We start from the raw sequence: 57,671 nt of genomic DNA on the forward strand, positions 1-57,671 counted from the left end.
CTCCTTGCTGAGAAATTCAACGAAAACAGATAAACATGGAGCCAATACGTTGCAAACATAGAGGCCGCATCATTTGAATTATGATACGGCCTCTTCAGCGCGGTATGTTTTGAATATCACTTTTACATAACTTTCAATAAACCTGGTATTTATAATTTGGTCTTACTATCTAAATAAACCAAATTATGAAAAAGCAACTTCTACTTATCGCAGGCCTTTGCCTCTTAATCTCATCTTGTGCAATTGTTCCCATTACCTATTTTGGTGATAGACTGGCGCCTACAACTTCGGTAGAAATCTATTATTCGGCTCACGATGTGAAACATGAATATAAGGTTATCGGCCATTTAACCTGCCAGAATTTCCTTGATCAGGAAGAAGTAAAACGGAAACTATCTGACTATGGCAAAAACATAGGTGCTGACGCCATAGTTATTTTAGGCACCGATAATGCTAAGAATGACCAGGCAGCTATCGTAACTGCAGATGCATTAAAGTATACAGATAAATAAGAGTAGTTATATTAAAGGTCTCTGTTCAAGAGATTTCCTTTCAGTGAATCAGGGAGTCTTCACTACTCTTTTCAGCACCAATAAATTTTGTCCGTTTAGGCTATAGCCTGAAATGTTATTCTGATACAAGTTTACCAGTTTATCATAGTAAAGCACAACTACCGGCGATTGCTCCATTACCAGGTTATCCATTTGCTGATAAATGGCATAGCGGACCGAATCGTTTTTTACCTGGTAAGTTTGCTCAAACAGGGCATCAAACTTTTTGTTGTTGAAGCCGGTATAGTTAGGTCCGTAGGGGATCTTATTTTTTGAATAGAATACCGATAGATAATTTTCACCATCGGGGTAATCAGCTATCCACTGGCCATAGAAGAAGTTGATACCATTTTTGGATACCAATTCGCGCAAACTGGCGCCCTGGGTAATTTCAACACTGGTTTTTATTCCTATCCTATCCAATTGTCCTTGTACATATTCAATCAGGCTCCGGTAACCTACCGTGGTGGCCAATGATATTTCTGGCAGTCCCTTGCCGTCGGGGAAGCCGGCTTCGGCCAATAGCCGGCGGGCTTTGTCGGGGTCGTAGGAATAACCTTTAACACATTTACCATCAAAGCCCGGCATACCTTCGGGTATAAAACCCGAATAACCGGGTGTTCCCATGCTGTTACGCAGGTATTTGATCATCTTTTGCCTGTCGATAGCATAGTTTATAGCTTGCCGTACTTTCAATATTTTCAGGGGAGATTTTTTCACAATGGCCAGGTTGCTGTCAACCAGCATCCCCAGGTACATGGTATTGAGATATGGGGCAGTATTAAGTATAAATTTGCCTTTATATTTCTGTGTTACCTTGCCCGATTTGGTGAGTATATCATCGCGATAGCTACCATCTATATCATTCAGGAAATCGAGTTTCTTTTTCACAAACTCCAGGAAGGAAGTTTGTTTATCAGCAATGAAGGTCGCCCGTACGGCGTCAAGATACGGCAGATGCACGCCCTTATTATCTTTTTCCCAGTACTTTTCATTTTTGAGCAACACCAGTACCTCGCCTTCTTTCCAATACTTAAATTTAAACGGACCAGTGCCAACAGGGTGGCTACGAAAGTCCTTCCCGTAAAAGTCAACAACCTCCTCAGGCACCACCGAGCAATATTGCGCGGTAAGCAAACTCAGAAACGGCGCAAATGGTTGTTTTAGTTTGATAATGAATGTGCTATCATCAGGAGCAATAAAGGCTTGCTTACCGGCTACCTTATCACTAAAGATCCATGAACCGGATGAAGCCACCTTGGGATCGATTAGACGACTGAAACTATATACAAAATCAGACGCTACAGCCCTGCGACCAATGCCATTTTTAAAATGAGGGTTGTCATGAAAGTAAACATCATTACGCAGGTGGAAGGTATACAACAAGCCATCGGCCGATACATTCCAGGTTTTGGCTATACAGGGAATTACCTTTAAGCTATCATTGATCTGTACCAGACCGTTGAATACCTGGTTATCCATCCATATGGTATAGTGATTGCGGCAAAAAGCAGGGTCGAGCGAGGTGAGGCCTTCCTCAAGGTTGATATTAAAAACTGTTTTATGCCTATCGGCAGATTTTTTTTTGCAGGCCGATATCTGGATCATCAATCCCAAAAGCAACAAGCCGACCAGTTTTTTCATCACAAGCTAATGTAATAATTATTGAATTAGCGAATTAACGAGTTAGTAATTTATTACTTCCAAATGAATTTAAACGGAGGAAACCCGATTTTCCATGGCCTTCTTTTCTTTATTTTAACCCCATCCTCCCGATACCTTTCCAACACCTTCCGGCATCCTTTCCACATACTTCCCGATACCCTCCGGCGTTACTTCCACCACCTTGCGAAACACCATTGTATAAACTACCCATCAAACAAAAAAGCCTCCCCAAAAAGGAAGGCTTTTTATATTCTGAAACGATCAAATTTAAAAATCAAATCCTGACCATCTTATTAAATCTTGCAATCGTGTTAAACTTCTGCTAAATGTTCGCCTGTTACGGTTTCTTTAATTTTAACTTCCAGCTCTTCCATCAGTTCGGGGTTATCCAATATCAATTGCTTAACGGCATCACGGCCCTGGCCCAAGCGGGTTTCGCCATAGCTAAACCATGAACCGGCTTTTTTGATGATGTTGTACTCTACACCCAGATCGATGATCTCGCCGGCTTTAGAGATACCCTCACCAAACATGATATCAAACTCGGCGATACGGAACGGAGGGGCAACTTTATTTTTAACAATCTTCACTTTAACGCGGTTACCAGAAACTTCGTCGGTATCCTTAATTTGTGAAATACGGCGTACATCCAAACGTACCGAAGCGTAAAACTTTAAGGCGTTACCACCAGTAGTAGTTTCGGGGTTACCAAACATTACACCAATTTTATCACGCAACTGATTAATAAAGATACAGCAGCAACCGGTTTTGCTGATGGTACCGGTAAGCTTACGTAATGCCTGCGACATTAAACGTGCATGTAAACCCATTTTAGAGTCACCCATTTCACCTTCAATCTCGGCCTTAGGCACCAGGGCTGCAACAGAGTCGATAACTAAGATATCAATAGCGCCTGAGCGGATCAGGTTATCGGCAATTTCCAAAGCCTGCTCACCGTTATCTGGTTGCGAGATTAACAGGTTCTCAACATCCACACCTAATTTTTTGGCATAAAAACGATCGAACGCGTGCTCCGCATCAATAAAAGCCGCGATGCCGCCTTTCTTTTGCGATTCGGCAATGGCGTGGATAGCCAAAGTAGTTTTACCGGATGACTCCGGACCATATATTTCAATAACCCTGCCTTTAGGTAAACCGCCAACGCCTAAAGCGATGTCGAGCCCTATAGAGCCGGTTGATATTACTTCCTGAGGTTCGATAACAGAATCGCCCAATTTCATGATGGTGCCTTTTCCGTATGATTTTTCCAACTTATCTAAGGTAAGCTGCAATGCTTTCAGTTTATCTGAATTGTTTTTATCTATGTTATTAGCCATCGTATTGTTTTCTTCAACAAATATAAATACTTTATTTACAAATACTAATTTTTTTAGTAATTATTTTAAGGGGTTGATTGGGTTGGAATAAGTTGATTAAGTTGGATTGTTTAGCTTCGATTAAATTGAATTAATAACCTATTCAACTCAATCCAACTTAATCAACCCAATCAACTTACTCCCCCACACTCCGCTTCTTCAATTCCTTACTAATCTTATTAAGTGCCGACTTCTTCTTCGCCTCTTTGGCTTTCTTCACCTTCGCGGCCTCGGCTTTTAATAAAGCTGTTTCGGTGTTGCTGCGCTCATAGTACCTGCAAAACCAGGTGAGCGGGCAAATATCGCATTTAGGGCTACGCGCCACGCAAATGTAGCGACCGTGCAAAATAAGCCAGTGGTGCGCCACGGCTATATATTCTTTAGGAATATGTTTGATGAGTTGTTTTTCGACAGCCAACGGCGTGGTGGCATTGTTGGTAAGCCCTATGCGGTTGGCTACCCTAAATACGTGGGTATCTACGGCCATGGCCGGTTCCTCAAAAATAACCGAGGCGATAACATTGGCTGTTTTACGCCCTACGCCCGGCATCTTCTGCAGATTATCTACTCCCTGCGGAATTTCGCTGTTAAAAACATCAACCAGCATTTTGCCCATACCCACCAAATGTTTGGCCTTATTATTAGGGTAACTTACACTCCTTATATAAGTAAAAACCTCCTCGGGTGTTGAAGCCGCCAAATCTTCGGGTGTAGGGAAGCGCTCAAAAAGCTTAGGTGTAACCTGGTTAATGCGCTTATCGGTACACTGCGCAGATAAAATCACCGCAACCAGTAACTGGAAAGGGTTTTCGTAATGCAGTTCGGTAACGGGATTGGGCTGGTTTTTAGAAAAGTATTCTACAAAGTGTTTGTAACGATCAGCTTTTAGCATTCTTTAGTTCATGGTTGATGGTTCATAGATCATGGCCAAAAGCAAAGTTACGGTTGATATTCGGTTATCCAAATTCACCTTATTAAACTATGATCCATGAACCATCAACTATGAACCATATAAATAGAAAGGTTCATAAATCAATATTGTGGTTTAGGTTTTCCAATTCGCATCGGTAAACTTTGGTCAACAATGGTGATCTATGAACCAGTGAGGGATTGCTTGCTTAGCGCAGGCTCTTCGAGTAATCTAAAATCTGGTGTATGGTTTGCAGTTTGGGCTTTTTGGTTAAAAGGTCCAAATCGGCACGAATTGAATTATAAAAAATCAATTCGTCGGCATCCAGATTTTCTTGTGCGTTCTCGTTCATCAGAGCTTGATTAGCAATTGCATTTAACGTTTTTGTAAAGGTTTCATCCATAAGCTTATTTTACTATAATTTTTATATGATTTATAACGGTGGCTTAAAGATAATATTTTGTTAAATGAAAATTAAATGAAATTTTTCTAAATAGTTTATTTGAATGTTCATTAGTTCACTGGTTCATTAGTTCATTGGTGGATGGCGGTAACAAAAATAGCTCATCAGCATTTTTGCCAATGAGCTATTTTTAGCAAGATTCCGCTTGCAAATACTAATGAACCAGTGAACTAATGAACCAATGAACTAACTTAGTTCTTTAAACTCAGCTCACGCCCCTGCATCATTTTGCGCAGGTTATTCAGCGCGTAACGCATACGGCCAAGGGCGGTATTGATGCTTACATCGGTAATATCGGCAATTTCTTTAAAGCTCATGTCGCCAAAATGACGCATAATCAATACTTCTTTTTGCTCGGATGGTAAAAGCTGGATAAGGCCCTTCAAATCCTTATAGGTTTGTTCCCTAACCATTTTATCTTCAGTACTTTCATCATAATTGCCAAGCACTTCAAAAATATCAAAGTCGTCGCCGTTGCTTACCATTGGCGCGCGTTTTTCACGGCGGAAATGATCAATAACCAGGTTATGCGCAATGCGGGTAACCCAAGGTAAAAACTTACCTTCTTCGTTGTATTTTCCGGCTTTAAGGGTATTTATCACTTTGATAAAAGTATCCTGAAAAATATCCTCGGCAAGGTATTCATCTTTTACAAGTAAGTAAATGGAGGTGTAAATTTTTGACTGGTAACGCCTGATCAATTCTACAAGCCCCGCTTCATCACCGGCAATGTATAGATGGATTAAATCCTGATCACTCTTCAATTGAAAATCCATAGAAAGTACTACTTAAACTTAATTTTTAGTTAAACTCTTAAAAAGTAAAGTATATTCTATAGCGTGCTCCTTAGGGTTAAGAAATTGTTACTTCAAATAAAACAAATTCTGCATTAAAAAACAAATTAAATTTTTCTATGCAGCCATTTTTTAATAATACATCGGGTTTAATTACGGCAAAACAATTTATTATTTGGCGCTATATATTATTAGACTAATTTATATTACCAAAGGTTTAATCAGCACCAAAATAAATTCTAAAAATTGAATTGATAAAAAAATCAGTTGCTGCTCAATTGTATTAAAACCGTTACAAACCTTTTATGTAGTAAATTTATTAAAAAGCTTCAACTTATTGCCCGGCAAGATGTTAAAAAGTGTTAAATGTTAAAATTGCCGTTGCAAAGGATATGTAAGAATTATATTAAGCCTTGGTTTTGCAGATCAAGGATGAGGATATCGATATTTGATGTATCATGTTCGCTCTTAAGGTAAATCTCCGCTAAAATCACGGTTTCATTATCTAACACCACATAAGTAATTACCCTGGCCCCTCCTGACTTCCCCTTTCCTGTCCCGGTAATCGCCAGGCGAACTTTGTAAAAACTATGACCAAGACTGGTTCCAATAATTGGATTGACTTCTAAGTCAGCAATTAGTTTACTGATATCTGATTTTATACCGGGCTGCTTTTTCGCGATTCTTTTAGCTTCTCTACCAAAAGACGAAGCAATGATAACCTTATAGCTCATTTAAAAATGCTCTTGCATCCTGGAGTTCAATCTTTCCTTCTTTATAAAGGTTAATCTCCTGTACAGTCTTTTTTAACCGATCATACATCTTTTGCTCCTGCTTGCTTAACGGTCGTTTTGCAACGTCAGCATCTTTGGCAACATTGTAGTCCAATCCAAAAGCATCCAAAACAGCCTTTATGGCTTTTTCAGTTTTTTTGTCTTCAATATTTACAGTCAGCGTAGTCATGATATCAGCTTGTTATGTAAAAATACAAAATATACCACAATTTAAAAGTATTATCACCACGTCGTTGTATCCCTCAATCCTCACCACAAAAAGGCATCTTAAATAATTAAAAGTCAACAAACTGTAAAGTCGGGTATTTAATTGCAATAATCACCTAAACAAAGTAAAACCGATTTGGATTATGCTAAATATTTTAGGATTTTTGCGCTCGCAAAAAGTTCATAGTTAATAGATCATAGTTCATGGTATAAATTTTGCCTTGAACCGGTTAGCAGCTGCTATGATCTATGATCCATGAACCATGAACTAATTCGAAGAATGAGTAAAGAAGCAGAAAAAGATCCGTCGAAACATATTATCATCAAGGGGGCACGCGTACATAACCTCAAAAATATGGACGTGGCCATTCCCAAGAATAAACTGGTTGTGGTTACCGGCATGTCGGGTTCGGGCAAGTCGTCACTTGCTTTTGATACCTTGTATGCCGAAGGTCAGCGCCGGTATGTAGAGAGCCTTTCATCATATGCCCGGCAGTTTTTGGGCCGTATGAACAAACCCGATGTTGATTATATTAAAGGTATCGCACCCGCCATCGCCATTGAGCAAAAGGTAATCACCTCAAATCCGCGATCAACGGTGGGTACGTCTACCGAGATCTATGATTATTTAAAACTACTTTTTTCGCGTATTGGTAAAACCATTTCGCCCATATCCGGGCAATTGGTAAAAAAGGATTCAGTTACCGATGTAGTTAACTTTATTCTTGCCCTACCCAACGATAGCCAGGTAACCATATTGGCCCCGCTTTATCCGCATAATAACCGCAGCTTAAAAGAAGAGCTGGCTGTATTAATGCAAAAAGGCTTTGTACGGGTTGAATACCAGGGTAAACTATCAAAAATTGAAGCCCTGTTGGAGGATGCCAGCATTGTTGATGATGGCTCATGGCTGGTAGAGGAGCTGAAAGATGAAAGCGAAAAGCCTAAAGCGAAGGGCAAAAAGCTAAAGGTTGTAAGCGATACCGAAACGGCTAATGCTGCAACCCACTCTGCAGATACTTATAATGCTGTACGTATTGTGGTTGATCGTGTTACTAAAAATGAAGAAGATGAAACTATAAGTCGTCTTGGCGACTCGATACAAACGGCGTTTTTTGAAGGTAAAGGCGATTGCTACGTACGTTACCAGCAGCCAGATGCCGAAACAGAAACAGAACGCTTTTTTTGCGACCGTTTTGAGTTGGATGGTATCAAATTTGAAGAACCTACGCCAAACTTTTTCAGTTTTAACAACCCTTATGGTGCCTGCAAAAAATGCGAAGGCTATGGTAAGGTAATTGGCATTGATGAGGATCTGGTTATACCCGATAAAAGCAAATCTATTTACGAAGGAGCCATTGCCCCATGGCGCGGCGAAAAAATGCGCGAGTGGAATGATAACCTGGTAAGGCATGCGCTTAAGTTTGATTTCCCCATCCATCGCCAGTATAACCAGCTTACGCCAAAAGAGCAAAAACTATTATGGACAGGTAATAAATTTTTCCGTGGCCTTGATGAGTTTTTCAAGGAGATGGAAGAGCAAACCTACAAGATCCAATACCGTGTTCTGTTATCACGTTATCGTGGTAAAACTACCTGCCCCGAGTGTAAAGGCAGTCGCCTACGCCAGGATGCATCGTATGTAAAGATCAGCGAACGATCAATCACCGATGTGGTTTTGATGCCTTTGGACACTGCGCTTGACTTTTTCCAAAACATCCAGCTTAACGAAACCGATGCCAAGGTGGGTAAAAGGCTGCTAATGGAAATCACAAACCGGTTGGTGTTCCTGAACGATGTAGGCTTAAGCTACTTAACACTTAACCGTTTATCAAACACCTTATCGGGGGGCGAATCGCAGCGTATTAACCTGGCTACTTCTTTAGGCAGTAGCCTGGTTGGTTCAATTTATGTTTTAGATGAGCCCAGCATCGGCTTACACCCGCGCGATACCCAACGCTTAATTAGCGTGCTTAAATCCCTGCGCGATGTAGGCAACACCGTTTTGGTGGTTGAGCACGAGGAGGAGATCATGAAAGCTGCCGACCATATCATTGATATTGGCCCCGAGGCTGGCACCCATGGCGGTGAACTGATCTTTACCGGCACTTATGATCAAATTATAAAAGATGACAACAGCCTTACCGGCAAATACCTGAGCGGGCGTGAAGAAATTGCCATACCGGCCACACGTCGCAAATGGAACGATTATATTGAAATAAAAGGCGGCCGCGAAAATAACCTGCAACATGTAAATGCCAGGTTCCCTTTGGGGGTGCTTACCGTAGTTACCGGTGTATCCGGCTCAGGTAAAACCAGTTTGGTGAAACGCATCCTGGCTCCTGCCCTGCAAAAAACACTTGGTAATTACTCGGGCGAGCAAACCGGATCATACGATAGCATTGAGGGCGACTACGCCAAAATTGAACAGGTAGAAATGGTTGATCAAAACCCTATCGGTCGTTCATCACGCTCAAACCCGGTTACCTATGTAAAAGCCTGGGACGAGATCCGTAACCTGTTTGCCTCACAAGCTGCTGCGAAAGCGGCGGGCTTAAAACCATCGGCTTTCTCCTTTAACGTAGAGGGTGGTCGTTGTGATGTTTGCCAGGGCGAAGGGGAAGTGAAGATAGAGATGCAGTTTATGGCCGATATCTTTTTAACCTGCGAAACCTGCGGCGGCAATCGTTTTAAACAGCACATTTTGGATGTTACTTATAATGAGAAGAACGTAGCCGAAGTACTGCACATGACTATTGACGAGGCGCTTGTGTTTTTTGCCAAAGAGCCAAAGATCATTGCCAAAATAAAACCACTGGTTGATGTGGGTTTGGGCTACGTACAATTGGGGCAATCATCAAACACGCTATCAGGCGGCGAGGCGCAGCGTATTAAGCTGGCATCGTTCCTGGTAAAGGGTAACAATACCCATAAAACGCTCTTCATTTTTGACGAGCCTACCACCGGTTTGCATTTTGCCGACATTAAAAAACTGCTTAAATCATTTGATGCCCTGTTAGAGCATGGCAACACCATTATTGTAATTGAGCACAATATGGATGTGATTAAATGCGCCGACTGGATCATTGACATTGGCCCCGAAGGCGGCGACCGCGGCGGTAAAGTAGTTTTTGAAGGCGTGCCAGAAAATTTGATCAAAGAAAAAAAATCGCACACCGGGCATTATTTGAAAGAACGGTTTGGAAAGTAATATCTTCTCAAAAAATATAGCAAAAGGCGTTTACAGTATAAAACTGTAAGCGCTTTTTTTCGGCATCTCTCCCACCCAGGCTCGGGGAAATAGCTTTTGAAGATTTGCGTAGCAAAAGGTAGCTCCTATGGAGCAAAAAAGCATAAATTATTTGTTCTACAAATAGGTAGCCGCTATGTGGCATCGAAGATTTAATAAGACGAAAGAATGCCGCATAGCGCAATGGAGTTAAGTTAAGCAATTGACAGGATGCTCCAGAGGAGCAAAAGCTTTGTAGAAAATGAATAAACGTCTTTTGCGTGCCGTAGGTAAGCTACTTAAAGTTCCGTACCTATGGCACGGAGTGTATCGTATTCCGTTATTGCTACAAAGCTTTATCCCCTATGGGGAAGAAAACTCTTAACTTAACGTGAGTTCGATATAAGAACTCCCAAATGTCATTTCGACGAACGGCTCATGGCTTAGTGGAGGGTGAGGAGAAACTACCTCTTGAGCGAAGCGAAAAATCTTATGCGTTATGCAGTCCATCATAGCATATCGTATAATATTTCTCTTTTGCGCAACCGCTCAATCCCGCCCTTGCTCAATCGAAATGACATCCTTTCCTTGATTTACGATAGCTCTTTCTTATATCGAACTCACGTTAACTTAATGACATTACCGCGTAGCGGCTACCTATTGTGCTCATTGAAAGATTTTACCTTGTGAGGAAATGTTTAAAGCGATTTCCCTGCGCTCAGGCTGTTTATTCTTGATAGTCCGACCCTAAATAACTATATTTACGTCATAAGGCCTATATCTTATTCCTATCCCAAAACTACCTATCTGTTAAAGATACGGTAGTGACCACAGCCTGCTAACTTCTAAATCTTAAATCCATGTCGGGTACAAAACACCTCTATGACGCCATTCGTCCTATGTTTGGCGGTCACCTTTCCCAACGCCAGATTGATGGCATCGAAACTATTTTAAAAGCCGCTATAGACGCTGGCATAACCGATAATCGTAAAACGGCTTACATGCTGGGCACTGTTTTTCATGAGTGCGCCAAAACTATGCAGCCCATAACAGAATTTGGCAAGGGTGCAGGCCACGATTATGGCAAAAAATTAAAAATGAATAACGGACCAGGGCACCGCATTCCATACACCGGCCCCGATAAACTATACTACGGCCGTGGCTATGTACAATTAACCTGGTTTGAAAACTACGAAAACATGGGTTATTTACTACACATACCCCTGCTGGAGAACCCAGAATTGGCCTTAGACCCGCCAACAGCTGCTAAGATCATGATTAATGGAATGACCGCTGGCTTATTTACCGGCAAAGGGTTTGACAAATACTTTACGGCCACTACAACCGACTGGGTAAACGCCCGCAAAATCATCAATGGCCTTGACCATGCAGAAGCGATTGCCGGCTACGCGCAAGCATTTTATAAGGGACTAACGGTACCCGTAGTTTAATGAAGTCCCTTTTTGTCTGAACCCGGATTAAACAGATTTTTCGGATTAACAGGGTTTTCTTAAGCCGATAAAATCCTGTTAATCTGAAAAATCCTGGTTAATAAAAGAATGTGCGGTACTACTTACCACCCGTTTTAATATACATATAAACTATGCCGCCAATAACGGTAATAGCCAGTACAATAAGGCCGGTTACGCCTTTCTTTTTATCCTGGCGCATAAGCCACACTAAAAAAGCAACCATTGGCAGTACAAAAACCGCCCAGAATATTAATGATGGAATGTTCATAGAGCCCCCTAACCCCCTAAAGGGGGAATGTTTTGATTTGCAAAAGTACTAAATAAAAAAAATACAAGCCCCCTAAAGTTCCCCCTTCAGGGGGTTAGGGGGCCAGGCTTAAAATATCATTCTCGCCATAGGTGCAACATCCTGCCCTATAAAATCGCCTTTTAAATATTTATAGTAGCCGGCAATGGCAATCATGGCGGCGTTATCTGTACAGTACTGCATGGCGGGTATAAAAGCTTCCCAGCCATTTTTTTCACAAAGCGCGTGCAGGCCCAGGCGTAAGCCGGTATTTGCAGACACGCCGCCTGCTAATGCTACCTGTTTTATACCATACTCTTTGGCTGCCTTTTCAAATTTATTGAGCAATATGGTCACTATCCGTTTTTCAACCGAGGCGCAAATGTCGGCCATGTTTTCGGTGATGAAATCGGGATTTTTAGCTACGTTATCCCTGATGAAATACAGGATTGAGGTTTTTAAGCCGCTAAAGCTAAAATCAAATCCAGGGATCTGTGGTTCGGTGAATTTATAAGCATCCGGGTTGCCCTGGCGCGCATACTTGTCAATCAATGGTCCGCCGGGATATGGTAAACCTAATATCTTGCTGGTTTTATCCATGGCTTCGCCTGCGGCATCATCAAGCGTTTGCCCGATGATCTGCATATCAAAATAATCTTTTACCAACACTATCTGCGTATGCCCGCCTGATACGGTGAGGCATAAAAACGGAAATGCAGGTTTATGATCGCCGATAAAATGAGCCAGTATGTGCGCCTGCATGTGGTTAACTTCAACCAATGGCGCGTTTTGGGCAAGTGCAAAGCCCTTAGCAAATGATACACCAACTAAAAGCGAACCTAAAAGTCCCGGTCCGCGCGTAAAAGCTACTGCATCAATATCATTTTTGTTTACTTTTGCGTTCAATAGTGCTTGTTGAACGGCAGGAACAATATTTTGTTGGTGAACCCTTGAGGCAAGCTCAGGCACAACACCGCCATAAGCTTCATGAATGCTTTGATTGGCAATCACATTGCTCAGGATAACACCATCAACGCAAACAGAGGCCGAGGTATCATCACAAGAAGATTCAATTCCTAATATTACAGGCACGGGTTTTAAATTATTGATTTATTGAATTGGTGAATTAGTGATTTTGTGAACTTTTATCAAACTATCATTTCCTTAAATTGTAAATGAAGGAGGCAAAAAATTCACTAAATCAATAACTCAGTAATTCACTAATTAAAAAAAGCAAAGTTATTAAAAAAGCACTCAAAATAGTAGCCGGGTTGGTGTTGTTGATATTATTGACACTGAGCATACTTTTACTGGCTTTTCAATATAAACCTGTACAAACATGGGCGGCCAAAAAGGCAACCCAATATTTGTCTGACGAGCTGCATACCACCGTAGGCATCAGCAGTCTGTACATTAAGCCCTTCAACACCGTTGTTCTTGAAGGTTTGTATGTACTTGATAAAAAGAAAGACACCCTGCTTAACACACCAAAGTTAGCTGTTGACATCAATGGTTTCTCGCTTTTTAGCAGTATTAAGGCGCGGGTGATCACGTTTTCAAACATCGAATTGGATAATGGATCTTTCTATCTCAAAAAACAAAAAGACAGCACCACCAACCTCGATTTCATTATCAATTACTTTAACTCGCCCGATACTACCAAACCATCGGGTAAACCCTGGACAATTAATTTTGACAGGATCGCCATCAACAACTTCCACTTCCGCTACAAAAACCAGCTGATTGATACGGTAATGGCGCAGGTGAATTTTGATGATATTGATGTGAAACGTTTCAGCACCGTGGTGTTGGATATGGATATCAAAAACCACCTGTTTAAAGGCAATGTGCAAAAGCTTACCCTGCAGGAAAAAAGCGGTTTTTATGTAAAAGACCTCCGGTCGAACATTACTATTGACTCCAACCAGATCCTGGCTCAAAACCTGCACATTAAAACCGGGCATTCTGATTTGAAGGATTATTTCAGGATGAAGTTTAAATCCTTTAATGATTTTAACGAGTTTACTACCAGGGTTTACATGGATGCCGAATTTAAATCGTCTCGCGTGTCATCGGCAGATATCGCTTATTTTACAGACGGACTTGAAAAAGTAAGCTTTGATCTGGGGCTGGAAGGCCGTGCCAAAGGCCCGGTAAGTAACCTTAAATCAAAAGGTGTGACCATTACCGGCGGGCAGGCTACCTTTATTAAAGGCGACTTTAATTTACGGGGCTTACCAGACTGGAACAATACCTTCCTGGAGCTGAAATTTGACCAGATAGCTACCAACAAAAAAGATATCGATTATTTGATCAGCCATTTTTCGGGGCAGCCTAACTTAAAAACGCCCGATATTATCAACAAGTTTGGCAACGTGAACTTTACCGGCAGATTTACGGGTTTACAAAACGACTTTGTGGCTTACGGCATTTTTAAAACCAAAATGGGCCGCTTTGATTCGGACATCAACCTTAAAATCGATAAAAAAGGCAAGCCAAGCTACAGCGGTAAATTGGATGCATTTAACTTCGACCTGGGGGACCTGTTGGACGAAAGCTCGCTCGGCCGTACTACTTTTACCTCAACCGTGAAAGGCAGTGGCGACGATTTAAAAACACTGGCCGAACAGGTTGACGCCCGCATCAATTACATCACCTATAATGATTACACCTATAATAACCTAACTGTTAAGGGATCATTTATTAAAAAGCTGGCCGATGCCCGCATCACCATCAACGATAAAAACGTTAAGCTTGATCTTAAAGGCAAGGTAAATTTAAACCCCGAACTGCCTTCATATGACCTGGTCGCAACCATTAAAGATGCCAGGTTGAATAAGCTGAAGCTAAGCAAAGACACCATTACCCTAAGCACCCAGTTAAAAACAACCTTTGTAGGTAATGATCTTAAAAACTTAGAAGGCAATATTTTACTATCGCCGCTACGGGTTGTTGATCCGCGGAATAATTATTTGGTGGATTCGTTGTACGTGTGGGCAAAGGGTAAAGGCGATTCAAGGGAGATCGCTTTACAATCGGATTTTGCCGATGCTAACATTAAGGGTAGTTTTGACCTTGCCACCCTGCCATCGTACTTCAAAACCATTGTTAAAAAATATATTCCTTCGGTAAAAACAGAAATTGTTACGCCAAAGCCAGAGCATTTTGATTTTAATCTTAACCTCAAAAATCTTGATCCGCTTACTGCCATATTTGTACCGGATTTGAAAATTCCAGACCAGGGAACATTTACCGGGCAGTTTGATTCGGCCAATAAAACGGCTACGTTATCTGGCTATGTTAAAACCATAAAATATGGTAAAATCATTTTCCATGATTTTATTATTGACGAAAGCACATCCGATGACATGCTCGGCCTCAACGTATCCCTCAAAAAGGTTGATTTAACCGACAGCTTGTTTATCAAGGATATTAACATCACCAACTTCCTTAAAAACGACAGTCTTAATTTTAACGTAAAGCTATCTGATAAAAACGCCGTAAACCAGCTGGATTTGTACGGCCTGGTTGAGTTTGGCAAAGATACCACCGCCAAACTAAAACTATTACCGTCTGACGTGATCCTGGAACACGAGAAATGGAAAATTCAAGACCAGGTACGCATCCGCCTGTTGGATGGGAAATCACAGGTATCGGGCTTTGAATTATCAAACGGCGTACAAAAAGTAAGGATCAATGGTTTTATATCCGATAACCCCGCAGACCAACTTAAACTATCCTTCGAAAAGTTTAACATGCGTACGCTAAACCAGCTTACCAAAACATCGGGCATATTTTTAAAGGGGGCACTCAATGGCGATGTGAATATGACAGGCATCACCAAATCGCCAGGGGTAGATGCGCATTTAACCATCGATTCACTTACCATGAACAAAACCCTCATTGGTGATGTAAAGCTGGTATCAACCCTGGGTAACGACCGCAAACAGGCCGATATGAAGCTGAACATTGTTAACCGTGGGCTGGAAACCATGAACATCGCGGGAATTTACGCCTTTGGCAAGGATACCGAAGACAACCTGGACTTTGATGTTAAAATGAACCAAACCGAGGCCATCATTTTTGAGCCGTTCATTAAAGACCTGGTATCTGATATTAAGGGCAATATATCTACCAATTTAAAACTCTCGGGCACTCCATCCAAACCGCAATTAAACGGCGATGTTACCCTGGTAAATACAGGTGTTACGGTTAACTATTTAAAAACAGCCTATACCGTTAACACTAAGCTGAGCGTAAACAATAGTATTATCAAAATTGATAACATGGTATTGAAAGATAAGCGCGGCGGCACAGGTACTGCTAACGGAACCGTTGATTTAGCAAATCCATCAAACCCGGATATTGAGGTTGATCTCATCGCTAAAAATTTGATGGCGCTCAACACAAAATTTAAAGACAACCACGTTTATTACGGCACAGCCTACGGTTCTGGTAAGTTTAGCTTTAAAGGACCGGTTGATAACATGAAAATTGATATTACCGCCAATACCGAGGCTGGTACCATTTTCAATATCCCTTTAAATACTTCATCTACGGCCACTGATTATGATTTTATAAAATTTGTGAGCCATAGCGACACGGCGAAAATGGTTGCCAAAGACCGCGCCTTTAATGGTGTAACCCTTAATTTTGACCTCACCGTTGATGAAAAAACCACGGTGCGCATAGCTACCGACTACGGTTTGCTTGAAGGCAGCGGTACGGCGCACAACCTTAAACTCAATATTAACAGCCTTGGCGATTTTGAAATGTATGGCGACTTTTTGATCACCACAGGCAAGTTTGAATTTACGGCTAAAAACTTCATCAGTAAAAACTTTACGGTGAGCCAGGGGGGCACCATCAGGTGGACGGGCAACCCTTCAAACGCCGAGATAAACCTTAAAGCCCTTTACGAGGTACGTACAGACCGTTCGCCGCTTTACACGGCCGCTGGTTTACAATCACCACAGGGTAACAAACAGGTGCTGGTACAGGCCGAGTTGATCCTTACCAAATCATTGTTACTACCTAATATCGATTTTGATTTTAACTTCCCAACCGACCCATCGGTGAAAGATGATGTTGCCACCTACCTGGCAGATAATAATAACCGCAACCAACAGGCTTTAAGTGTTATTTTGAGGCGCAATTTTTCATCAGGAACCAATAACAATCTTACCAACCAGGTTGTTGGTACCGCCCGCGATGCCGTGAGTGAATTTGCCTTTAATAAACTCAACAGCCTCATTGCGCAATCAAACATTAAATACTTTGACCTTAACATCCGCTCATTCTCTGAAGCCAGCGCATCATTAAAGTTTTTTGATGACAGGTTAATGTTTAATGGAAGCGTGTTTACCAATAACGGCTCAAACGATTTGTTTAATAACAATAACAGCACCCTGTTCAATCAAAAATTTGATGCTATTACCAAGGATTTCGAGGCATTGTACCGCATCAGGAAAGATGGTAACCTTACGGCAAGATATTCATACAGGGTACTTAACAGCACTACCTTAAATAACCTTAATAACCAATTGTTACCGCAATATGTAAATGGTGTGGGCCTTGTTTACCAACGCGATTTTGATACGTTTGGCGAGTTTATCCGCAACCTGTTTCGCAGCGGCAAACGCAAGCAGGCACCTGTAACACCGCTACCAGCTACCAATTCAGGCCCGGTAGTTACAAAATCAGACGATGAGGAATAGGCTTCAGATGTGCAGGTGAAAGAATTTGAAGATTTGAAAATTTGAGGATTTGAAAATAAGTAGTCATTGCAATGATGAGTTGTCTTTTCTAAATTCCCCGCATCCGATAACAAAAAAGCAGGGCAAATGACCGTCCTGCTTTTTTATTCAACAACTTTGTTGGTTGATTAACTGATGTGAAAAAACATTTTCAAATTTTCAAATCCGCAAATTTTCAAATTCCAAAAATCAGTGATCCCTCATAATGGCATGATCCATTTTATCGCGTTTGGTACGCAGGTAAAGTTCGTTGTGGGGGTTCGATGCTATTTCAATTGGTACAGTTTCAACTACCTCTAATCCGTAACCTATAAGGCCGGCACGTTTTTTAGGATTGTTGCTCATCAGGCGCATTTTTGAAATGCCAAGGCTACGCAAAATCTGGGCCCCGATGCCGTAATCACGCTGATCCATTTTAAAGCCTAATTTGATGTTAGCCTCTACAGTATCATAACCGTTTTCCTGCAGGTGATACGCTTTAAGCTTATTGATAAGCCCAATACCACGCCCCTCCTGGTTCATATAAACAACAACACCTTTACCCTCTTTGCTTATCATCTCCATAGCCTTATGCAACTGAGGGCCGCAATCGCACCTGCAGGAGCCAAAAATATCACCGGTAACACATGAACTGTGCACGCGTGTTAATACTGCTTCACCGGGCTCCCAGGTACCTTTTACAAGAGCTATATGATTTTCGCCGGTATCAAGCTGGGTATAGCCTATCATTTCAAAATCGCCCCATTGGGTTGGCATTTTTACTGATACTTCCTTTTTTACTAACGACTCTGTGCTTAAACGGTAAGCTATGAGGTCTTTTATAGAAACTATTTTAAGATCAAATTCTTTAGCCATCACCAGTAAATCTGGCAGGCGGGCCATATCGCCATCTTCCTTCATAATTTCGCAGATCACGCCGGCAGGCTCAAAACCGGCCAAAACAGCCAGATCAATTGCAGCTTCGGTATGGCCGGTTCTGCGCAAAACTCCGCCATCTTTAGCAATCAAAGGAAAAATATGTCCCGGTCTGCCCAAGTCTTCTGGTTTGGTGGTAGGATCAATAAGCGCTAAAGTTGTTTTTGAACGGTCGGTAGCCGAGATACCTGTTGTACAGCCGTGCCCCAGCAAATCAACAGAAACTGTAAAATTGGTTTCGTGCGATGTAGTGTTATGGCTTACCATGGGTTCCAGATCAAGCTCGCGCGCCCGATCTTTAGTTATAGGGGCACAAACCAGGCCGCGGCCATGGCGCACCATAAAATTTATAGCTTCGGGTGTGGCATTGCGTGCAGCGGTTAAAAAGTCACCTTCATTTTCACGATCTTCATCGTCAACCACAATGATCATTTTCCCTGCCTTTATATCGTCGATAGCTTCCTGTATAGTATTTAACATTGTATAGGTATTACGCAGGGCGAGTTTAAAAGGCTGCCATGCTTTATTAAAGTTTAAACAAATTTAAAGTATATCCAAATGATTCTGGTCGGCACTGTGTAAAATCATTGGGAGGTTATTGCAAAGGGGATGTATGTTACCGTGCCGCTTTACGCTTGAAAAACTTATTGAAAAACCGTTTATAAGAATCCATATCAAACAAAACCGAATCTGTAGCAGCCTTATAGGAAAGAAACAATCCTATAGGCAACAGCACGATGATGGCTATCCACATACCAAAAAAGGTAGGAACGTTACCCGCCTTAACAGACTTTTCGCCGATGGTTGATATAATGTGATAAATGAGAAAAAACACAACAGAAATTACCACCGGTAAGCCCAGGCCGCCTTTGCGTATAATAGCACCAAGCGGCGCCCCTATCAAAAACAGCACAATACAAGCGGCAGAAAGCGTGAATTTTTTTTGAGCTTGTGACGCATAACGCCTGATGGTCATGGAATCAAAATCATACTTATCGGTTCGGTTTTTTAAAACATCCCTGATAGACCGGATTTCAGACGACGCAGTTGAAAGCGCCATAATCTGGTTACTCAACGTCATGCTTTTTAGCACATCTTTATCAGCAGGGATATATTTAATTTTAGGGGGTTTGGTTGGCAGTGTAAAGTATTTGATATACGGCGTAAGCAACTTATAATTCATGTTTACGGCTGCATTAACTGCTTTCTCACTCGAATCCACAAAAAAGCGCAGCTGTTTTAAGTTCATCATTTCTGATGCCGATTTAAACTCGCTTTCGTCGGTACGGCTCAATTTAAATGCTGAGAGGTCAAACTTCGTTTCGGTTTCTTTAAAGCGATAACGGGTTAAACGCTGACGAATGTTATAACTATTATCGCCCCCTTTTGATTCGATATAACTAACCCCATCCTTCAATTTTAAAACCAGGAATTTATCGCCCATCGTACGAAACATCGTCCCCTCTTTGGCCATGGTTACCTCGGTGTTGCTTTGCTCGTCGTTTTTTTTGTAGATAGTGATATCATAAAGCCGCTGACCATCGGGGTCTTTCCGGTTTACCCTGATGGTATAACCCGGAAAACTCGAACTGAAAACACGCTCGGGCAGTAAATCGGCCGACTTTTGTTTACGGGCATCATATAAAAGCGAATAATACTTAAGGTTGGCGACCGGCAGCATAAAATCCGAGAAGAAGAACGCCGCGACACTTAATATCGATACGATAGCGATCATTGGATACATGGCCCTGCGTAAGGAGATACCGGCAGCCTTTATGGCAACCAACTCATAATTTTCGCCAAGGGCACCATACGTCATGATGGTAGAGAGCAGTACCGATAAAGGCAGCGCCATGGAAACATTCGTGGCCGAGTTATACAACATCAATTCCAAAATGGTATACCAGGCAAAGCCTTTACCAATAAGGTCATCAATATATTTAAACAAAAACAGCATCAGCAACACAAACATTACAATGAAAAGTGTTACTGCAAACGGGCGTATAAATGACTTAAGCAGCAGCAGGTGGATCTTTTTCATCGGGGCAATTCGTATTTATCAGCTTGAAAAACCGGCAGTTTGGCTACGGTTAGTTCATTAACGCAAAAGTAGTGTTTCGCGATACAAAATTAGCTAAAATAAAATTGGTGCTTAAGCGCCTAATACACTGATAAGGTAATCTATCTGGTTATCCCAAATAAGCCTGCGCTCGGGGATCAAATCTTCGGTAGCAAAATCGGTAATGGCCAGGGCAACATCATTGGTGAGTTCGTCCTGTAATATCTCCATTTCAAAATAGCATTGCGGCTCATCTTCCAGCCATTTAAAACGTACCAGTTTATTTTCTTTTACCAATACCAGTTTGGCTTTTTGAGGCTCTCCATCCCAGGTAAAGGTAAAAACCTGGTCACGAAAGCTCACATCATCGGCAAACCATTGCGCTAACCCGTTAGGCTCATTAAGGAAGGTGAACAGTATTCTTGGAGATGATTTTATCTCATACTCGATAGTAAATTTCTTTTTTTCGGACATTGAGGTTTATACTTGAAAGCGGGTTAAGCCGTAAATGTTAACATTTTTTCTAAAGAAAACGAATTTCTGCTATATTTGCAAACCTTTTTAAGGAAGCGCATTGTTTCAACAAACAGCGCAACGCTTTTAACAACCATAAAAACAGCGTTTTAAATTAAAAAGGGACGCCACGAAGCTTAAGGTGACTTAAGCAGAAAATAAGAAAGGTGGTCATTAAACAGGTTTTGGCGATCAAAACTTAAAATAAAAACGGCGGGGTAGCTCAGATGGTTAGAGCGTAGGATTCATAACCCTAAGGTCGGCAGTTCGATCCTGCTCCCCGCTACTTGAAGATGAAGCAGTTACAGTAAAATGTGACTGCTTTCGTTTTTTCTGGTCATACAGTGTTCATACTGGCACCTCGGTCTTCCCGCGCAGCCTTAAAACATTTGGGACAGAATCATAAAAAGGAGTTGTTTGAAGCCGAGTCTAATCCATAGCGGTTTTATGAACCGACTGACTTCTGACACGGCTTAAAGTTTCCCTGGAAACACCCAAATAAGAGGCGATCATGTGTAATGGAACCCGGTTAAAGATATCAGGAAACTTTTTGATAAAGTCATTATATTTTTCCTCGGTTGTATAACTAATCGCACCGATTATCCTGTTTTGAAAAGCATCGTAACTTTTTGCCAGGAGTATGTCGATATAATGCTTAAACTTTGGAATAGCTTCTAATAGCTGTATAAAATCCTGCTTGTCGATCAGAACAACTTCACAATTTTCCAGGACATCGATATTACATTTGGACGGACTCGCATTGTTATAACTTTCGCGGTCACTGATCCACCAGTTTTCAATGGCGAACCGGAGCATGTGTTCTGTTCCGTCATCTCCTACGGTATACATGCGGAGGCATCCTTTTTCAACAAAACAGTTATAGTGACATACATCACCTTCCTGCAGGATGTATTGCCTTCTTCGTAATTTCTTTTGAATGCTGACAGCCCGAATGGCCTCAATTTCTTCAGCATCCAAACCGGCTTTCTCCTGTAGATATTTTGTAAATGCTTCGAACATGATAGATCCCTATTAGACAAATTTATTTAAAATTTATGCTGATTGCACTTTCGCATTGTAAAAAGGTGAATAGGCGGCGGAATATTACTCCAAATTATCGTGACAATTATCACAAGTTTTTAATACCAAATGTCCTTGTCCGGACTGACTAACTTCTCTGAAGTTTGTGCTATAATTAATTCTATCATATCATGAGATTAAAAAATAAAATAGCCGTGATCAGCGGCGGAACAAGCGGCATCGGTCTTGCAATTGCCAAAAATTTTGTAGAAGAAGGTGCAGAAATATTCATTTTCGGGAGAAGACAGGATGCACTGGATGAAGCGGTGAAATTTATTGGTCACAATGTTACAGCCATCCAGGCTGATGCTTCAAAGCTAACAGACCTTGATCACGTCGCGGATATTGTGAGGAAAGCCAAGGGTAAAGTAGACGTTGTGGTATCCAATGCCGGGTTTACCGAACAGGTACCCCTGGCGGAAATTACAGAAGACCATTACGACCGCACGTTCGATCTGATGGCCAAGGGCCCCCTCTTCCTGACCCAAAAACTGCTTCCGTTAATGGAAAGCGGCGGTTCAGTAATCCTCGTTTCGTCGGCAATGCATTACATGGGACTTGCCAATCATTCCGCCTATGCGGGTGCTAAAGCTGCGTTAAGATCTTTTGTGCGCACCTGGGCGGCTGAATTTAAAGATAACGGTATCCGCGCCAATCTTTTAAGTCCGGGGCCATTTCCAACCGCAATTATGGAGGGCCAGGCAGAAACACCTGAGAAATTGGCAGAACTTCATTCCCATTACGCCAATTACGTTCCCATGCTCAGGCTCGGACGTGTCGAAGAAGCCGCATCTGCTGCGGTGTTTCTCGCTTCAGATGAAAGTTCTTTTATGACAGGATCTGATCTGGTTGTTGATGGCGGAATCAGCAATATCTAAAAGCGCTGACTGAGAATACAATAAAAGAGCCCGATATCCTACTGAAAGGCTGGATTATAAAAAAGAGGCTGTTCTTTTTACAATAGAGCAGCCTCCTATAATACCTTTTTTAAATCAATCTACTTTAATACTTGGCTACGCTTAACATAGTAGTTTAATGGTTAACAATAGAGATTTACGAATTCTCGATTAGTTTATCAATTCGGCTTAAACGCTCCAAATCTTCCACAAAACGGGTCGAAAATTTTTCACTCCCCGCTACTGAGACAGAAAACGGCCTTGAAATGCAAATTTCAAGGCCTCTGTTTTTTCTACAATTCCCTATTGGTCTAAAAATCAACACAATATCCAGTTCAATCCTGCTCCAGTACCTAAAGCAAGAACTTCCTTTAATGCAATCAACAAATGTATTGTAGGAACCTGTATTTCAATTAATTGACTTGCCCCTTCTACGTCTTTTAATAGTTCGATATTTTCATCAAAATCATCCTCCTTAAAGGTTTGTTCTATTGTCAATTTCGCTAAATGTCTCATTGCTGAAAGGATAGCTTTTGCTTGCTCCACAGTCACAATTGTTCCGTGTTTCTTCAGCATTTCGGCCGTTTCTTCCGGTGTATAAGGTCTTCTTTGCTTTGCCATAGGCTTAAAATTGAGTGCTAAATTCTATAAACTAAACAGGGAAACATGATCGTATAATCATCGTTTTAAATCAACCAGATCAAAACTAACTGTAGTGGATATTGTAGCCAAGCCCGATGAAGCAGCTAAACCCACCAATATGCTTTTTTTTAGTGAACAGGTAACGGAACCTATTTTTGTCCAGTTTTTACCATCAACGGAAGAATAACCGGAAAACTCATTTCCCCTTCGCTGTAAACGAAGCCAGTAGTACCCGGTTAGGCGGCCAAAGGTGACTACCGGTTCCGAAAGTTCCGGGCCTGTTACTATAGTTTTTACCTGATTATCAGGAGCTACCCGGGATAGCAGTTTAGTATACCAGTGTGGTGCCTCTATTTGCCCGGATGATTCGGGCTTGATGATACAAGCCACCTCCGGTACATTATCGGTCAATCCTTCACGTATAACCAGTCCAAAACTGGTAAACTGTGAGCTTATCTGCGGAATGTATCTGGCTGTAATTGTTCCATCGCCGCTCAAATTTGTATACGCAAATCTAAACTGATCCCGGATACCATTTAACCCAATTCCGCCGGTTATCAATGTAAACGCATGACCATCAAAGTACCCGACACCGTTTTGTCCGTCGTCATTTCCAATATTGGCCTGTTGCCAATTGGCTGGAAAACCAGTTGTGATGTTAACCGGATAAGCATTTGCACTCTCCCCCGATTTATTAGATGCAGAAACAGTATAATAATAGGTTCGATTATTCCCCGCTTTATAATCAAAGTATGTGGCATTGATAATGTTATTGGCTAAAATTGTATAAGGTCCATCTTTCCTATCTGATCTTTTGATGGTATAGTAATCCGCTCCGGTTGTGGCTACCCAGCTTATCGTGTTACCTTCTGTTGATGATGTTTGAGCTAATAAACCTGCCGGTGCAACGGGGATAGCGTTGATATCAAATCCGCTATCGGTGGCCGTAGTTCTTGAATAAAGCAGCGTACCAAACCCAACGTGATCGGCACCGGGAAGTCCCTGTTGTTCGGGTCTGATCTTTTCTGCAGCCTGCTGAGTATACGGGGCAGTTAAACCTACACGCTTAACGTAGTGATTGTAGATCTGTTCATATATCGCCCTAAGCCTTCCCCTGCCTTCTACCGATAGTTGTTGATGTAAATACTTGCCCGTCTTATCCAACTCTGGGACATACGGCACATCCTGCCCCAGGTTATATTCCGCTGTGTATTCAAATCCTTTTAGCAAACGGTTACCGGCATAGGCGTACAAGTTTAATCCCTGGTGCCAGGCCATTTCGGCACAATCGCCCAAATGAGCTATCCCCAGCTGCGTATGGCTTTGATCCCGACCACTTTCCTGACATTGCCCGGCCTCATTAATAATATAATTAAGCAGGCTACCGTTGCCAGCACCATTAATATAATAATGCAAAGCCCGTTCAAATATGGCACGGTCGTCACAAAAAACGCCAATCGCCATCATAGTTTTCATAGCAGCGGCATCCCAGTTACCATTAGCAAAGGGCGCAAAATCCTTGATAACCGGGTAGATGACTTCCCGAAAATGCTGCTCTGTATTTTCAATATCCGCTACCGACCAGCCCGAATGGGTATAACGTAGTATCTCCGCCGCGTTCACCATTTTAAACGGACCAAGCCCTGCCATCAAAACCGCGTCACGCCCGGTGATCGATTTTAACGTTGATGACCATGCGTTAACGATTTCGATAGCTTTATCTGCATACGCTTGCTTACCGGTAAGCGTCCACATCACTGCATTCTGATAAGCGGCATTAGCATCCGCATCATAAACACCCTGCCCTACAGTCGGGTTTCTGCCTACCATTTCCATAGGTCCTTGCATCTTATAGGAACTTTGTGATTGTGGATGCGCCTGAAACACCAGGAAACCACTATATATCGGTTCCTGTTTCTCTTTTACTGCTGTTTTCATCCGCTCTATATCCTGCTTGCTTTGCAGTAATCCCGGATGTATGAAGGATTGCGCTTTTACCTCACCAGGTAGGCAGATGAATAAAAAAAAGCATAGAAGCAAACACCCCCCTTTTATATAATTCATGATTTTTTTGTTGATATTCTATTTTATAAAATATTGATCCTTAAAACTACTTCGCTTTTGCTTTTTGATAAAGTGCGTATAAGCTTCCTGTATTACCTGGTGATATAAAACGTTTGTTCTATAGGCTCGGCAGACTGGTACAACGGTTTTGTTATTCTTCCCCATTGGTAGGCTACGATGTTCACTTTTACCGGGTATTTGCTTTTAGCCGGAATTGGGGTAAATTTAAGTACACCATTTTCTATATATGCAGGCCCCGAGACGATATAGTAATCCACTGGTAATCCCGAATCTGATGTGGCGCGTAAAGGAAGCTTGTTCACACCCGATTTCACATCTTGTAGCCGCGGAAATGTTATTTTTTGAGACTTACCAACAGTTAATCTGGATGATATGGTTATTTTACCAGGTTGTACCGCATGGCGATATTCCGCATTGCCGGCACTTTCTTCCTGTATCCAGAGTTCGCCCCCCATTCCCACCCGGTCAAACTGTAATTTAAACGACGAGCGGCTGGTTTGTATCGCAGGGCCGGCAATCACCCGAAAACTAATAGAGCCGGATGCATGCCCGAGCTTTTGGCCACCGCCAATAAGTTCCGGGGGCATTTCCGGTAAAAAACCTCCTTTTAGCTCAAAAGAAACACCGTCTTCTTCCGGTTCAAACTTCAAAGCAGCGTAACCCAATTTGGCCACGGGTAACAGCTGTCCATCCTGTATAAACGTTGGCATTTGCGTTTTTCGTTTTACACGATCACCTTCAAACTTCATTGCTGCCATTGCCGTTTCCTGATCAAAAAACCAATAGCCGGCGGCACTTCCACCGCTAAATGAGCTATAGGGGGCTGGCTTAAATTCGTCTTTTTCCATCCCACCTGTACCGGTTAACCACCCCGATGATTTATCAACCGGTTTTAAAGTGGTTTGCCCCGGTTCTGGCAAACGATACAGACATGCTTTGCGGATATACAATGCTATAAATTTTGCCAGATGGGCTGACCAATCGAAATGGCCGCCGCCTGCGTCTGTTACCACACCAACCAGGTTATTGTCATTGTGGGCGCGTAAGGCTAAAGCAGATTGCTTTACCACGGGCCAATAAAAATCACGGTCACCAGGTTTGGTTGCCGGATCGGGCACCCGGTATTGGGGCCACTCCGTGGTTTCTCCTACAACATAACAAAGCGGAATATCTTTAAATTTCAATGAATCAGGTAATGGTATCGTTTTTACAGGGACACAGGCAATAGTACGTGCGGGCAGTGCGTTGGCAAAGGTCCATGCAAAATGCCCATTGGCCGAGTGCCCCATGGGGATAACGGGAGCAGTTTTTAGCTCCGGGTACCCAGACTCCCTGGCCAAATCATCCATCATTTGCTGAAAAATAATTTCCATCCCCGGTTTCATATCAGCTGTAAAGTATTGATCACCCCTTTGGGCAGGACCAACCCAGATGACACCCAAACCTGTTTCTGCTGCTGTACGGCGTATTAAAGAATCCTCCAGCCAGTTACGTTCCAGTAAATTAGCCAGCGATATGATCACTCCTCTTACTTGTTTGCAATCAGGTGCAATCCATAGATAAGCACTGCGGGTGCCAACCTTTACGCTATACTGATAAACGTGATTTTCGGGATTATCCTGAGCTTTGCAGCTAACCGATACAAAAACAGTCAGTAAAAACAGGACAAGCTGACGGAGTAAAGAATGGGTCATTGTTATCATTTGTTAATCCAGAATACATGCTCAACTGGTTCTGCGGTCTGCAGCTTAGGTTCATTACTATTACCATATTGCCATGCTATTACTGTTACTTTTACCGGAAATTTGCTACGTGGCGGTATAGCGGTGAGATTTAAGCGGTCACCTATTATTTCTGCAGGGCCATCTTGTACATAAAAGCCAACAGGAACATGGGCGTCTGATGCTGCTTTCAGTTTTATCCCCTTTTTATTCGGGCGTTGATTAGATATTGCCGAAAAAGCGATATGTTGTTCTTTCCCTTGTGTATTCCGGGGCGGTATGGTCATTAAAGCCTGCTGCACAGCTGGTTTATACTCGTTATTGCCCGGGTGGCCGGCAGAAAACCACAATTCATAACTATGCGACGATTCATAGAACCCCTTTTGGGGATGCACCCGGAATGTGGAATCGTTGATTTTAACAAACGGACCAGTAATGCGGTCAACAGTGATAGGAGAATCACTTATAGCATGGCCTATGGGTAATCCAACTGGCATATGAGCCCAACCCATGGGTCTTGGACTGCCACCTGGAACCGTATCGTAGAAAGCAGTGTGTACCTTAAAAGTAACACCATCAGCCTCCGGTTCAAACCTCAGGTTAAATTGTTGGTGAACATTGCGCTGTTCCAATAATTTACCATGCTGCACATAGCCAATCAATTGTGCCTTTTGGTTACGGTACCGGGCGTGGTAAGCTGCCGTTGCGTTAGCCAATTCTTCATCAAAGTACCAGAAAGCCTGTGTCCTATCTCCCAGATATTGGTCAACTGTTGCAGGCTCTGCTACAGGAGCCTGATCAAAACGCCACTTATCAACCAGCCATCCTGTTTTTGTAGGATCAACAGGGATCAGTTTGATTGCCTGGTCACCAGGGGTATTTTTAGGCATCCGGTATTGAAGCACTTTTTTTAAGTAAAGTGCGATATAAACCGCTTTTGTGTCAGAAGTCGCAAAATGAAATTCTGCCGGGCAGGCAAGCATACTCAATGGCATTAGTGGATGGGCTTGTTTTTCTTTCAACCCTTCCGTCGACCACTTATCAGCTGCTTCATATTCGCCCATTGTTTCCAGACAAGGAATATAATCAATATTTCTGCTACCCCAGATATCCGGAGCAAAAGAAACGTGCCTGAAATAAGGCCATTGCCCGCTAACCGAGATTGTGGCCAAAGCCCTATCAGGATTCCAGGCTGCCATATAATAGGGATTACTTGCCGCCGCAGAATGCCCTATGCCAACAAAAGGAACATCATTGAGTTCGGAATATCCGGATACCTGGGCCAGCTCATTCATGATATTATTGAAAGTTTCGCCGGCACCCTTATCAAAATTAAACAAAAGATCATATGCCGGGCTTACCCATACTTCTGCAATGCCAAGTTTCCCCATCTCCTTTCTAAAACCCTGGTTTTCCAATATGGATTGTTCTTCCATATTGTTTTGCGCGAAGAGGAATGCTTTTACCTTTTTGCAATCCGGAGGAATCCACAAAAAAGCCCTTGCTTTCCCCGTATTTTCTTTGGCATTTTTTACTAACACCGACCATTGCCAAACCGCGTTCTGCGCAAAGCCAGTCGTGTTCCATAATAAAAAAATATGCAGTATGCCCAAGAAAATATACACCCGATACTTTTTCATTTTAAATAATGTGTCAAAGCTTATCAAATTATCCTTCAGCAACAGCAAAGTGCAATTTTCGTTAGACTCATGTGAAAACATATTCACCGTTGGTTAATCGTTATTTGAACCTGAATTACCTTGAGGAGTTGCTGCAGTTTGAATAAACCTGACGCCTTCCACGTGTTCACCAACCAATATATTGGCCATATCACCTGTTTTATAAAAACCAGGTTTGCCAGACATATTATCAGCAATTACCCTTCCGTTGATCTTAAGGTTTTCAAAAATCACATTCTTGATGCCCCGCGTTTCGTCGTACCCAGAAATGACCGAGAGGTTAGCTTTGTCCCCATTGTATGCAATATCTTTAAAATAGATATTTTCGATCCCTTTGCCCGGCGAGGTGTTATAGTAGCGATTATACATGACACGAATATTTACCAATTGCCCTTTTCGGATATCATCAACACGAATATTGTCGAAGGTGATATCTCTCAGTAAATTACTATCTCCTGCATTTAAAGCCATACAACCCTGGTAGTCAATTTGGTTTTCATGCTGGTCAAGAATATCCACATTGATGATTTTAATTTTCTCCAATGTATCGGGATGAGCCGTATCCCCATGGGTTCCGATAAGTACAGGGTGAGCAACATCGGCCCAAAGAGTAGAGTTTTGGACGATAACATTTCTTGTATTTCCGTAATATTCCCAGCGATGCCCGTATACGGCTACACAATCGTCAGAATTTCTCATATAAACCTGGTTGATAAGCACATCAGAGCTACAGAATACATCTATCCCATCGGCATTTCCTTCAGAACTAAACGACTTGACGTTATCAATGATTACCCCGGTTGACTGCCCGATAAGCACGCTGTATTTATGCGGCAGTACCGTGAGCCCGCTTATACTCACATTCTTAGCGTATTCGATGGTGATCTGATCGTTCCTTCCACGGTCTATCTTTTTAACAGCATCCGGAACCTGCTTATCCGCTGAGTTATTAATTAACGGTAATTGTGTTATTATACCATGGCCCATAACATGAACATTCTCTACCCTGCTGATCAGCAATTGTCCCTGTACAATAGCCCCGCCATCAATATAAACCGTTTTATTAGATGGGACTTTTAATATACCTATACGATGGTATCCCGGTCCGTAGTAAATCACATTCGAATCGGTCCTGGCCGGCTTTTTTGTTTCGATGGGGTTGGCAAACAACTGTAGGTTATGAAAAATATCATCGTTAACCTCAATGGAAATATTTCGGGCTGAGGTCAAATAAAAAACAATGGTATTTCCTATGATTTTGGGAGTAATTCCATAGATAGAGGGTCTTATTTTAGCATGCCGGATAGGCCCTTTTTGATAGCTAATAACTACTTCTACCTTACCTGAAAAATCAAAATAGCCAAAAGAGGATTGCTGTACTATATTGGTGGTACCGCTCACTTCTTTCACCGATGCAGAATAAACCGGCACTATCTGCCCCTTATATCCATCTTCTTTTACCATTATCTTAAAATCCTTGTTTAAAACAACTCCGTCGGGCGAATTATAGGTGATCAGTTCTGCGTTAGCGTAAAAACAAACAATAAAAATATTAAAAACAAACAGAAAGACTTTCTTCATTACTTGATGATGTAAATGATAAACTTTACTAATTACGGCAAGCGGTTAATTGCCTCTTTTTTTTACGTTGGCCAAATTGCTTTGAAAAAAAAACAATAAAGGGTGGTTGTGGGGTCAAATAAGGGGGATACATTATATAAAACAAATCTATTTACCATAAACTTTTGGTTAAGATGAAATCCAAACATAAAAATCAGGTGTTGATAAATTATCTTACCTATAGCCGATAATATGGTGAAAGAGAAATACTAATGTTTATTTCTTGAGTAAGAAATGCTGGTGTTTAAATTGTCTTTATTGATAAATGTTTTTCTGTATTTGCGGATGAAATCCGACGGATTCATTTCAAATAACCTGTTAAACTGCTCGCGAAAATATTTTATATCCTGAAATCCAATCTTGAATGCGATCTCCTTGATTTGCAAATCGGTTTGGATCATTAATTCAGCCCCTTTTCTCAGCCTGATATACCTGATAAACTCTGTACTGGACAAGCCTGAGATTGATTTGATCTTCCTGAATAGTTTTGATCTGCTCATCCCTATTTCATCAGTAAATGCCTTTAAGGAAAAGCTTTCATCTTCTAAATGGCTCTCAATGATACAGATACACCTGGCAAGAAACTCGCTGTATTCGGCGGGAATTTTGAGGCTGTTGTTCTTAAGCGTTATCTCATTAAAGAAATAATTTTTAAGGGTGCTCCGGCCTTTTAACATGCTTTTAATACGCGCAATCAGCAGGTCGCTTTCAAATGGCTTGGTAATATAATCATCGGCCCCGCATTCTATGCCTTTGAGTTTGATCTCGGGCGACGAACTGCCAGTTAATAATATAATAGGAATATGGCTAAACGAGGGCGATTCCTTCATCTTTGAACAAAACTCCACACCGTTTACACCATTCATGACCACATCGCAAACAATAATGTCCGGCTCACACTCCAACACGTTTTTAAAACCCGCTTCTGTATTCCCGGCCTCATGAATAATAAATTCGTCCTGCAATAACTGCCGGATATAACGTCGCACTTCCACATCATCGTCAATCAACAAAATGACAGGTTTTTTATTAACTACATCATTCATAATACCGTCAATATGCGCGGTAGACGACATCAAATAACTATCACCCATTTCAATCGGCTCTGTAATCAACTCCTGTATCAGTGGATACGTAATTTTACTTTGGTCCTCCTGTTCTTTCTGCGTATCATTAAACAAATGCGCGCTTATTTTAGGTAAGCATATTTTGAATGTGGTACCCTTTCCTAATACACTGGTGTAGGATAATTTACCATGATGTAGTTCTAAATAGGTTTTGGCCAAAAAAAGGCCGATTCCAAATCCGCTTTCTTTTATCTTATCCGTGTCCTGGTTTAGCCGGTAAAACTTTTCGAATAATTTTTCACCGGTATCCTCTGCAATCCCGTAACCGGTATCCTTTACCAATATTTCAATAAATTCATCGCCTTTGTCTACCCGAATACTAATGGAGCCATAATCAGGTGTGTATTTTATAGCGTTGGATAAGAGATTAAACAACACTATTTCGAGTTTTTCCCTATCTGCATAAACCTTGATATTGTTGTCATGACACAAGAACTGATAATCAATTTTTTTTGCTTTCACCTGGTTGTTAAAACAAAGGAAAACTTCATAACAAACATCTTTTAGATTGAGTACAGCAGGATTCAGATCAGCTACCTCTTTTTCAGAGCTCCGGAATAGTAACAACTGATCCACCAAACTCAGCAAACGGCGTGAATTGCGATACACCGCGCTGATGTCTATTAAATCAATGTTGGTTCCGTTGCTGTGTAACAGGTCTTTGATCGGATTAACAATAAGCGTAAGTGGGGTTCTCAGTTCATGAGATATATTGGTAAAAAACGCGATTTTCTTTTCATTCAGCTCCTTCACAAACTTCACTTCATATCGCAATTGGGTTTGCTTTTTTTGATAAAAAAGATACCCATAAATTGCCCCTCCAATACCCATTAAGTACAAGCCATAGGCCCACCAGGCCCTATACCAGGGCGGCAGAACATGTATACTCAACGAGATTTGTTCCGACATCCAGCGCCCTTCGGCATTGGTACATTTTACCCTGAATGTGTAATTTCCTTCGTCAAGGTGGGTATAATTAGCAGAGCGTACATGTTCGGAATAAGTCCAGCCATGATCCCAGCCTTCCATATAGTAAGCATATTTAATTTTATCCGGAGCAGTATACTCTAACGCGGTAAAATCAAAAGCGAAGACGGCTTTATCATAAGGTACTTCTATTTTTTTAATGACATCGCCAGAAATATTCCGCACCCAATCTGCATTTTTCTCTAAAGCGAGGTTATTCACAGTTATTCCTGACAATACCAGTTTAGGCGTGGTGTTAATGTCAGTAACCTTCTCAGGATCGAAAATATTAATACCCTCTATGCCACCAAATACAAGTTCGCCGGTGCGCAAAACAGCCTTGGAATTGTAATGAAACTGGTTACTTTGCAATCCATCGCTTTTATAGTAATTCTTAAAAGTTTTGGTACGCGGGTTAAACTTAGATAAGCCATTAAATGTACTTAACCAAAGGTCCCCGTTCTTGTCTTCCAGTATATTCAATACAGAGTTATTACATAAACCATCTTCGGTAGTATAGCGCGCAACAATTGCAGATTTGGCACGGTCAAACAACACCAGCCCCCCGCCCTCTGTTCCTATCCAGAAATTATGTTTACCATCTTCGTAGATGTTGCGTACATAGTACCCCAATTCAAAAAACCGGTGTTTTTTATTTTTTCTGTCTATTTGAACTAACTGAGTAAGCGTACCTGCCCATAGCCTTCCCTCATCATCGGGCGTAAGGCTCCACAGATCTGAAAGACTGGTATCAAATGCGATAAAACGGTTTTTCTTTTTATCGAAGGTGTATAGAGCGCCGTTAATGCCATCCCCTTTTAATGTTCCAACCCAAATATGCTTGTCCTGGCCCTGGCACATGGTTGATACAACCTTGTTTTCGGTATTGGATAGCGGGTTTATGCATTGATAACGTTCAAAAGCATGTGTTGATCTGTTATACCTATTCACCCCGTTAAAAAAAGTACCTGCCCAGATATTTTTCTCATCATCGCTGATGATATTAGTCACAAAATTGTCGCTAAGCGAACTCGTGTTTCCCGTTTCATTTTTAAGCTGACTGTAAGTATTCGATTTCCGGTTCCATACGGTGATACCTGCCCCCTCCGTACCTATCCACAGGTTGTCATCAACATCCTCGTAAAGCGCGTACATTGCTCTTTTAGGTAATGAACGTTGATCTGCAGGGTCATGGCTAAGCGTTTTAAATCGCCCCTTTTGCGGGTCAATTACATTTACCCCACCGTTAAGAATACCAATCCAAAACCGGTTGTCTTTATCCTGGTATATGGTATAGGCGGCATCATTTGAAAGCGAACTATTCCCATTCTCTGTTCTTAAATAGCTAACCTTTTGATTTAAAGTATTGTAAATATTTATCCCACCACCATTGATGGTCATCCACAACTGCCCTCTGTTGTCCAGTATCATGTCTGATACTTTACTAAAGGTCAGTTTTCCCTTACCCTGATCAAGCACTTTGGTTGTTATTCTCAATTTGTCCTGGTAAAAAAACAAGCCCTCACCTGTACCAATCCATACATTACCATCCCTATCAGGTTCAATACAATAAGCATTCCTGACCGAAGAACTAACAATAATCAGTTTACTATGATCATTGCTGAGCATACAAAGCCCAACTTGCGGTATAAATACCCATATCCTTCCCTTACTATCTTGTTTTATAGCCTGAACATCATAATCCCATAACTGGGTTTTCCCATTACTAATGGGGATTTCCACGGCCGATTGTACTGATTTGTCTTTAAAAAGCAGGCCTATGCCCAGTGTTCCAAGCAACATATTGCCCTTTTGATCTGGCTTAATAACCCTAACCCCAACAGTTATCTGTTTGCTTTGGTTACTATACCTGGAGATATAACTAACCGTTGAAAATTTACCAGAAAGGTTATTGTATACAGATACACCTCCGTGGGTACCTATCCACATATTGGATTGCTCATCCTCGGCTATAGAAAATATGTAATTATTGATCAGTGAACCGGTATCTTTGAATTTATTCCTGAAAATCTTAAAACTGTACCCATCGTATCTATTGAGACCATCATAAGTCCCGAACCATAAAAAACCCTTGTGATCCTGGTAAATACACCTAACGGAGTTATTAGATAAACCCTGGTCGATACCGATATATGACAATGGCTGGCACTCCGCCATCGTTACGCAGCATAATAAAAGAAAAGAAAACAGGATTAAAAGCTTGTTACATTTCATTTTCTACAAAATGACTGTTCTTTGTACACTTAATTGGTTAACACAAATATCCGTGAATAATTTTAACATTTTAGCTCAGAGCCTGTTTAAATTTCTTTGAAGAATATTTTATATGATCTATGAGGCAAATATTCAGCGCTCAATCAGTCAGGTATTTGAATGCGCCTAAATTATGCGATACATCAGTTTTGTGTTAACCATGTTAAAATACAAAACATTGATTATTAGATAATTATCATATATTTTATCTAAAATATGTTAAGTTATGTTAACCCTATTAGATATGTTTGCCCTTACCACACTTTCATTTAAAAGCTATAACAACCGCGTAAAAGCAGTCATTATAGCTTTACCTGCTGTTACCAGCCGGGATTTTGGACAAGTTTTGGATTTAAAGAAATTTGCTGTGCCGGTATAGGATAAAGGTAATTCTTTTCGCTAAACTGCCTTGCCGTTTGATCGGTGATCAGACAGCCGTTGGCATCTTTTGGATTAGTAGGTGCAGGATTTATAGGATCGGGCCCAAGCTGCGCCTGCGTACCTGTATATTTAATACCCAATGGCCAGGGGCTTATAAATTGGGGCAAATTTCCATAAGCTGTACCGCCTATATTGCTCACCAGGTCAATAGCAGCACTGTGCCAGCGCTTGATATCATCTAACCTGAAATCTTCATCAAATAGTTCAACAGCACGTTCCCGCCTGATCTCGGTTCTCATATCCAGGCCATTTAACCCGGCAAAGCTATTACTTAACAGCGGCATGGTACTATTTACCCGCAAACGAACCAGGTTTAATGATTTATTCAAATCGCCATCACTGATGATGCCATTACGTTCATAAACCGCTTCTGCATAATTCAACAATACCTCTGCATACCTGATAACCGGATAATCCTCCGATTCAAATTTATCGGCTACAGGCCGCTCAGAAACCCATTTTTGGCCTCCATAGCCAGCAGGTCTTACCACTTGTTCGGCGGTTGCACGGTCGGCGGCATCATTTGTCCAGTTAACCCTGCCATTAAGCAAGCCAAACCAGTAGTATTGATAAGGCACTCTCAGTGTATAACGCATCCGGCTTTCCCGGTTCTGGTATTCTGAGTTGTAGGTTTGATATCCCTGGAATAATGGCGACTTTTCTACAGGCAGGCCATCGGTACATAAAAACATATTGGCAAACTTCCTGTTTACCCCTGTACCATTATGCGCCGAGCGGCTAATGTTTACACCCGCTACTTTAATTACATCATCATAACGGCTTGCCAGGATATATTCGTGATTGGCTGCTTTAGTGATACCTGCGGGATTGGATTTAGGGTTCTCCAGGATAAACATATATTTTTGGGCCGAATCGCCTAAGATGGTACTGTTGCCTCCCAATGCATTAGATGCAGGTGTGCCGAACAGGGCATATTGATTACTGGCTATAACCGCATTTGATGCAGCGATGGCCTTATCGAGTAATCCATTAAATCTTGTAGCATCCCCGCTTCTGAATTTTTGCCAGGTACCTTCATAAAGACACACCCTTGATAAAAAAGATTGCGCCGCCATCTGCGTAACCCGGCCATAGTCGGCAGAATTAGCAGCGATAGATACCGGCAAAGCGGGTATAGCAGCCTGGAGATCACTAATAATTAAATCGGCCACCGCGTCGCGGGTTGCCCTTGCTCCATATAATTCTGGCGATGTGGGGTCAAGTAAGGTGGTTACAATTGGTACGCCGCCATATTGTTGCAACAGATCAAAATAAACATATGCCCTGAAAAACTTGGCCTCGGCCACAAATTGCGCAATATCGGCCTGGTTTGCATAGGATGTGGCTTTTGTAAGCAGGTAATTGGTTGCCCGGATCCTGGCATAATCTGTTGTCCAGTTACCGGCATTACCCTGACCGGCCTCGGTAGCTGGTACACTATTGGTGCCCGCGCCAAAGCTTCCGCCACCACCCGTTAAATCAGACCGGCCATCAGAGTGGGGCGCGTCGGTAACCCCAAGCAACGTTGTAAAGTTTTTAAGGTAGCCATAATACTGATTGGCAAATGTTTTATAATCGGCAGGTGTTTTAAAATAAGCCACATCAGAGAGCTGATCAAGAGGCTTTAAATTCAGGGCCTTATTACAGCCATACTGGCTAACGGTAATTAGCGTAGCTATCAGTACCAATATATATTTTTTGCTATTCTTTTTCATTGTTGTTGATAATTAAAGTTAGAAAGTAACATTAGCGCCAAGGGTTATATACCTGTAAAAAGGAAATCTTTCATTACCACTAACCGTTCTTGTTACTTCGGGGTCCCACCCGTCATGAATTTTTGTTAGCTCCCATAAATCACTTCCCGAAAAGTAGACGCGAAGTCCTTTGATCGCGCGACTTTTTTCGAGCCATTGTTTAGGTATAGTGTATCCTAACACCAGGTTTTTTAGGCGTATGTAAGCCCCATTTTCAACAGACCAGGAAGATATCTGGAAATTATAAGCATTGATACCGTTATTCTGGGCTGAATGGAGGTTAGGGTAATAAGCATCCGGTGTGCTTGGCGACCACGTATTACCTACATATTCATCACTTTGTCCCTGGTAGATGGACTTGTAAGGGATTCGCATATTTCCTGATCTGAAGATTGTTCTTTTGGCAACTCCCTGAAAAATGGTGTAAAAATCAAACCCCTTCCATTGCAAGCCCAGGTTTAAACCAAAGCTATACCTTGGATCGTTGCTGCCCAGGTACACCAGGTCGCCAGGATTAGTGGTGCTGGTTCCTATGCTTAATTTGCCATCGCCATTCACATCTTTAAAAGTATTATCGCCGGGGCGAAGACCGGAAACCTGGCCAGCAGGATTGGCTAAAGGACTTGGAACAGGTAAACTTATATTATTGGTACTGCCCGCGGGCGCATATTTGGCGTTATAAGCATCTACCTGTGCCTGGGTTTGCAAACGGCCGTCATATTTCAATCCAAAATAGGAATTGAGCGGGTATCCCTCTACAGTTGGATTAAAGCCGGCACTCAGTACATTTGCTCCTCCGTAATGAACCAGTTTATTCTGGTTATCCGTTATTGTTCCGCTAACGCTATAGGAAACACTGCCAATTTTTGACTTCCAGGTAAGGCTGCCTTCATAACCCCATGATTTCAGATCGCCGATATTAGAAGCCGGGGCGCCGGCACCTAAAACAGCGGGATAGGTTTGCCCCAGCAACATGTTGGTGTTTTCATTTCTGTAAACGTCAAAACTACCCGTCAAGTGATTATTCAGAAAACCAAAATCCAAACCTATATTTTTCTTTTTTACAGTTTCCCACGTTCTGTTTAAAGATACCAGGTTACCTGATGTTGTCACTGTAGTTGCTGTACCCGACCCAAGTAAAGCCCCGGTTGAATTAACTGCTAACGACTGAATATAATCATATAACCCTATGCCGCCCTGGTTACCTGTTGTTCCGTAAGAAACACGCAGTTTCAGCTCGTCAACCACTTTTTGGTTTTTCATAAAACCTTCGTCAATAATTCGCCAGCCACCTTGTATACCACCAAAAAACTTCCACCTGTTTTCTGCAATAAATTTAGATGATCCATCATATCTTCCTATCGCCTCCAATAGGTATTTACCGCTGTAGGAGTAAGTTGCCCTGCCAAAATATGAAGCTAACGCGTAATGGTTCTGGGTTTCTCCATTGGTTACGTAACCTGCGGTTCCATTAGTTAAACCAAGTCCTAATGACGGAATAGCATCATTACTCAGGTTATATGTCCTGGTTACAAATGAATTAAACTCATCCCTTTCATATGAGCTACCAACCATCACCCCTACATCATGTAACTTATTAAAGGTATTATTATATGCTACCCTACCATTCAGGTTGTAATAAGGCTCGGTGGTATTCATTCTTTGGTACCAGGTATTATTAACATTGTTATTTCCGCCGGCCGATGGTAAGGTTTGTACCAGGATGTTACCAGCGTAATTATAATACTGAATCTGCTTTTGCTGTATGCGGCTGTCCTGAGACCAGGTGTTGTAGCCGGCCACACCTGTAAAGGTTAAATGTTTGGCAAAGTTATAGGTAAGGGTACTGTTAAGAAGCGCCCTGGTGTTAACCTCCAGGTTAGAGCCGCCATCCCTATCTGCAGCAGCCGCGCTAAAAACGGTTCCCCAGGCATAAGGTTGCCCTTTTGAAGTAAAGGCCGGTAAGCCCGGTTGCGCATATTCACTAAGCGAACTATACCCGTTATAGCTATACAGCGATGGTTGTTGTATATTGTTTCTTTCTAACGATATATTGGTTTCTAACTTAACCTTATCACTAAAGGTATAGTCATTATTAAACCGCAAATTGTATCGCTGGTTGCCGTTGGTGCCCCACCGCAGTTGGCTTCCGTCATTTAAATACCCTAATGATACCCGGTATCCCTCTTTTTCGGTCCTGCCAGAAAAACTTAAGTTATGTTGGGTCGAGGTTGCATTCTGCCACAAAATTTTTTGCTGGTTGGTGTCAAAAAAGGTAAAATCTTTAACATCTCCAAAAGCCGGTAGCGGCACACCGTCATATAATACCCCGTTGGCAGAACCGGCATACCCCGGCAGTTTGGTGATATCAATATAGCCGGAAGCAGGTGGGTTAGCCGCCAACGCTGCTAATTGGTACCATAGGTAACTGGTGGGTGCTACACCATAATTATCGTTGGTTAATGCCTGCATCAATCCTTCGCCCCATTGTTTATCATTAATGAGTTTTGGTTGTAAACCAAGTATCTTCCTGGAAACAGAACCATCGTATTGAACAACCATTTTACCAGACTTTGCTTTTTTAGTAGTTATCAGCACAACGCCATACGCGGCTCTTGAACCATAAATAGATGCTGCAGCATCTTTTAAAACTGAAATGCTTTCTATATCGTCTGGATTTATAGAGTTTAACGCGGCATTACTGGTAGTGTAACTGTTATTAGGATCGGGCTGAAAATTACTTGATAAGGGTACTCCATCTAATATAATAAGCGGGTCTTGCCCGTTAGTGGATGTTGCTCCCCTGATCTGGAAATTCCAGTTTTCCCTTCCTGGTTGCGCCGAGCTGCGTGTTACAATCACCCCTGGAATTTGCCCCTGTAAAGATGCCAGCGGGTTATTGATTGGCCCCCTGTCTTCAAAAACTTTAGATGATACTGTTGCAACAGCTCCTGTTAATGTAGCCTTTCGCTGTGTGCCATAACCAACCACAACCACCTCACTTAGGTTGCTGCTGTTGGCGGCTAAACTAATGATTATGGGGTTGTCCGTATCAACTACCACCTCTTTAGTCAGATAACCGATATAGCTGATTTGCAAAATTGCTCCGGGTGCTGCTTTAAGTTTAAAAGCCCCTGTTACATCGCTTACTGTACCGGTTTGGGTTCCTTTAATTTTTATAGTTGCCCCGATAATGGTTTCGTGGGTTTTGGCGTCAATCAGTTTTCCGTTTACTGTACCGTTTTGCGCCATGGAGTTAAGGCAGAACAGTAAGGAAAGAAAAAGCGTGATTGCCGCAGCTTTGTACTTTGATAGCAAAGTAAAATTTTCCATCATAAATTGGTTTAAATTAAAAATTGGTTACTAAATTGATTTATTGACAAATACGCAAGGCGTTAATATCAATGGTTGTTTATAATTGGCTGCTAATGTATAGTGTAGAAAAAAAATAAAAAGGGGTGTAGGGGGTCAAACAGCGGGGGGTAAATCAATAAAAACACCTCCTCTTCCATCAAATTGCCGGATAATGGCTATTTGACCGGGCTTTTTACAAAAAATCAATTTGGCAAGCCTTTTATAAGGAAGAAAGAGCGTTTGGCTTTTAAATATCTGTTTGCTCAGAACTTATTTTTAACCAGTCTTTTAACCCAGGAATCGTTGTTTATTTTTATTTGGGGTAATGAAGAATCCCTGATTATGAGTGATGTGGGAATAACCACCGTTTTAATGTTTTTTTTGATTTTAGGGCCCGAAATACTTTTTAACATCAAATGAATTACCTGTTCTGATATCTCCTTAATTGGCTGAACTATGGCAGTAATAGATGGCGTAAATAGTTTAAAAAGATAATGGTCATCAAACACTACAATTCCTATATCACCAGGAATAGAGCGCTTTAAAAGCTTTAATGTTTCCAACCCGCTTTCGGCAAGGTAATTGGTGGCAAAAAAAAGCGCGTCAATATCCTTATTGGCAACCAGAAAATCCCGGATTTCCTGTATACAATTTTCCCTTTTATCATGATAGGCTATTTTTTTTAATAAGTATGGCTTTTTTGCTTCATCTAACGCTTTCATATACCCTAACTTCCGGTCAAGCATTTGTGTCTGATCGGATAGCAAGGTGATCATTGCAATATTATTATAGCCGTTATCCATTAAATGTTTAACAGCTTTATAACTACTTTCAAAGTTATTTACTACAACACTGCTAATTTCTAACCCCGGTAAAGTGCGGTCAAATAACAGCACAAAGAAACCGTCATCCGTTAACTCCTTTAACTCCGGTTCAATGCCTGGAGGAGGTGCAATAATGTAACCATCTACATGCCTGATACGATACAACTCTATCAAATCTTTTGCTTTTTGCGTATCATTTTCTGTGCTGCTGTAAAGTATCTTGTACCCTTTTTTATAGGCAATTTCTTCCATCATGCGGGCAATGGCAGAAAAAAACGGATCCGATATATCTTCTACCAACATTCCTATCATTTTTGTTTTACCGGTACGTAAACCCTGTGCAAAATGGTTAGGCTGATAGCCAATTTCATCAATGTAGGCCAACACTCTTCTCTCTAAACCTGCACTTATATTTTTTTCACGTGCCTTGCCATTGATAACAAAGGATACCGAGGTTTTTGATATACCCAGTTCTTTAGCAATGTCATTAATAGTGATTTTCCGTTTCATCATTAAATTAGTGGGGCGTCAGACACTCTGAATGAGCAACCGATATATAAAAAAGCTGAACACCGGGGTAATATCGTTTTAGCTAAATTATACAGCACCCATAAAAAAGGTATTTGAGGGGGTTGGGAGATTCAGTATAACTTCCATGGTTTTACAACGATTTAATTAATTCGGTAAACCTGTGCAGTGAACAAGCCCCCAGATCTTTAAGGTTACACCACCTGAATACTGTTATTTAATTTCTTCCAGGTATAATGCCTCGCCTCCCGATGGCTGCAGGTTAACGTCTAAAATTGTTTTGCTGTTAACCACGCTATCGCTTACACGTACATGCGTGGCAGTAGCCTTCCCGGCGTCGTCGCTATATATTTTAGCCCTGTATTTTTTTCCCGGCTCAAGGAACGTAAACTGTATTTTAAGAGACCTGGCCTCGTTATTGGTAATGGTACCCAAAAACCACGTTGTTCCTTTTCGCCTTGCGGTAGTAATATACTCACCGGGCTTACCTTGCAGCACCCTGGTTTCGTCCCAGGTAGTAGGAATTTTATTCCAGAACTCCAATTCAGGTTCCTGGTGATACTGTGATGGATTATCGTACCAAAATAAAGTTTGAATCGGGCTATAATAAATGGCCGCTAACGCCAGCTGATGAGCGTGGGTGGTTTTTATCCGCTTATCAAAATAACAGATAGTATAATCGGCCGGACCTGCTATATAGCGGGTAAAGGGCAAAATAGTATTGTGGGTAGCATCAGGCATCTCCTCATTTCCCCGTATCCCCTCTGCCGTCATCAAGTTTGCCCATGTGCGCTGTTCGCCGGTAAGGCGCCAGTCATCATGAATATTAACCATCATCTTGCTGGCCGCCGCCTGTTGTATAGCCTTCTCTACCCAGGTGGTCCAGCGATGTGATCCCACCTGCACAAACCCAAATTTGACACCTTTTACTCCCCATTTGCTATATACCGCAAATAAGCTGTCACTTTGTGCCAGCAGCGCCTGCTGGTTAACGTAAAGCCAAACCCCTATCCCTTTATTTTTACCGTACTGAATAATTCCCGGTAAATCAAAATCAGCTATGGCAACTTTGGTTGCATCGGAATTGAAGCTAAAAGCCGGTCCGTACCATTTCCAATCAAATAATATATATTGCAGATTTTGGGTGGCGGCAAAATCAATATTGGCTTTTGCGTCAGCGGTGGTTTGTGTCATCACCCGCATAATTTTCCCCGGTTTTATCCAATCGGTATTACCGGTTATTTTACTTTGTTCATTAAGGTTGAGCATTAAATAATTATGTTCAATTAAATCGCCTGGTTTTTCAGCTACCATGATTACCCGCCACGGAGTACATACAGGCGATATCAGTTGGACGTCGCCAAACATTGATGTAATAATGGTATTGGGCTTATTTGTACTTAACTTAAATTTGGTACGGGCATAATCTACCATCTGTGCCTCGGCAAGTGTCGCGAATAAGCCATTTGGCAGCTCAAGGGTTAACGGGCGCTCACTTTCTCCGGGCCAGTTCAATAATTGCAATTTATAATAGGGCGCCTGTGCCCAGTTGGCAAACCAGGCTTGTGTGCCGGGGGGTAAACTAAATTCTGTATTTTCCGCCGTTACATTATAATAAGTTCCCTTTACATTCTCGGGGAAAAAATAGCGTATAGCCACACCTTCGTTATAAGCCCTAAGCTGCACCTGCACCACATATATCGGGTTATCGTCTTTTACCAGTGTAATATCTACTTCGTTATAATGATCCCTTACCTGGCTACTTTCGCCGTTTACCGGTTTCCAGGTGGTATCATGGGTTACTGTTTTGTAACTCTTTATTTCCAGGTTTTCGCACCAGTCTTTATGTTGATCTATCTTTAAAGCCATGGCCTTCTCCGAAAGCTGGTTATCCATCTGGATATCCAGGGCCGATTCTTTTATCACTTCCTTACCCTTATAACTCACCTCGTAATACATCATTCGCTTGTTATCGCTAAATGATTTTTGATGGAATTTTAGCGTGAGGTTTTGATCTGGTGATTTTAGATTAACGGGAGTGTCTGTTACAGCGCGCTGTCCCCTGGCGGTTAAGGCGATAAATGAAACCATAACCAATAAAAAATATCTCATTTAGCGTGATTTATAATGGTGATAAGCTTTGATATGTTGTAATTTTTCCCGTCGCAGTAAGGCTTCCAGGTAATAGTAGTCAGCATAAATAATTGATGCGTCAATCTCCGTCCCTGCTGGATGATGGCCGGTGGAATGCAGTAAAAAGGCATCATTTGTACCACGGCTCTGGTAGGACGATGAAGAAAGCGTTTGCAGCATGGCTTCGGCTTTATGACGATAAAACCAGGCCCTGGTTTTATCCTTTACAAAGGTTGATAGCTCCAATAAAGCCGAAGCGGTTATACATGCGGCAGAAGCATCTTTAGGGGCATTGGGTATAGTGGGATCATCAAAATCCCAGTAAGGGATCAAATCGGCTGGTAAACGGTTTAAATATACATCTGCTACTTTTTGTGCAAAATCCAAAAACTCCGCATTCCCGGTTTCGCGGTAGCACATGGTAAACCCATATATAGCCCATGATTGTCCCCTGGCCCACATACTGTTATCCGCATAGCCCTGGTGGGTTATTCCCTGTATCTTCTTCCCGGTAACCGTATCGTATACCACCACGTGATAAGAAGTATAATCGGGCCTGAAATGATTATGCATGGTAGTTTCCGCATGTTTAACCGCAATGTCATATAAATGCCTGCTGCCACCATTTTTTGAAGCCCAGAATAATAGTTCCAGGTTAATCATATTGTCAATAATGGTATTGTGTGGCCAGTTCATTTTTTTCACCATCGCCGGCCATGATAAAATAGTACCTACTTTAGGGTTAAATAAGGTAGCCAATGAATCTGCCGACCTTAATATAACCTGTTTATATCCCGGGTCTTTAGTTAACCTATATCCGTTGCCAAAGCTGTTAAATACCATAAAACCCAGGTCATGATCAAAACCGCTATACTCAGAAAGTGGCTTTAATTCCTGTGTGAATTTATTCGCGGCTGTCTTCCATTTTTGATCATGGGTGCCCTCATATAAATACCATAATATTCCGGGCCAAAAACCACTGCACCAATCCTTATAGTTTACATACCGCCAATCTGTTTTACCATTATCTATATTGCGGGGCAGGTTATTACCACTTGCTGGAATAGCGCCTAAAGTTTTTTGCGCCTGTGTCGCGCAATAATTAATATTGGGCGGTACTTTTAAACTGCTTTGAGCATCCGCCTCAAATCCTACACTCAAGATGGCTACAAAAATGAATACCACAGCTAACCTTGTAATCTTAAAACGGGTTTTCAAGCAATTGTCTTTCATAATTTCATTGTCATTTCCCCATGCCTTGCAATGTTTCCTCATATACATCTACTCCATAATCCTGATAAAGACGTTTGTCTTATAAGAGTTAGATCAATAACTACTAAATTGATTTAATGATAAGCGCAAAGCATATCCCGGGAAATCGTTTATAATCGTGTTCCGAAAGTAGAGCAAAACAAACAATCACAAGGGGGTTTGATGGGTCAAACAAGGGGGATGGTTTAAACAAAAACGGCATAAGCGTATAACCCATGCCGTTTTGTTTATTAAATATAGTTTTTTCTTTAAAGCAACAGGTATATTATGGAGCAATAGTCCATTGCTGGTTGTTACTACTGCCGCTTGGCCAAAATTGCATGATAGCTCCGTCTGTCGTTCCACCTCCCGAATCCAGGCATTTACCATTTGTGCGGTTAACAATTTTGTAATAAGAACCTACAGGTATAATTGTCCATTGCTGATTGGTACTACTGCCACTCGCCCACTGTGCAACTGTTGATCCATCGGCAGTATGGTCATAGCTATCCAGGCATTTACTACCGGTTACACAAGCTAACTTGTAGTAACCACCACTATAGGTTAATACCCACTTTTGGTTATTGCTGCCGCTTGAAGCCCATTGTGCCACATTTGCACCATTAGTGGTTGCACCCAAATTATCCAGGTATTTTCCACTGGCGCGGTTGATTAATTTATAAGTGCCATTGGCTACCGGCTGTGCCCCTATAGAATATGTTAAAGTACCAAATCCCAATTGGTCGTACCCTCCACTGTTTGGCCCATAATCGCCGCCGCCACCTTCGGGCCTTACATTGGTAGCATACTGACCGCTGTAGGTTGTTCCGGTAATACCGTGCGATAGCTGATAATTATAAATAAGCTCCCAGCTTGGGCGAATATCCCCTCTTCCACCTGCCGCTATCACCGTTTGTGTTTGCGCTGTGCAATTTTGCCCATTGGCCCAATTGTAAGTGGTAAAAGGCACCTCGTTTCCAAGATTATAGCTGGCTGTATACTCGGAAACTGCCAATGCCTTATTATTCTCATAAGCAAATAGATCCTGACCCTGGTTATAAGCCATTTGGCAAAAAGCGCCTAATAAAGAAATATCCAGGCATTGATGTCCTTGATCCCGGCCTGATTCCTGTCCCTGCCCTAACTGACCAGAATTGTATAAGAAAGGTACCGCATGATCAATTGATCCATTGCCGGCACCGGTTTTGAAATAGGTTATCGCTTCATTAAACTTATTGGTATCATCACATAATATGCCTATCGAAAGGATCGATGCCATGCTGCACAAATCCCAGTTTGCCCAATAATTGGTTATACATGCTCCGTTATGATTTACCAAAAAATCATGGTTCATGGGGTAAAATACGTTGAGCATCATATTTTTAAAATTGGTAAGGTCTGTTGCCGACCAACCACTATAGTCACGCATGATCTCGGCCGCGTTGGCAAACTCATAACCATATATACCGGCGGCCAGCCACCTGTCTGCAGATCCCCCGATAGCTTTCAAAGTAGAGGACCATGCGTTCATGATAGCCACCGCCTTATTTCCGCAGGCTACATCGCCATTGATTTTCCAACGCAACGCGTTTTGATAAGCAGCAGCGATGTCGTTATATAACTTTGAATAGTTTTGCGGCGATCCAGAACCCCTGTAAACTGTATCTACCGGCCCCTGCATGGAATAGGTTGATGCCGAGTGTGAGTTAGCTGTCAGTTTGTTCCATCCGGAAAGCCAGGGATCTGTTGCTGCGCTAACCATGGTTTGCATCCTGATAAAATCTGCCTGGCTATGCAGCATACCGGGATGGATAAACACTGAAGTTGCGTTTACAGCCAATTTAGAAGCGGCCACAGATGAAACCTTCGCTGCTATAGGCGAAGACGTTTTTTTACACCCCAATGTAAACGTAAGGGATAAGCAACTAAGAAAAATTAAAAATTTTGACTTCATCTTTTTAAAAATTTGGTTTAAAATATAAATCGGTTAATTGGTTTCATCATAAAATACTTATCAAAACGCAAAACCAACCTCAACCTCCCCCTCAAAAAAGGGTTAGTTAATAATTAAATAAAATGAAGTCAAAATAACAGAAGTGGTTTTCGTATTGAATATCAGGTAATAATTGTAAGTCAAACATATAGCAAATAATAAATAGCCGGGCGGGGCCAACAGACCATTTAAGGGGGTTAATAATTAATAATATGTATTATCTACAGATACAAACTCATAAGGCAGATAAGCAGGATTGATTTGTATTATCTATTACAACAACTTTGGATCAAACGCCCCTCTGCCAAAACGATAACTCAGGGATATTTCATGGGTGGCGTTATTAAAGGCCCCAAAGGTGTTTGATGACGTACCAAACTGATAACTGTAGCCTACATGGAATGCATTCATGTTTACAGTAAGTATCCCCGACATTGTTTTATCTGTACGGTAGTTTACACCAAGCCCTAATGTGCCTTTCATATAAAAGATACCGGATATATCAGCAGTAAGCGGTAGCCCTCTTACATAGGAAATCAATGTGGCCGGTTTAAACTTTATCTCTTCATTTACATTAGTTATCATCGCTCCTGAAAAATAATAATGGGTCCTGAAATTGGTATTATCCTGCACTGATGCCGTCCCCAGACTGGTTATCGTTAGCTCTGGCACTGATACGCCAAGGTAATACCAGTCGGTGTAATACATTATGCCAAAGCCCATGTTTGGTTTCGTTCCCCGTACATCGTTCCTGAAGGTTGGATCAGCGGCATCCAGGGAAGAATAATTGGCGGTATAGTTGCGGAACCCCGCATTAATTGATACCCCTAAATAGCTTCCCTCATCTAATTGTATCCCTTTCGCAAAATAAACGTTCGCCTCTGTTTGGCGTTCAATAGCAACCTGGTCATTAAATACCATCAGCCCGGCCGAACCATTGATCGATTCGATGGGTAGGTTCCCGTTGATGAGGTAAGTTACCGGTGCCCCGTTTATCCCTACCCATTGCCTGCGGGCAAGTGTATTGATCGATCCTGCTTTATCCAACAGTGAATAGGCCGGGTTAAACGGGGTAAGGTTATCCATATACTGTGTGTAGTTAAACGATTGCTGTTGTGCAAGAGCGCTGTTGCCTGCTACTAAAAGTATCAGGCACAGACCTAATGCAATAAGCAGCGGTTTCCTGTTATTGCAAATTTTATTTCTGTCCGGCATCATGCAGTACTATCAGTATTTAATGATGATAAAACCCGTTTTATGTTTATTTTCTGCACCTGCGCGATATTCCAGCGAATAGTAATAGGTTCCCGGCTGTTGCATGGCACCGCTTATGCTGGAGCGCCCGTCAAATACTTTGGAGCTATTATCATAGCCTTTGGCTTCAAATATTTTGATGCCATTGCCATTCATGATCGTTAATTTATTATCCGGGTAGGACGTCAATCCGTCTATCATCAGCACATCGTTAATGCCATCTCCATTAGGTGAAAGGCCCTGGTGCACTACAATCCCTTCATTGCTGATGTCGTGCTGCGGCGGAGCCACAGCTAACGGGGCGCTCTTTAATGACATAGAGCCTGCTGAAGGTTCTGTGCCGTAAATGAGTTGCCCTTTATAATAAACAGTAATATGGTTATTCTCCTTCAATACATCTTTGGCCAGGTAGGAGTAATCATCTGATTCGTTAAAGTTCGACCAATCTGCTTTGGTAATACGGTACTGAATATTGCCCGATGAACTTAGTGGATAAAGCGTACCCGCGGCTGTGTTTACAGCCAGTTCGAAATAAGTATCAGCACCGCTAAGCGCGGTGCTTAACGGAACACAGTTACCGCTGATATTACCACTACCTTGTTTAGCATAATCTATCCAGTAGTTCAAACTCTGCGTGCCGTCTTTGGTGAACCAGTAACGCGCGGTAATATCCCCATAGGCTATAGGCATATTGCCGGTATTATTGATGTAAAGATAGGTACTTATCGTATTGCTGCCGGTATCCGTGTTTTGATTTTGGTAAAACACGTTCACGCTGGTAAGCGGGGTAACAGCAGCCGGTTCAATCCCCCATATCAGCATCCCGTTGCGGTAAAGTGTGATATGGTTGTTACTGGTATAGCTACCGGTATTACTTTGATAAGAATAATCATCGGCTTCGTTCAAATTTCCCCAATCCTGGTTGGCAAGTCTGGATTGTATTTGCCCGGTGTTACTGCCAGCACCCAGGCTACCCGCTGCTGTGAAACTATATTCCACATAACCAAAAGCGCCATTAACAGGCCGAGCCAACGCAACATATTTCATTTTTACATTGCTGTTTCCTAACTGTGCATAATCTATCCAGGCATTAATACCGGCATAATTCTCGGCAGTGAACCAGTATCGCATAGTTAATTCGCTGTAGGCAACGCCAACGGAATCGGCGTTGATGATATTTACATAAGGGCGAATAATAGTGTTGGTCAGTTGTCCATTGTCGCCATCCTGGTATTGTACCTGCAGGTTCAATGGTGCAACATTCAGTGTACGCCTTATGGGTGTTGCGGCGGTATACTGCCCGTTACCAGGTTGGGATGCTGTAACTGTACTTGTTCCGGTACCTTTAATATGTATGTTACCGTTAACTATTGTAGCCACTGTAGTATCTGAACTGGTGTAGCTTACTGGTAAATTGGAGCTTACCGTAGCATTGAGTGCAAAATCCGGATCGCCTATTGTTTTTTGAGTTATTGGATTAAAGGTAATCATTTGTTCGCCCAAAAGTCCATTGGCAATTTCTGATGGGCTAAGGGCCCTATTGTAAACTTTAAACTCATCAATTGAGCCTTTAAACATAGGATCGGCAGAAAATTGCGATTTGCCTAAATAATTAAACCCTGTGGCATCCAGTGCCGACGGCTTTATACTGATAGCTGTTGAAGAAGCCACAGCAGCACCGTTAATATACATGGTGCAAGTGCTGCCCAACCTGGTTATTGCCAGGTTAGTCCAGGTATTGAGCGGGAAGGTATAATTAAAATTAAGGTTCTGTTCAGCAGCAGACCCATTTTTTATCGCATAACGCACAATAGATTTTCCACTTGTTACACCTGCCTGAACTGTCAGGAACATATACTGGGTAGTACTTGATCCAAAATCAAATACACGCATCCAGGTAGTAATAGCATCCATCCGCACCCAGGCAGAAATGGTGAAATCATTCAGCGTACTCATAATGCCCGATGGCAATGAGGCATAGGCATTAGCCGTTCCATCCAGCAGCAGTGCCTGTCCATACTTCCCGGTGCTTCGACTACCTGTAGCCGCCAACGTAGCATGATTAGCCCCCCATGCGTCAATCCCTTTTGTGCCACCTGTCTCATCAAATTTATAATAATCGTTTTGGCCAATGTTAGGCTTTGCAACTACTTCAATGCTGTTTGAGCTTTCAACGGCGCCGTCAACCGAAGTAACTACATAAAAATAGGTGCTTCCGTTAATTACGTTTATATCAGTATATTTTGATGTACTAACATTCCCAATGGTGGTATAAGGCCCGCCCGACGTAGTTGAACGTTTAAGGTTATAAGTAAAATTTGATATTGGCACCCACTCTATTATATTTTTAGCATCTCCTGCGGCAACAAGTAATCCACTTACAACATTGCTTTGAACGGCTAAAACAAGGGTTACTGTCCCTGTGGTACTTCCGTTTGACGCGGTTAGGGTAACCGGAAAAACACCTGTTTGAGTTGGGATACCAGAAATCATACCGGTACTTGTATTGATGTTAAGCCCGGCCGGAAGCCCCGTTGCCGAAAAAACATTCGGCGATTTAATGGCTCCAATGGTATAGCTAAAAGTTTTACCAACAACAACGGTGTCGGTTAAAGCACTGGTAATGGTAACAGGCACTGTACGGTCGTCCATTAATACCACATCATTTCCGGTTCCGCCTTTATACGTTATACGGAAATTATATGCACCAACGGTGATCAAAGCCAGTTCAGGCAAATTCTTAAATGTTCCGGCAATGGCGCCGCTGCCCGTGTTATCAATAATGGTGTATGCAGTACCCGATGGCAATGTGCCGGCGGTACCTGTTACTGATAATTGGGGTGAATTAACCAGGCTTACACCCGTAACTGTTATTTTATCCCCTGTAGCACTGCCCATATCAATTTCAGCATTGTAAGTAGCATCAGATTTTAGTGTTAAGGAGCCGGCTATCAAAGAACCAATAGCCTGGTTCCCTGGCTCAAGTATCGCTCCTGTGCCGCTCCCCGTTCCAATGGTGACAGACATTGTGCCTTTACCAGCTCCACCAAATGAGCCGGCTTCAACAGTAAGCGGACTGTTGAAAACACCCGACGATGGATCATCATTTAACAGCAGTTTTCCACCCTTTATGATTGTTGTGCCTCCATATGAATTATTCCCGGTAAAAATAAGTACTCCGGTGCCTACCTTTTCTACATTCATAGAACCCGACATAATACCATTAAAAGAAGTACTAAGGTTTAATGCACCAATGCTGATTGTAGGACTGCCCCCGGCATCTGTACGGATGGCTCCCCTGCCGCTAAGCGCGCCAAAACTGATTGTTCCGGTAGCAAAGAGTATGCCCTGGCAGTCATTCCCGTTGGCATCCAGGTTCCAGTAGGCTTTGGCACTCCCCGACTGAGGAACTTCAAAACGCACCCGGTTGTTACCACTACGTAATTTCGATACAAAAGTACCGGTAAAGTCGCTGTTATCGCCAAAAAGGTGCAAGCCCGCATAAACGTTTCCATCCTGTATTATGGTGCCGCTACCTAAAAGTTTACCATACAGATTTATGGCGTTACTGGTTTGATAAAAATAACTGGTTTTACCTGCAGCTATTTCAAAATCGTTATAAAAGGTTGCATCGCCATTTACAGAGAACAGTGCGCCGCCATTCATAATAATCTTCCCAGTGCCCAGCGGGCCAGACGTTGGAGCCGAGGGCGTTCCTGTACCTGCGCCCGAAACTTCCATGCCATATACAGGGGGCCAGCTTTGGCCGTTGCCGTTTAAAGTGGTGGTGCCTGTGTATGTATTGTTTCCTGGTATATAAAGATATCCTATACCATTTTTAAGCAAACTCCCGTTTCCGCTTATCCCTCCGGTTAGGGACACCGTACCACTGGTTATCGTGTTTACATTGAGCAAAGTATCCACAACAATGGGCATGCTCAACATATGTGAGGTTATGGCATTGTTAACCAGGTCATTCTTTAAATGAAGCGTATCACCGGATATGGTATAACTGTTTGCGCCCGTGTTAAATTGCATGCGCGAAACCGCCAGCCCCTTAATATTATTAGTCAAAATAGTATCAGCAGATGCATTGAAGGTGACAATGGCCGGGCTTGCCGGAATAGCGTTTTCTACCCAATTAGAAGCCAGTTTTAATGAATCCGTTTCGGATACCGGTTTCCAGGTATAAGAGCCCGAACCCGGAACTCCGAATCCCTCTACCGAATTCGTGCTTTCTTTGGTTTGCCCAACTGATGAAATCACATAATAATAAGGGCTACCGTTACTTACATTTACATCCGAGTAACTGGTAGTTGGCACATTGGCTACTGTTATATAAGGACCGCCACTTACGGTGCCTCTTTTTACGTTATATGTTGCTGCTCCCGAGGCGGTGTTCCAGCTTAAATCGATCTCCTTGTTTTTATTAACCACAGTGGGTTGTGCAGGGGCCGCAGGTGGAACTGAAGCAAAGACCTCGTTGGAGTTACCACTTTCCAGATTCCCGGTAAGGGCCGTAATAATATAATAGTTATTTACTTCGGGCACGGGAGAAGCATCAGTAAAGCTGGTACCGCTAACCCCTGCCTGGATTGTTGTATATGCACCTCCGGGGCTTAGCGAACGTTTTACCGAATAACCGGTAGCGTTGGCCGAAGCTGCCCAGGTCAATTTAATTTGCGTAGCGTTAACCACCGATGCCGCGGCCGAAGCAGGCGCTGCGGGCGTTTGGTTATTGATAACGTTGAGAATGAGGGTTGCCGTACCGGTGCCGCTGGCATTGGTAGCCGCTATGGTAACTTCGCTTTGCCCTAAAGCAGTAGGTGTGCCGGAAATAATACCGGTAGCCACATCAAGGCTAAGCCCGGCTGGTAAGCCGCTGGCACTATAAGAAGATGGATTAGCACCGGCGGTAATATTATAACTGAAAGGTGTGCTAATAGTAGCTATGGCTGTGGTAGCACTGCTGATATCCGGAGAGCCGGCCGGCGCAGTTAGACTATAAGCTACATTGCTGAACGTAGCGGTATTGAGTGCCGAAGCATTACCAGAGATGGTATAAAACCCGGCATACAGATCAGTCGGGAAACCTGTTGCAGAATACCAGCAACTAAGATTGGTCCAGTTAATACCATCCTGCGAATGGTAGGCGAATATACGCGTATCTACGCGTTCGATTTTTAACCACCAGGGGGCTTTGGGCTGCCAATGATTGCCGATACCGCCTGTAGCGTTGAGAAAAATATCCCAAAATGCCGAACCAGCAGCCAGCGATTGACGTAACATGACGCCGCAGCCACCGGTATTGATCGACATGCTGTTAACTTTTACGACCAGGCCAGCATTGCCGCTGATCTTTTTAAAATTGAAGTTGAAGGCATTACTGGTAGAAGTTCCGGCAGAATTAACTGTCCAGACCCCGTTATTAAACGAAGCGCTGCCTGCCAGCCCGGTATTACCGATATCCAGGTTGGTTACATTACTCACCGCCTGTACATTATCGGCAGGGTAAACAACAGGCGTTAATGGGGTAGCATGTGAGGTGTCTGCCGACTTTAAATACAAAAACGAGAAGCCATCTTCGCCAGCCAGTGCCCGTATTTGTTCAGTATATGGGGTGGGAATACCTTTACGCAGCGCGTACGCTCCCTTAATGATATTGTTAAATGGATGCCTGTGAACATAACCGGGAGGGATTCCCCAATTGGTCCAATAGCTGGCATAAGCACCATATGGTATAAAAGATAAAGTACCGGCAGGCGACTGGCTATACTGGCTATATAATTCGCCGATTTTAAGCAAACGATTATCAAATTCTGCAAACAAGTCAACACCTTGTTTCCAGGCTACTTCCGCGCTCCACCCAAGCGCCTGGATCTGCTCAAACCAGTGATCATCACGACCGGAGTCGCCTACTTCGCCATTAGGTAAGCTATTTCGTAACCCGCCGCCTGCATCCATACGGTATACCTCAACGGCTTGCTGCCATAAAACAGGATCTTTTAAATAGGCTGATATACCAATTGCTATTGCACATTGAAGAGCCCCTTTATTAGCATCTCTTGTAGGGTAAGGCGACCAAGAAGTTGGAAATAAAACATTACGGAAATAATTATTGACATGGGTATCGTTAGCCGCTGTCCATCCGGGGAAGGTGCTTCTTAAAATATCGGCCCCGGCAACAAAATAAGCTACCCTGTCGCCAATGTCGAGCATATTTTCTCCACCTCCCCAGGTAGTATTGATAACCGCCCATGAATCAAGCATATTGGTGGCTTTCCGGGCATATGTGGAGTCGCCTGTAAAAACATACATGAACGCCAGGTTATGAATAGCAATCATATCATCCAACCAGGCCGGATTGTTTAAGTTGGGGGCACGGGTTACAGTAGCAAAAGGCCCCTTCATAGCGTAAGCAAGTTGTGAATGCGAGTCGCCTTTCAGCGAGTTGTACCCGGTAAGCCATGGTTCTTTGGTAATATTACCTTTAAGTTGATCCAGATCTGCCCGGGTGAAAGGAACTCCGGGCTGAACAAAGGTTTGGGCATATGTAAGGGACACCACGCCTGTGTTTGCAAGTAGTACAACAAAAATTGCTACAAATAAATGGGTTAATTTTTTTCTCATATTTTTATATTAATGCCGGTTTAAGCATTGGTTATTTGCATTAGGTAAGGTACAAATGCCCTTATAGCCGCCTCAAAAAAAAACGACAGCTGAGTTGCTGAATTTTCATCAAAATATTTTGCAACCAATACCCGCCACTACCTGTTTCAGTTGGTAATCACCAATGAAGCCATTATCATCTTTTTAAGGTTTAGCTCGTTTGGTCGTAAAAATCACAGTTATGGGTTATCATTAACTCAGGTAATTCCTAAGGTTTATTGGTTATTGATTTATAAATCAATAACCAAATATCGCGTCAAAAACAGAAACCCGAGGGGGGATCGGGGAGCAATCATAGGGGGTAAAAATAAAAATCAGGAATTTGGATGACTTGAAATCTTTTTTTACGATACCAACGGGAAGTTTTATACGTCAGGTATAAACTGGATATTTTGCGAGGCTTGATCAGGCGATTCCGTGCGCTTTGGAGTAGTCAGTTGTGTGGGTGAGCCGGAAAGATCGCGAGTGGAAACCAATAAATTGATATGGTCAAAGCGTCGCGGAATTAAATGTTTGCTATTCCGGAATGGAATGGTGAACATCATTAATCATTTGACTAAATTTATTACACAACCTCTTTTTTTCAGTGAAGCGGTATAAATTTTCAGTCATAAACATCAATACAAATGCAATCATGTTTTCCACAAACACCCACATATATACTTTTGCATTACCCGTAAATTTTTTTATGCCTTAAATATAATTAAGTCGAAAGATTTTCAAAATCACTCAAAACTTATCAATCCTGCTTAAACGCTCCAAATCTTCCATAAAACGGATTGAAAATCTTTCATTCCCCTTTACAAAATAAAAGCCTCAAGTCGAAAGATTTGAGGCTTTTGATTTTTACGAAGATAATTTTAAAAACGCCCTGGGGTAGCTAAGCCCGCTGAAGGGATATCTTTTTCTCTATAACACTCATTTTCATGCATAGGTTGTTATACGCGGTGTTTAATCGTTCGATTTTAATCCCTCTCCTTCATAGCGTTAAACTAATTCAAAGTATTTTGGGGCCAAACTGGTGTGGTTTATCTACTTATTACCCATTTTTTTTCTTTTTGAAAATATTGTTAAAATGACGTACGTAGGAAAGCTGAAAGTTGACAGAAGTTATCTTATATTCATTTTGATAGGCAAATGCCGATTTATTATTAATCAGCATCAGGAACGATACCGCCCAGTCCGGTTTCTGGTAAATGGCAGAACCTCTTGCAAAAGCAGTTGGATAAACTTTTATTTTTCCTCCTCCGTTAAGCTGGGGTTCACTTCCGGAACTGGCCCCTACTTTTGCCATTCCCGACAACAACCATCGTTCGTTAATTACCCAGGAATAAGCATACCCCCCGTTTATCCCTACCTGGAAATTACGAAAGGGGTTTTTACCGGATATCACCATGTTACTGTCCAGTCCTACTTTATATAAATAAGCTCCGGCTCCTAGAATAACACCTCCCGCCGACTGAAGTTGCTTTTCACTTTGTTCAAAGGCAGCCTTGCTTGAAAATTTATTACCATTAAAAACATAAGTTCCCTCCCCGCCAATTTGCGAAACAGATAGATCCGGGTAGCGCATGATCTCGCGACCGGCTGATCGGCCCTGCGTATAAAATCCTTTATATTGCTGTATAAACAAATCCAGCATCAAATATCTGCCATAATTATGGATCTGAAAATCAGTTAAACTTGTTTTTCCGTAAGACTTGCTTTTCAACGGCACAACACCATAATCAAACATGACATTAATCACCGTATTTTTCAAGGCAAAGATCACACCAACATTAAATGGGTTATTAGGCATATAAGTTTTACCGGCGTTAACCAATTGAACTGTATTGGTGGAAACATACCCACCCACTAATACTTTTTGATTATAAGGCTTGATATACGCCGTGTCGGTAGCTGTTGTCTGCGCACAGCACTCAGATGCTGTGAAAATACTGAGGCAGAATGCAATATAAATATGCTTCATCATGGTTACTTATTAATGTTTAGGCCAACTTTATAAACCAAACCGCCAAATGATATATTAGTTACGGCTTTTTACATGAACATAATCCCGGCGTTTAAATTACAATCTCCCGCGCTTGTTTTAAGCGGCTTTACTGCCTGTTAAAATAAGCTTTCGGTGACACACCGGAAAACCGGCGAAAGTCCTTTATAAAATGATTATCATCATAATAACCATTATCTAAAGCAACTTGTAAAAGATCTTTAGAGGTAAAAGAATCCAAATCCATGTAAGCTTTCAGGAAACGCCTCATTAAAAGGTAGCTTTGGGGCGAAATACCTAAATGTTTTTTAAAGTTTCGTTCCAGCCATTTATAATTCAAGCTAACCTTATAGCTATCCAAAACGTCCTTAACCGTGAGGTTACCTTGCCTGTCAATATA

Annotated in this window: 34 protein-coding genes and 1 tRNA gene (1 of these 35 running past the window's edge); 6 read left to right on the forward strand and 29 right to left on the reverse strand. The window is 42.1% G+C overall.

Annotated elements, in window-relative coordinates:
- Positions 1-185 precede the first annotated feature (185 nt).
- On the forward strand, positions 186-512 hold the full coding sequence (locus FHS10_RS14925) for a hypothetical protein (RefSeq protein ID WP_259091768.1): 327 nt from the start codon (positions 186-188) through the stop codon (positions 510-512).
- A gap of 48 nt (positions 513-560) precedes the next feature.
- Here the strand turns inward: FHS10_RS14925 and FHS10_RS14930 are convergent, their stop codons facing one another.
- The 7 genes from FHS10_RS14930 to FHS10_RS14960 all read right to left on the reverse strand — a co-directional run bounded on the left by FHS10_RS14930 (position 561) and on the right by FHS10_RS14960 (position 6,722).
- Positions 561-2,195 (reverse strand): ABC transporter substrate-binding protein, encoded by a 1,635-nt coding sequence (locus FHS10_RS14930; RefSeq protein WP_310504187.1) that lies wholly within the window; start codon positions 2,193-2,195, stop codon positions 561-563.
- 332 nt (positions 2,196-2,527) lie between these two features.
- Positions 2,528-3,553 carry a recombinase RecA gene (recA, locus tag FHS10_RS14935; protein WP_259091769.1) on the reverse strand — a complete coding sequence of 342 codons (1,026 nt, stop codon included), beginning with the start codon at positions 3,551-3,553 and terminating at the stop codon, positions 2,528-2,530.
- Between the two features lie 175 nt (positions 3,554-3,728).
- Positions 3,729-4,484 carry an endonuclease III gene (gene nth, locus FHS10_RS14940; protein WP_259091770.1) on the reverse strand — a complete coding sequence of 252 codons (756 nt, stop codon included), beginning with the start codon at positions 4,482-4,484 and terminating at the stop codon, positions 3,729-3,731.
- A 226-nt stretch (positions 4,485-4,710) separates the two neighbouring features.
- The gene (locus FHS10_RS14945) at positions 4,711-4,854 is read right to left on the reverse strand and encodes a hypothetical protein (RefSeq protein WP_259091771.1); all 144 of its coding nucleotides are present in this window, start codon (positions 4,852-4,854) and stop codon (positions 4,711-4,713) included.
- Between the two features lie 302 nt (positions 4,855-5,156).
- Complete coding sequence (locus tag FHS10_RS14950; RefSeq protein WP_259091772.1) at positions 5,157-5,741, reverse strand: RNA polymerase sigma factor; 585 nt, start codon at positions 5,739-5,741, stop codon at positions 5,157-5,159.
- Between the two features lie 419 nt (positions 5,742-6,160).
- Positions 6,161-6,493: a hypothetical protein gene (locus tag FHS10_RS14955; protein WP_259091773.1), complete on the reverse strand. Its 333-nt coding sequence runs from the start codon at positions 6,491-6,493 to the stop codon at positions 6,161-6,163.
- A complete protein-coding gene (locus tag FHS10_RS14960) occupies positions 6,483-6,722 on the reverse strand; it encodes a hypothetical protein (protein ID WP_259091774.1) in 240 nt (79 codons plus the stop codon). The genes FHS10_RS14955 and FHS10_RS14960 overlap by 11 nt, the downstream gene beginning before the upstream one ends.
- 318 nt (positions 6,723-7,040) lie before the next feature.
- On the opposite strand from FHS10_RS14960, the gene uvrA reads away from it, so the two are divergent.
- Together uvrA and FHS10_RS14970 are read left to right on the forward strand one after the other, a co-directional pair.
- Complete coding sequence (gene uvrA / locus FHS10_RS14965; RefSeq protein WP_259091775.1) at positions 7,041-9,971, forward strand: excinuclease ABC subunit UvrA; 2,931 nt, start codon at positions 7,041-7,043, stop codon at positions 9,969-9,971.
- Between the two features lie 878 nt (positions 9,972-10,849).
- The gene (locus FHS10_RS14970; RefSeq protein ID WP_259091776.1) at positions 10,850-11,440 is read left to right on the forward strand and encodes a hypothetical protein; all 591 of its coding nucleotides are present in this window, start codon (positions 10,850-10,852) and stop codon (positions 11,438-11,440) included.
- Between the two features lie 118 nt (positions 11,441-11,558).
- On the opposite strand, the gene FHS10_RS14975 is transcribed toward FHS10_RS14970, so the two are convergent.
- Both FHS10_RS14975 and tsaD read right to left on the reverse strand, forming a co-directional pair.
- The gene (locus tag FHS10_RS14975) at positions 11,559-11,729 is read right to left on the reverse strand and encodes a hypothetical protein (protein ID WP_259091777.1); all 171 of its coding nucleotides are present in this window, start codon (positions 11,727-11,729) and stop codon (positions 11,559-11,561) included.
- Between the two features lie 108 nt (positions 11,730-11,837).
- Positions 11,838-12,839 (reverse strand): tRNA (adenosine(37)-N6)-threonylcarbamoyltransferase complex transferase subunit TsaD, encoded by a 1,002-nt coding sequence (gene tsaD / locus FHS10_RS14980; protein ID WP_259091778.1) that lies wholly within the window; start codon positions 12,837-12,839, stop codon positions 11,838-11,840.
- A 197-nt stretch (positions 12,840-13,036) separates the two neighbouring features.
- Here tsaD and FHS10_RS14985 point away from each other — a divergent pair, with 197 nt between their 5' ends.
- Positions 13,037-17,464 (forward strand): translocation/assembly module TamB domain-containing protein, encoded by a 4,428-nt coding sequence (locus FHS10_RS14985; protein WP_259091779.1) that lies wholly within the window; start codon positions 13,037-13,039, stop codon positions 17,462-17,464.
- A gap of 228 nt (positions 17,465-17,692) precedes the next feature.
- On the opposite strand, the gene FHS10_RS14990 is transcribed toward FHS10_RS14985, so the two are convergent.
- The 3 genes from FHS10_RS14990 to FHS10_RS15000 all read right to left on the reverse strand — a co-directional run bounded on the left by FHS10_RS14990 (position 17,693) and on the right by FHS10_RS15000 (position 20,951).
- A complete protein-coding gene (locus FHS10_RS14990) occupies positions 17,693-18,898 on the reverse strand; it encodes a bifunctional 3,4-dihydroxy-2-butanone-4-phosphate synthase/GTP cyclohydrolase II (protein ID WP_259091780.1) in 1,206 nt (401 codons plus the stop codon).
- A gap of 136 nt (positions 18,899-19,034) precedes the next feature.
- On the reverse strand, positions 19,035-20,459 hold the full coding sequence (locus FHS10_RS14995; RefSeq protein WP_259091781.1) for an LptF/LptG family permease: 1,425 nt from the start codon (positions 20,457-20,459) through the stop codon (positions 19,035-19,037).
- 111 nt (positions 20,460-20,570) lie between these two features.
- Positions 20,571-20,951 carry an START-like domain-containing protein gene (locus tag FHS10_RS15000; protein ID WP_259091782.1) on the reverse strand — a complete coding sequence of 127 codons (381 nt, stop codon included), beginning with the start codon at positions 20,949-20,951 and terminating at the stop codon, positions 20,571-20,573.
- Positions 20,952-21,202: 251 nt separating this feature from the next.
- Between FHS10_RS15000 and FHS10_RS15005 the strand changes: the two genes are divergently transcribed.
- Positions 21,203-21,276, forward strand: a tRNA-Met gene (locus FHS10_RS15005).
- 143 nt (positions 21,277-21,419) lie between these two features.
- On the opposite strand, the gene FHS10_RS15010 is transcribed toward FHS10_RS15005, so the two are convergent.
- Positions 21,420-22,010, reverse strand: a complete 591-nt coding sequence (locus FHS10_RS15010) for a Crp/Fnr family transcriptional regulator (RefSeq protein WP_259091784.1) — start codon at positions 22,008-22,010, stop codon at positions 21,420-21,422.
- Between the two features lie 191 nt (positions 22,011-22,201).
- Between FHS10_RS15010 and FHS10_RS15015 the strand changes: the two genes are divergently transcribed.
- Entirely contained in the window at positions 22,202-22,948 is a 747-nt protein-coding gene (locus tag FHS10_RS15015) for an SDR family NAD(P)-dependent oxidoreductase (RefSeq protein ID WP_259091785.1), read from the forward strand.
- 336 nt (positions 22,949-23,284) lie between these two features.
- On the opposite strand, the gene FHS10_RS15020 is transcribed toward FHS10_RS15015, so the two are convergent.
- The 16 genes from FHS10_RS15020 to FHS10_RS15095 form a co-directional block, all read right to left on the reverse strand.
- A complete protein-coding gene (locus FHS10_RS15020) occupies positions 23,285-23,587 on the reverse strand; it encodes a hypothetical protein (RefSeq protein ID WP_259091787.1) in 303 nt (100 codons plus the stop codon).
- Between the two features lie 57 nt (positions 23,588-23,644).
- A complete protein-coding gene (locus FHS10_RS15025) occupies positions 23,645-25,546 on the reverse strand; it encodes an alginate lyase family protein (protein ID WP_259091789.1) in 1,902 nt (633 codons plus the stop codon).
- A gap of 218 nt (positions 25,547-25,764) precedes the next feature.
- Complete coding sequence (locus tag FHS10_RS15030) at positions 25,765-27,387, reverse strand: alpha/beta hydrolase family protein (protein ID WP_259091790.1); 1,623 nt, start codon at positions 27,385-27,387, stop codon at positions 25,765-25,767.
- A 5-nt stretch (positions 27,388-27,392) separates the two neighbouring features.
- On the reverse strand, positions 27,393-29,054 hold the full coding sequence (locus FHS10_RS15035) for a hypothetical protein (RefSeq protein ID WP_259091792.1): 1,662 nt from the start codon (positions 29,052-29,054) through the stop codon (positions 27,393-27,395).
- A gap of 93 nt (positions 29,055-29,147) precedes the next feature.
- On the reverse strand, positions 29,148-30,674 hold the full coding sequence (locus tag FHS10_RS15040) for a glycosyl hydrolase family 28 protein (protein WP_259091794.1): 1,527 nt from the start codon (positions 30,672-30,674) through the stop codon (positions 29,148-29,150).
- A gap of 248 nt (positions 30,675-30,922) precedes the next feature.
- On the reverse strand, positions 30,923-34,984 hold the full coding sequence (locus tag FHS10_RS15045) for a hybrid sensor histidine kinase/response regulator (protein WP_259091797.1): 4,062 nt from the start codon (positions 34,982-34,984) through the stop codon (positions 30,923-30,925).
- Between the two features lie 416 nt (positions 34,985-35,400).
- Positions 35,401-37,236 carry a RagB/SusD family nutrient uptake outer membrane protein gene (locus FHS10_RS15050; protein WP_259091798.1) on the reverse strand — a complete coding sequence of 612 codons (1,836 nt, stop codon included), beginning with the start codon at positions 37,234-37,236 and terminating at the stop codon, positions 35,401-35,403.
- 18 nt (positions 37,237-37,254) lie between these two features.
- Positions 37,255-40,611 (reverse strand): SusC/RagA family TonB-linked outer membrane protein, encoded by a 3,357-nt coding sequence (locus FHS10_RS15055; RefSeq protein WP_259091800.1) that lies wholly within the window; start codon positions 40,609-40,611, stop codon positions 37,255-37,257.
- A gap of 281 nt (positions 40,612-40,892) precedes the next feature.
- The gene (locus tag FHS10_RS15060) at positions 40,893-41,966 is read right to left on the reverse strand and encodes a LacI family DNA-binding transcriptional regulator (protein ID WP_259091802.1); all 1,074 of its coding nucleotides are present in this window, start codon (positions 41,964-41,966) and stop codon (positions 40,893-40,895) included.
- A gap of 228 nt (positions 41,967-42,194) precedes the next feature.
- Positions 42,195-44,093, reverse strand: a complete 1,899-nt coding sequence (locus FHS10_RS15065; protein ID WP_259091804.1) for a glycoside hydrolase family 97 protein — start codon at positions 44,091-44,093, stop codon at positions 42,195-42,197.
- Entirely contained in the window at positions 44,094-45,347 is a 1,254-nt protein-coding gene (locus FHS10_RS15070) for a glycoside hydrolase family 88 protein (RefSeq protein ID WP_259091806.1), read from the reverse strand.
- Between the two features lie 304 nt (positions 45,348-45,651).
- Positions 45,652-47,220 carry an RICIN domain-containing protein gene (locus tag FHS10_RS15075; RefSeq protein ID WP_259091807.1) on the reverse strand — a complete coding sequence of 523 codons (1,569 nt, stop codon included), beginning with the start codon at positions 47,218-47,220 and terminating at the stop codon, positions 45,652-45,654.
- Positions 47,221-47,631: 411 nt separating this feature from the next.
- Positions 47,632-48,576: a PorP/SprF family type IX secretion system membrane protein gene (locus tag FHS10_RS15080; protein ID WP_259091809.1), complete on the reverse strand. Its 945-nt coding sequence runs from the start codon at positions 48,574-48,576 to the stop codon at positions 47,632-47,634.
- Between the two features lie 9 nt (positions 48,577-48,585).
- Positions 48,586-55,242 (reverse strand): cellulose binding domain-containing protein, encoded by a 6,657-nt coding sequence (locus FHS10_RS15085; RefSeq protein ID WP_259091810.1) that lies wholly within the window; start codon positions 55,240-55,242, stop codon positions 48,586-48,588.
- 1,078 nt (positions 55,243-56,320) lie between these two features.
- Entirely contained in the window at positions 56,321-57,253 is a 933-nt protein-coding gene (locus tag FHS10_RS15090) for a DUF4421 family protein (protein ID WP_259091812.1), read from the reverse strand.
- Positions 57,254-57,380: 127 nt separating this feature from the next.
- Positions 57,381-57,671: the end of a helix-turn-helix domain-containing protein gene (locus FHS10_RS15095; protein ID WP_259091814.1), read on the reverse strand. The gene runs 537 nt beyond the window's last position; 291 of the gene's 828 nt are visible here — the last part of the coding sequence; the start codon falls outside the window, past its right edge — the gene reads right to left on this strand; its stop codon occupies positions 57,381-57,383.

This window comes from Mucilaginibacter dorajii, from assembly GCF_024808255.1.
Lineage (GTDB): Bacteria > Bacteroidota > Bacteroidia > Sphingobacteriales > Sphingobacteriaceae > Mucilaginibacter > Mucilaginibacter dorajii.

Excerpts from the sequence above, each read along its gene's own strand:
- nth (WP_259091770.1), bottom strand. The coding sequence starts at position 4,484 with ATGCTAAAAGCTGATCGTTACAAACACTTTGTAGAATACTTTTCTAAA.
- FHS10_RS15030 (WP_259091790.1), bottom strand. The coding sequence starts at position 27,387 with ATGACCCATTCTTTACTCCGTCAGCTTGTCCTGTTTTTACTGACTGTT.
- FHS10_RS14950 (WP_259091772.1), bottom strand. The coding sequence starts at position 5,741 with ATGGATTTTCAATTGAAGAGTGATCAGGATTTAATCCATCTATACATT.
- FHS10_RS15085 (WP_259091810.1), bottom strand. The coding sequence starts at position 55,242 with ATGAGAAAAAAATTAACCCATTTATTTGTAGCAATTTTTGTTGTACTA.
- FHS10_RS15080 (WP_259091809.1), bottom strand. The coding sequence starts at position 48,576 with ATGATGCCGGACAGAAATAAAATTTGCAATAACAGGAAACCGCTGCTT.
- FHS10_RS14955 (WP_259091773.1), bottom strand. The coding sequence starts at position 6,493 with ATGAGCTATAAGGTTATCATTGCTTCGTCTTTTGGTAGAGAAGCTAAA.
- FHS10_RS15035 (WP_259091792.1), bottom strand. The coding sequence starts at position 29,054 with ATGAAAAAGTATCGGGTGTATATTTTCTTGGGCATACTGCATATTTTT.
- FHS10_RS15045 (WP_259091797.1), bottom strand. The coding sequence starts at position 34,984 with ATGGCGGAGTGCCAGCCATTGTCATATATCGGTATCGACCAGGGTTTA.
- FHS10_RS15000 (WP_259091782.1), bottom strand. The coding sequence starts at position 20,951 with ATGTCCGAAAAAAAGAAATTTACTATCGAGTATGAGATAAAATCATCT.
- FHS10_RS15010 (WP_259091784.1), bottom strand. The coding sequence starts at position 22,010 with ATGTTCGAAGCATTTACAAAATATCTACAGGAGAAAGCCGGTTTGGAT.
- FHS10_RS15055 (WP_259091800.1), bottom strand. The coding sequence starts at position 40,611 with ATGATGGAAAATTTTACTTTGCTATCAAAGTACAAAGCTGCGGCAATC.
- FHS10_RS14930 (WP_310504187.1), bottom strand. The coding sequence starts at position 2,195 with ATGAAAAAACTGGTCGGCTTGTTGCTTTTGGGATTGATGATCCAGATA.
- FHS10_RS14925 (WP_259091768.1), top strand. The coding sequence starts at position 186 with ATGAAAAAGCAACTTCTACTTATCGCAGGCCTTTGCCTCTTAATCTCA.
- FHS10_RS14990 (WP_259091780.1), bottom strand. The coding sequence starts at position 18,898 with ATGTTAAATACTATACAGGAAGCTATCGACGATATAAAGGCAGGGAAA.
- FHS10_RS14970 (WP_259091776.1), top strand. The coding sequence starts at position 10,850 with ATGTCGGGTACAAAACACCTCTATGACGCCATTCGTCCTATGTTTGGC.
- FHS10_RS15040 (WP_259091794.1), bottom strand. The coding sequence starts at position 30,674 with ATGAAGAAAGTCTTTCTGTTTGTTTTTAATATTTTTATTGTTTGTTTT.
- FHS10_RS15050 (WP_259091798.1), bottom strand. The coding sequence starts at position 37,236 with ATGAAAAAGAATAGCAAAAAATATATATTGGTACTGATAGCTACGCTA.
- FHS10_RS14960 (WP_259091774.1), bottom strand. The coding sequence starts at position 6,722 with ATGACTACGCTGACTGTAAATATTGAAGACAAAAAAACTGAAAAAGCC.
- FHS10_RS15025 (WP_259091789.1), bottom strand. The coding sequence starts at position 25,546 with ATGAAAACAGCAGTAAAAGAGAAACAGGAACCGATATATAGTGGTTTC.
- FHS10_RS15020 (WP_259091787.1), bottom strand. The coding sequence starts at position 23,587 with ATGGCAAAGCAAAGAAGACCTTATACACCGGAAGAAACGGCCGAAATG.
- recA (WP_259091769.1), bottom strand. The coding sequence starts at position 3,553 with ATGGCTAATAACATAGATAAAAACAATTCAGATAAACTGAAAGCATTG.
- FHS10_RS14945 (WP_259091771.1), bottom strand. The coding sequence starts at position 4,854 with ATGAACGAGAACGCACAAGAAAATCTGGATGCCGACGAATTGATTTTT.
- FHS10_RS15070 (WP_259091806.1), bottom strand. The coding sequence starts at position 45,347 with ATGAAAGACAATTGCTTGAAAACCCGTTTTAAGATTACAAGGTTAGCT.
- FHS10_RS15065 (WP_259091804.1), bottom strand. The coding sequence starts at position 44,093 with ATGAGATATTTTTTATTGGTTATGGTTTCATTTATCGCCTTAACCGCC.
- FHS10_RS15060 (WP_259091802.1), bottom strand. The coding sequence starts at position 41,966 with ATGATGAAACGGAAAATCACTATTAATGACATTGCTAAAGAACTGGGT.
- FHS10_RS15090 (WP_259091812.1), bottom strand. The coding sequence starts at position 57,253 with ATGATGAAGCATATTTATATTGCATTCTGCCTCAGTATTTTCACAGCA.
- FHS10_RS14975 (WP_259091777.1), bottom strand. The coding sequence starts at position 11,729 with ATGAACATTCCATCATTAATATTCTGGGCGGTTTTTGTACTGCCAATG.
- uvrA (WP_259091775.1), top strand. The coding sequence starts at position 7,041 with ATGAGTAAAGAAGCAGAAAAAGATCCGTCGAAACATATTATCATCAAG.
- FHS10_RS15015 (WP_259091785.1), top strand. The coding sequence starts at position 22,202 with ATGAGATTAAAAAATAAAATAGCCGTGATCAGCGGCGGAACAAGCGGC.
- FHS10_RS14995 (WP_259091781.1), bottom strand. The coding sequence starts at position 20,459 with ATGAAAAAGATCCACCTGCTGCTGCTTAAGTCATTTATACGCCCGTTT.